General features: G+C 39.7%; 48 protein-coding genes (1 of these 48 running past the window's edge). 28 read left to right on the plus strand and 20 right to left on the minus strand.

The features are described from left to right. Positions 1-129: 129 nt before the first annotated feature. Positions 130-1,491, minus strand: coding sequence for a glutathione-disulfide reductase (gene gorA / locus HC000_RS05660; protein ID WP_011327071.1), 1,362 nt, complete (start codon positions 1,489-1,491; stop codon positions 130-132). Positions 1,492-1,696: 205 nt separating this feature from the next. Here gorA and prlC point away from each other — a divergent pair, with 205 nt between their 5' ends. From prlC to HC000_RS05700, 8 genes are all read left to right on the plus strand, one after another. Then, positions 1,697-3,748: an oligopeptidase A gene (gene prlC / locus HC000_RS05665; RefSeq protein WP_011327072.1), complete on the plus strand. Its 2,052-nt coding sequence runs from the start codon at positions 1,697-1,699 to the stop codon at positions 3,746-3,748. Between the two features lie 204 nt (positions 3,749-3,952). Further along, positions 3,953-4,711: a class I SAM-dependent methyltransferase gene (locus tag HC000_RS05670; RefSeq protein WP_089367660.1), complete on the plus strand. Its 759-nt coding sequence runs from the start codon at positions 3,953-3,955 to the stop codon at positions 4,709-4,711. Between the two features lie 222 nt (positions 4,712-4,933). Then, positions 4,934-5,584 (plus strand): TnsA endonuclease N-terminal domain-containing protein, encoded by a 651-nt coding sequence (locus HC000_RS05675; RefSeq protein ID WP_257025432.1) that lies wholly within the window; start codon positions 4,934-4,936, stop codon positions 5,582-5,584. Further along, positions 5,581-7,422 carry a Mu transposase C-terminal domain-containing protein gene (locus tag HC000_RS05680; RefSeq protein ID WP_179807162.1) on the plus strand — a complete coding sequence of 614 codons (1,842 nt, stop codon included), beginning with the start codon at positions 5,581-5,583 and terminating at the stop codon, positions 7,420-7,422. The genes HC000_RS05675 and HC000_RS05680 overlap by 4 nt, the downstream gene beginning before the upstream one ends. Then, on the plus strand, positions 7,419-8,420 hold the full coding sequence (locus HC000_RS05685; protein ID WP_179807163.1) for a TniB family NTP-binding protein: 1,002 nt from the start codon (positions 7,419-7,421) through the stop codon (positions 8,418-8,420). The genes HC000_RS05680 and HC000_RS05685 overlap by 4 nt, the downstream gene beginning before the upstream one ends. 335 nt (positions 8,421-8,755) lie before the next feature. Further along, positions 8,756-9,349 carry an integrase gene (locus tag HC000_RS05690; RefSeq protein ID WP_346010166.1) on the plus strand — a complete coding sequence of 198 codons (594 nt, stop codon included), beginning with the start codon at positions 8,756-8,758 and terminating at the stop codon, positions 9,347-9,349. Positions 9,350-9,388: 39 nt separating this feature from the next. Further along, complete coding sequence (locus HC000_RS05695) at positions 9,389-10,942, plus strand: PAS domain-containing methyl-accepting chemotaxis protein (RefSeq protein WP_179807164.1); 1,554 nt, start codon at positions 9,389-9,391, stop codon at positions 10,940-10,942. Positions 10,943-11,031: 89 nt separating this feature from the next. Next, positions 11,032-14,325 carry an EAL domain-containing protein gene (locus HC000_RS05700; protein ID WP_179807165.1) on the plus strand — a complete coding sequence of 1,098 codons (3,294 nt, stop codon included), beginning with the start codon at positions 11,032-11,034 and terminating at the stop codon, positions 14,323-14,325. A 216-nt stretch (positions 14,326-14,541) separates the two neighbouring features. Here the strand turns inward: HC000_RS05700 and HC000_RS05705 are convergent, their stop codons facing one another. Further along, positions 14,542-15,930, minus strand: coding sequence for a DEAD/DEAH box helicase family protein (locus HC000_RS05705; RefSeq protein WP_179807166.1), 1,389 nt, complete (start codon positions 15,928-15,930; stop codon positions 14,542-14,544). Further along, the gene (locus tag HC000_RS05710) at positions 15,924-16,508 is read right to left on the minus strand and encodes a hypothetical protein (protein ID WP_179807167.1); all 585 of its coding nucleotides are present in this window, start codon (positions 16,506-16,508) and stop codon (positions 15,924-15,926) included. The genes HC000_RS05705 and HC000_RS05710 overlap by 7 nt, the downstream gene beginning before the upstream one ends. Before the next feature lie 105 nt (positions 16,509-16,613). Here HC000_RS05710 and HC000_RS05715 point away from each other — a divergent pair, with 105 nt between their 5' ends. Beyond that, positions 16,614-16,919 carry a helix-turn-helix transcriptional regulator gene (locus tag HC000_RS05715; protein WP_306287584.1) on the plus strand — a complete coding sequence of 102 codons (306 nt, stop codon included), beginning with the start codon at positions 16,614-16,616 and terminating at the stop codon, positions 16,917-16,919. Positions 16,920-17,002: 83 nt separating this feature from the next. On the opposite strand, the gene HC000_RS05720 is transcribed toward HC000_RS05715, so the two are convergent. Further along, entirely contained in the window at positions 17,003-18,292 is a 1,290-nt protein-coding gene (locus tag HC000_RS05720; RefSeq protein WP_179807169.1) for a pentapeptide repeat-containing protein, read from the minus strand. A 259-nt stretch (positions 18,293-18,551) separates the two neighbouring features. Here HC000_RS05720 and HC000_RS05725 point away from each other — a divergent pair, with 259 nt between their 5' ends. The 11 genes from HC000_RS05725 to cas6f all read left to right on the plus strand — a co-directional run bounded on the left by HC000_RS05725 (position 18,552) and on the right by cas6f (position 33,586). Beyond that, positions 18,552-20,207 carry a class I SAM-dependent DNA methyltransferase gene (locus tag HC000_RS05725; protein WP_179807170.1) on the plus strand — a complete coding sequence of 552 codons (1,656 nt, stop codon included), beginning with the start codon at positions 18,552-18,554 and terminating at the stop codon, positions 20,205-20,207. Then, complete coding sequence (locus tag HC000_RS05730) at positions 20,200-21,264, plus strand: PDDEXK nuclease domain-containing protein (RefSeq protein WP_179807171.1); 1,065 nt, start codon at positions 20,200-20,202, stop codon at positions 21,262-21,264. The genes HC000_RS05725 and HC000_RS05730 overlap by 8 nt, the downstream gene beginning before the upstream one ends. Before the next feature lie 86 nt (positions 21,265-21,350). After that, on the plus strand, positions 21,351-22,838 hold the full coding sequence (locus tag HC000_RS05735) for a restriction endonuclease subunit S (protein WP_179807172.1): 1,488 nt from the start codon (positions 21,351-21,353) through the stop codon (positions 22,836-22,838). Positions 22,839-22,904: 66 nt separating this feature from the next. Further along, positions 22,905-23,063 (plus strand): hypothetical protein, encoded by a 159-nt coding sequence (locus HC000_RS05740; protein WP_179807173.1) that lies wholly within the window; start codon positions 22,905-22,907, stop codon positions 23,061-23,063. 8 nt (positions 23,064-23,071) lie between these two features. Further along, positions 23,072-24,811: an SWIM zinc finger family protein gene (locus HC000_RS05745; RefSeq protein ID WP_179807174.1), complete on the plus strand. Its 1,740-nt coding sequence runs from the start codon at positions 23,072-23,074 to the stop codon at positions 24,809-24,811. Between the two features lie 59 nt (positions 24,812-24,870). After that, on the plus strand, positions 24,871-28,176 hold the full coding sequence (locus HC000_RS05750; RefSeq protein WP_179807175.1) for an HsdR family type I site-specific deoxyribonuclease: 3,306 nt from the start codon (positions 24,871-24,873) through the stop codon (positions 28,174-28,176). Positions 28,177-28,320: 144 nt separating this feature from the next. Further along, positions 28,321-28,491: a hypothetical protein gene (locus tag HC000_RS05755; RefSeq protein WP_179807176.1), complete on the plus strand. Its 171-nt coding sequence runs from the start codon at positions 28,321-28,323 to the stop codon at positions 28,489-28,491. A gap of 92 nt (positions 28,492-28,583) precedes the next feature. Beyond that, the gene (locus tag HC000_RS05760) at positions 28,584-29,813 is read left to right on the plus strand and encodes a TniQ family protein (protein WP_179807177.1); all 1,230 of its coding nucleotides are present in this window, start codon (positions 28,584-28,586) and stop codon (positions 29,811-29,813) included. 4 nt (positions 29,814-29,817) lie between these two features. Further along, positions 29,818-31,905: a type I-F CRISPR-associated protein Csy2 gene (locus HC000_RS05765; protein WP_179807178.1), complete on the plus strand. Its 2,088-nt coding sequence runs from the start codon at positions 29,818-29,820 to the stop codon at positions 31,903-31,905. 14 nt (positions 31,906-31,919) lie between these two features. Beyond that, a complete protein-coding gene (gene csy3, locus HC000_RS05770) occupies positions 31,920-32,972 on the plus strand; it encodes a type I-F CRISPR-associated protein Csy3 (protein WP_179807179.1) in 1,053 nt (350 codons plus the stop codon). Positions 32,973-32,974: 2 nt separating this feature from the next. Then, a complete protein-coding gene (cas6f, locus tag HC000_RS05775; RefSeq protein ID WP_179807180.1) occupies positions 32,975-33,586 on the plus strand; it encodes a type I-F CRISPR-associated endoribonuclease Cas6/Csy4 in 612 nt (203 codons plus the stop codon). Positions 33,587-34,329: 743 nt separating this feature from the next. On the opposite strand, the gene HC000_RS05780 is transcribed toward cas6f, so the two are convergent. From HC000_RS05780 to gpmM, 4 genes are all read right to left on the minus strand, one after another. Continuing rightward, positions 34,330-35,070 (minus strand): divergent polysaccharide deacetylase family protein, encoded by a 741-nt coding sequence (locus HC000_RS05780; RefSeq protein ID WP_179807181.1) that lies wholly within the window; start codon positions 35,068-35,070, stop codon positions 34,330-34,332. Positions 35,071-35,142: 72 nt separating this feature from the next. Further along, the gene (locus HC000_RS05785) at positions 35,143-36,408 is read right to left on the minus strand and encodes a S41 family peptidase (protein WP_179807182.1); all 1,266 of its coding nucleotides are present in this window, start codon (positions 36,406-36,408) and stop codon (positions 35,143-35,145) included. Between the two features lie 68 nt (positions 36,409-36,476). Next, positions 36,477-37,619, minus strand: coding sequence for a peptidoglycan DD-metalloendopeptidase family protein (locus tag HC000_RS05790; protein WP_179807183.1), 1,143 nt, complete (start codon positions 37,617-37,619; stop codon positions 36,477-36,479). 3 nt (positions 37,620-37,622) lie between these two features. Next, positions 37,623-39,167 carry a 2,3-bisphosphoglycerate-independent phosphoglycerate mutase gene (gpmM, locus tag HC000_RS05795; RefSeq protein ID WP_089367686.1) on the minus strand — a complete coding sequence of 515 codons (1,545 nt, stop codon included), beginning with the start codon at positions 39,165-39,167 and terminating at the stop codon, positions 37,623-37,625. Positions 39,168-39,795: 628 nt separating this feature from the next. Here gpmM and HC000_RS05800 point away from each other — a divergent pair. From HC000_RS05800 to gpsA, 4 genes are read left to right on the plus strand one after another with little or no spacing between them, the layout of a single operon-like run. Beyond that, a complete protein-coding gene (locus tag HC000_RS05800) occupies positions 39,796-40,227 on the plus strand; it encodes a rhodanese-like domain-containing protein (RefSeq protein WP_011327078.1) in 432 nt (143 codons plus the stop codon). Between the two features lie 31 nt (positions 40,228-40,258). Beyond that, on the plus strand, positions 40,259-40,528 hold the full coding sequence (gene grxC, locus HC000_RS05805; RefSeq protein ID WP_011327079.1) for a glutaredoxin 3: 270 nt from the start codon (positions 40,259-40,261) through the stop codon (positions 40,526-40,528). Positions 40,529-40,568: 40 nt separating this feature from the next. Continuing rightward, on the plus strand, positions 40,569-41,057 hold the full coding sequence (gene secB / locus HC000_RS05810; protein WP_011327080.1) for a protein-export chaperone SecB: 489 nt from the start codon (positions 40,569-40,571) through the stop codon (positions 41,055-41,057). A gap of 3 nt (positions 41,058-41,060) precedes the next feature. Further along, on the plus strand, positions 41,061-42,068 hold the full coding sequence (gpsA, locus tag HC000_RS05815) for an NAD(P)H-dependent glycerol-3-phosphate dehydrogenase (protein WP_011327081.1): 1,008 nt from the start codon (positions 41,061-41,063) through the stop codon (positions 42,066-42,068). Between the two features lie 189 nt (positions 42,069-42,257). Here gpsA and trmL read toward each other — a convergent pair whose 3' ends face one another. After that, a complete protein-coding gene (trmL, locus tag HC000_RS05820) occupies positions 42,258-42,722 on the minus strand; it encodes a tRNA (uridine(34)/cytosine(34)/5-carboxymethylaminomethyluridine(34)-2'-O)-methyltransferase TrmL (RefSeq protein ID WP_011327082.1) in 465 nt (154 codons plus the stop codon). Between the two features lie 110 nt (positions 42,723-42,832). Here trmL and HC000_RS05825 point away from each other — a divergent pair, with 110 nt between their 5' ends. Beyond that, on the plus strand, positions 42,833-43,750 hold the full coding sequence (locus tag HC000_RS05825; RefSeq protein ID WP_179807184.1) for a cation diffusion facilitator family transporter: 918 nt from the start codon (positions 42,833-42,835) through the stop codon (positions 43,748-43,750). Positions 43,751-44,102: 352 nt separating this feature from the next. On the opposite strand, the gene HC000_RS05830 is transcribed toward HC000_RS05825, so the two are convergent. The 3 genes from HC000_RS05830 to HC000_RS05840 are packed head-to-tail and all read right to left on the minus strand — an operon-like array spanning position 44,103 to position 47,121. Beyond that, complete coding sequence (locus HC000_RS05830) at positions 44,103-45,035, minus strand: alpha/beta fold hydrolase (RefSeq protein ID WP_179807185.1); 933 nt, start codon at positions 45,033-45,035, stop codon at positions 44,103-44,105. Between the two features lie 3 nt (positions 45,036-45,038). Continuing rightward, a complete protein-coding gene (locus tag HC000_RS05835) occupies positions 45,039-46,454 on the minus strand; it encodes an ATP-binding protein (RefSeq protein WP_179807186.1) in 1,416 nt (471 codons plus the stop codon). Next, positions 46,432-47,121 (minus strand): response regulator transcription factor, encoded by a 690-nt coding sequence (locus HC000_RS05840; protein WP_179807187.1) that lies wholly within the window; start codon positions 47,119-47,121, stop codon positions 46,432-46,434. Before HC000_RS05840 ends, HC000_RS05835 begins: the two co-directional genes overlap by 23 nt. Positions 47,122-47,285: 164 nt before the next feature. Between HC000_RS05840 and HC000_RS05845 the strand changes: the two genes are divergently transcribed. Continuing rightward, positions 47,286-47,771, plus strand: coding sequence for a Spy/CpxP family protein refolding chaperone (locus HC000_RS05845; protein WP_179807188.1), 486 nt, complete (start codon positions 47,286-47,288; stop codon positions 47,769-47,771). A 493-nt stretch (positions 47,772-48,264) separates the two neighbouring features. Here the strand turns inward: HC000_RS05845 and yacG are convergent, their stop codons facing one another. From yacG to nadC, 8 genes are all read right to left on the minus strand, one after another. Next, positions 48,265-48,495: a DNA gyrase inhibitor YacG gene (gene yacG / locus HC000_RS05850; protein WP_011327088.1), complete on the minus strand. Its 231-nt coding sequence runs from the start codon at positions 48,493-48,495 to the stop codon at positions 48,265-48,267. A 162-nt stretch (positions 48,496-48,657) separates the two neighbouring features. Then, positions 48,658-50,331 (minus strand): type IV-A pilus assembly ATPase PilB, encoded by a 1,674-nt coding sequence (gene pilB / locus HC000_RS05855; protein ID WP_179807189.1) that lies wholly within the window; start codon positions 50,329-50,331, stop codon positions 48,658-48,660. Positions 50,332-50,451: 120 nt separating this feature from the next. Beyond that, entirely contained in the window at positions 50,452-51,084 is a 633-nt protein-coding gene (gene coaE, locus HC000_RS05860) for a dephospho-CoA kinase (RefSeq protein ID WP_179807190.1), read from the minus strand. Between the two features lies 1 nt (position 51,085). Further along, entirely contained in the window at positions 51,086-51,982 is an 897-nt protein-coding gene (locus HC000_RS05865; protein WP_179807191.1) for an A24 family peptidase, read from the minus strand. 36 nt (positions 51,983-52,018) lie between these two features. Continuing rightward, positions 52,019-53,248 (minus strand): type II secretion system F family protein, encoded by a 1,230-nt coding sequence (locus HC000_RS05870; protein ID WP_179807192.1) that lies wholly within the window; start codon positions 53,246-53,248, stop codon positions 52,019-52,021. An 84-nt stretch (positions 53,249-53,332) separates the two neighbouring features. Beyond that, positions 53,333-54,676, minus strand: coding sequence for an O-antigen ligase family protein (locus tag HC000_RS05875; RefSeq protein WP_179807193.1), 1,344 nt, complete (start codon positions 54,674-54,676; stop codon positions 53,333-53,335). Positions 54,677-54,739: 63 nt separating this feature from the next. Beyond that, positions 54,740-55,156: a pilin gene (locus HC000_RS05880; protein ID WP_179807194.1), complete on the minus strand. Its 417-nt coding sequence runs from the start codon at positions 55,154-55,156 to the stop codon at positions 54,740-54,742. Positions 55,157-55,706: 550 nt separating this feature from the next. Next, the gene (gene nadC, locus HC000_RS05885; RefSeq protein ID WP_179807195.1) at positions 55,707-56,552 is read right to left on the minus strand and encodes a carboxylating nicotinate-nucleotide diphosphorylase; all 846 of its coding nucleotides are present in this window, start codon (positions 56,550-56,552) and stop codon (positions 55,707-55,709) included. A gap of 430 nt (positions 56,553-56,982) precedes the next feature. On the opposite strand from nadC, the gene ampD reads away from it, so the two are divergent. Continuing rightward, positions 56,983-57,537 carry a 1,6-anhydro-N-acetylmuramyl-L-alanine amidase AmpD gene (ampD, locus tag HC000_RS05890; protein ID WP_179807196.1) on the plus strand — a complete coding sequence of 185 codons (555 nt, stop codon included), beginning with the start codon at positions 56,983-56,985 and terminating at the stop codon, positions 57,535-57,537. Between the two features lie 13 nt (positions 57,538-57,550). Beyond that, positions 57,551-57,671: the start of a beta-lactamase regulator AmpE gene (gene ampE, locus HC000_RS05895; protein WP_011327100.1), read on the plus strand. 731 nt of this gene lie beyond the right edge of the window; the window shows 121 of its 852 coding nt (coding positions 1-121); the start codon lies at positions 57,551-57,553; the stop codon falls past the right edge of the window.

Here is a 57,671-nt window from a genome sequence, read left to right on the forward strand (position 1 = left end):
GCTCTATTGTTAGCGCGTTGCGCTAAAACCTTACATCCCCGACCTAAAGGACGGAGTTTTTCGGCTCAAATGATAAAAAAGCCCTTACTAAATAAATAGTAAAGGCCTTTTGTAGTTTAAAGTCGATACTTAGCGCATTGTTACAAATTCTTCCGAGCCAGTCGGGTGTATAGCAACCACAGCATCAAAGTCAGCTTTAGTAGCGCCCATTTTCATGGCGACAGCAAAACCTTGAATCATTTCGTCTACAGCAAAACCTATACCATGTAAGCCGACCACTTTTTCATCTGGACCTGCGCACACTAGCTTCATTTTACAAGGTTGGCGATGTTGCGTAACCGCGGTATACATAGCGGCAAAAGCTGATTGGTATACTTTTACGTTTTCTGCACCGTATTGCGATATAGCTTCTTGCTCTGTTAAGCCAATAGTACCAATGGGTGGGTGACTAAATACTACTGTAGGAACTAAGCTGTAATCCATTTTTAAATCATCTGGCAGTTCTTTATTAAATAAGCGCTCAGATAAAGTACGCCCAGCTTTAACTGCTACTGGGGTAAGCTCAATGCCGTTTTCGATAATGTCGCCCACAGCGTATACGTTTTTAGCTGTGGTATTTTGGTACTCGTCTACTTTAACAAAACCTTTGCTGTTAACTTCTACGCCTGCTGCAGCAATATTAATTGCATTTGTGGTTGGCTCGCGGCCAATAGCCCAAATTACTTGGTCTACGTTATGGCTTTTACCATTATCTAAATGCAAGGTTACTGAGCCGTCGTCTTCTTTAACCAATTTATGTGGTACAGATTCGGTATGCAGCGTAGGGCCTTCTTTTGCCATTACTTCAACTAGCGTATCGATTATATATGGGTCAAAGTTACGCAGTGGTGCGTGTTTACGCACAAATAAATGCGTGTCAGTGCCCAAGCTATGTAGTACGCCTGCAAGCTCTACAGCAATGTAACCTGCGCCAATAACAGCAACGCGTTTAGGTTGCTCTTTAAGCTCAAAAAAGCCATTAGAGTCAATGCCGTGCTCAGCACCTTCAATGTTTGGAATGCTTGGACGACCGCCAACAGCAATTAAAATATGATCAGCAGTATAATGCTCACCATCTACTTCAACTGTTTTATTATCTACAAATTTAGCAAAACCTTTAATTACGGTAACGCCGTTGTTTGCAAGGCCATTATCGTAACCTTTATGGATTCGGCCAATGTAGGCTTCGCGGCTTTCTACTAATTTGCCCCAATCAAAACCTTTTACTTCAACATTAAAGCCGTAATCAGGCGCATATAAATTAATTGCTTCAGCAACTTGAGCACCATGCCACATTACTTTTTTAGGCACACACCCTACGTTTACACATGTGCCACCCATATGTTTTGCTTCAATAAGTGCTACTTTAGCGCCACGCATTGCCGCACGGTTTGCCGACGCAATACCGCCGCTACCACCGCCAATTGCAATATAATCAAAATGCTGAGCCATGTTTAATCCTCAAAGTTTATTTAACTGTATTGTGCCGATGATAGCATATGCTCAAGGCAAATCACTTAATCAGCATAGGTAAAATTACCATACACCCTGTATAAACGAAAAAGATCTTATTGCGATCAGCATAAGCTTAAATGCTCTTGTATTTAGTCACTTTGCCCCAACTTTAATGCTTATAATGCACAAATTTGAGATAAATATGACCAATGCAAACACTAACCCATTAATTGGGCTTGAAGGCTTACCGCCATTTTCAAAAATAAAGCCAGAGCACGTAGTGCCAGCACTAAAGCACGGGATTGAGCAGTGCCGCCAAGCCATTGAAGATGTGCTTGCTAAAAAATCATACACTTGGAACGATTTAGTACTGCCACTAGAAGAAGCCGATGATAAATTATCACGGATGTTTTCGCCGGTATCGCATTTAAACTCAGTAATGAATAACGACGAACTACGTGAGCAATACGAGCAATGTTTACCACTTATTTCTGAGTACTCAACTTTTGTAGGGCAGCATCAAGGTTTGTTTGCAGCTTACAACGCGTTATATAACAGTGATGAATTTAAAACCCTCACTACCGCTCAGCAAAAGTCGATTACTAATGCATTACGCGATTTTAAATTATCGGGTATTGCACTAGAGCCCGCGCAGCAAAAACGTTATGGCGAAATTAGCGCGCGTTTATCAGAGCTGGCCTCTAAATTTGGCAACAATGTTATGGATGCCACATTGGCTTGGCATAAACACATTACCGATGAAAGTGAACTGGCTGGTTTACCAGAGTCGGCGTTGGCTTTAGCTGCCGATACCGCAAAAAGTAAAGAATTAGACGGCTGGGTATTTACGCTCGATTTTCCATCGTACTTACCTATTATGACCTACGCCGATAATCGCGAATTACGCGAAGAAACATACACAGCGTTTTCTACACGTGCGTCTGATCAAGGCCCTAATGCGGGTGAATTTGATAACTCAGCAATTATGAGCGAAGAGCTAGCGCTACGTCATGAACTAGCACAGCTGCTTGGCTTTAATAGCTACGCTGAAAAGTCACTTGCCACTAAAATGGCTGAGACGCCTGCACAAGTATTCTCATTTTTAGAAGACCTAGCGGCTAAATCAAAACCACAAGCAGAGCAAGAACTTGCAGAGCTACAAGCCTACGCAGAGCAAAAACACGGTATTACCGAACTAGCAGCGTGGGATTTTGGTTATTACGGCGAAAAGCTTAAGCAAGACAAATACGCCATTTCAGACGAAGTACTCCGCCCGTATTTTCCAGCTAATAAAGTATTAAGTGGTTTGTTTGAAACAGTTAACCGTTTATTTGGCATTAGTGTAAAAGAAGTCAGTGATTTTGACAGCTACCACAAAGATGTACGCTTTTTTGAAATATACGACAGCAGTAATACGCTACGTGGCCGTTTTTATCTCGACTTATATGCTCGCGATCATAAACGCGGTGGCGCATGGATGGACGACTGTATGGGGCGTAAAGTACGCGCTAGCGGCGAATTGCAAACACCAGTGGCGTATTTAGTTTGTAACTTTAACAAAGCAATAGGCGATAAGCCGGCCTTGTTTACTCATAACGAAGTAACTACTTTATTCCATGAGTTTGGCCATGGTATTCATCATATGCTAACTCAGGTAGATGCAGCTCCTGTTGCAGGCATTAACGGCGTTGCATGGGATGCGGTAGAGCTACCAAGTCAGTTTTTAGAAAACTGGTGCTACGAAGAGCAAGCACTTAGCTTTATTTCAGGGCATTACGAAACCGGCGAGCCACTACCAAAAGAGCTACTAGATAAGTTACTAGCGGCTAAAAACTATAACTCGGGCATGCAAATGCTGCGTCAGTTAGAGTTTTCGTTATTCGACTTTAAAATACATAACGACTACGTAGCCGGTGAGCCATGTAATATTCAAGCTGTGCTTAACGACGTTCGTAGCCGTACCTCGGTGATTAAAGCGCCAGAATTTAACCGCTTTCAGCATGGCTTTAGCCATATTTTTGCCGGTGGTTATAGCGCAGGTTATTACTCGTATAAATGGGCAGAAGTACTCTCTGCCGATGCTTATTCTAAATTTGAAGAAGAGGGCATTTTTAACCCAGAAACAGGGCGAGCATTTATGCAGCACATCCTAGAAAAAGGCGGCAGCGAAGAGCCAATGGAATTATTTAAAAACTTCCGTGGCCGCGAGCCAAATGTTGACGCACTTCTTCGCCACAGCGGTATTGCTGCCTAAAGTATAAAGTTAACTCTATATACTTTGAGCTACACACAAGCACATGGCGCTCAGTTTTCATTGCAAAACTGAGCGCTTTTTTACAGCATTTGAACTTTAATTACTCTCAAATTCAAGACTATTGTTTTCCTTTCATTGCTAATTTAATGCTTTAAACTAAGGCGCTTGATATACTGAAAAAGTATTTTATCGTCGGAGTGTAGAGTGGTTATTAAGTGTGCCTTTAAAGAATGCCGTCCTTATTTAAATGAGTTAGAAACACGTTTTGGCTTAGCCCATTGGGCAGATCAAAGCAGTGGCTTTAGCCTGCATTACGATGATACAGGCCTGAGCTTATATAAAACCGATGAGCCTAAACTAGGCGCAATAAGCGTTGACTTTGTTACGGGCGCTGCAGCGCACAGACGAAAGTTTGGCGGCGGTAAAGGCCAAGCAATTGCCAAAGCAGTAGGCTTAAATAAAGGGGCTACTCCGGTAGTTCTCGACGCTACAGCAGGGCTAGGACGTGATGGTTTTGTATTAGCGTCGCTTGGTTGTAAAGTTATATTGCACGAACGCCACCCCGTAGTTGCAGCACTTTTATACGATGGTCTGCAGCGCGCATACAACGACATTGAAATTGGTCCGTGGATGCAGCAAAACATGAGCCTCATATTTGGCTCAAGCCATACCTTACTTGCTCAATGCGAAAGCATGCCAGATGTAGTTTACTTAGATCCTATGTTTCCGCATCGCGAAAAATCAGCCTTAGTTAAAAAAGAAATGCGCGTATTTCAAGACTTAGTAGGCGCCGACACCGACGCCGACGATTTACTCGAATTTGCCTACCCACTTGCCAGTAAGCGCGTGGTAGTAAAGCGCCCCGACTATGCCCCGTTTTTAAACGATAAAACTCCTAGCATGCAAATTAAAACGAAAAAAAACCGCTTCGACGTATATGTAAAAGCTGCGATGAATAAATAAATATTATTCTAATGCATTATCAAATTTCTACTTTTTTGTCGCTGAAACCATAGCTTGTCATAATACAACCATACTGTGACATAATTAAACCATACTTTGACATAAAAACCCATTTAAAAGTGAGGTTTAAAAATTAAATTGAGTATAATCAATTGCTTGTTATTTTATTTAACCATAGAGTGACATAGTTATTTTTGTTTGTATAATATGCGTACTAAATTAATGAAAATGGTTATTTTACTCATGTATATACGTAACTTAAGAAAGCCTTCTCCGAATAAAAATGTATTCAAATTTGCTAGTACTAAAGTTAGTAATGTAATTATGTGTGAAAGTACATTAGAGTTTGATGTATGTTTTCATCATGAATATAACGACTTGATAGAGAGCTTTGGAAGTCAGCCTGAAGGCTTTAAATATGAGTTTATGGGTAAAACCTTACCTTACACACCAGATACACTTATTTCATATACAGATAAAACCCAAAAATACCACGAATATAAACCCTACTCAAAAATCACTTCTCCATTATTTAGAGCAAAGTTTGCTGCCAAAAGGGCTGCATCATTAAAAATGGGAATTGATCTTATCCTCGTGACTGATAGGCAAATTAGGGTAAACCCAATATTAAACAACTTAAAATTATTACACCGATATTCAGGTGTTTACGGTATAAGTAGCATTCAAAATGAGTTGCTCAGTTTCATTCATAAGTCAGGGGCTATTAAGCTAAATGATATAAGCTCTCAGGTTGGTTTACCTATTGGTGAAACACGATCCTTCGTCTTTGGGCTAATGCATAAAGGGCTGATTGAAGCTGACCTAGGGCATGATAATTTAACTAATAATCCAACTTTATGGGCTAGACTATGACTGACTTTTTTAATGAGTTTGATGGATCACTAACTCCATTAAAGCCACAAACACCCAAACAATATGTCAAATTAGATGATGCCAACTTAATCAAGCGTGATTTGGATACCTTTCCAGATACCTTTAAAAACCAAGCGCTACAAAGGTATAAGCTAATTAGTTCTATAGATAAAAAACTTTCACGTGGGTGGACCCAACGAAATTTAGATCCTATTTTAGATGAGCTTTTTAAAGGGAGTGACGAAGTTCAGCCAAATTGGCGAACTGTTGCTCGTTGGCGTAAAAAATACATCGAAAGCAACGGTGATATTGCCTCCCTTGCTGATAAAAACCATAAAATGGGAAACAGAACCAACCGTATAGAAGGGGATGATAAGTTTTTTGATAAAGCATTAGAACGATTTTTAGATGCTAAAAGACCTACTGTAGCAACTGCATATCAGTACTATAAAGACCTTATTGTTATTGAAAATGAGAGTATTGTTGAAGGCAAGATTCCAATAATATCCTACAATGCCTTTAATAAAAGAATCAAAGCAATACCCCCATATGCAGTAGCGGTCGCAAGGCATGGTAAATTTAAAGCAGATCAATGGTTTGCTTACTGCGCTGCGCACGTACCCCCTACAAGAATATTAGAGCGTGTAGAGATTGATCATACACCACTTGATTTAATCCTACTTGATGATGAGTTACTTATCCCTATAGGAAGACCTTACCTAACATTACTTATTGATGTATTTAGTGGCTGTGTTCTTGGTTTTCATCTTAGCTATAAATCTCCTTCATATGTATCTGCGGCTAAGGCTATTACTCATGCGATTAAGCCAAAGTCTCTTGATGCTCTGAATATAGAACTACAAAATGATTGGCCTTGCTTTGGTAAATTTGAAAATTTAGTTGTAGATAATGGTGCTGAGTTTTGGTCTAAAAACCTAGAGCATGCTTGTCAGTCAGCAGGAGTAAATATCCAATATAACCCTGTACGCAAGCCTTGGTTAAAACCCTTTATAGAGCGTTTTTTTGGGGTGATTAATGAATATTTCTTACCTGAATTACCAGGGAAGACATTTTCAAATATTTTAGAAAAAGAAGAATATAAACCTGAGAAAGATGCAATTATGCGCTTCTCAACTTTTGTTGAAGAATTTCACCGGTGGATCGTGGATGTATATCATCAAGATAGTAATTCACGTGAAACTCGAATCCCAATTAAACGTTGGCAACAAGGGTTTGATGCATACCCCCCTTTAACTATGAGTGAAGAAGATGAAGTGCGCTTTGATATGTTAATGCGCATCTCAGACTCAAGAACTTTAACGAGAAATGGGTTTAAATATCAAGAATTAATGTATGACTCAACAGCTTTGGCTGATTATCGTAAACATTATCCGCAAACAAAAGAAACTGTAAAAAAACTGATTAAAGTCGACCCTGATGACATTTCAAAAATTTATGTTTATTTAGAAGAGCTGGAAAGCTACCTAGAAGTACCGTGTACAGACCCTACCGGCTATACGGATGGTTTAAGTATCTATGAGCATAAAACAATAAAAAAAATTAATAGAGAAATGATTAGGGAATCTAAAGATAGTCTGGGCTTAGCTAAAGCTCGCATGGCTATTCATGAGCGAGTAAAACAAGAGCAAGAAGCTTTCATTGAATCAAAAACTAAAGCAAAAATAACAACTGTCAAAAAACAGGCTCAAATAGCCGATGTAAGTAATACAGGAACGGGCACTATTAAGGTTTCTGAAAAAAGTGCAGCCCCTGTGCAAAAAAATATAAGTAACGATATTTTTGATGATTGGGATGATGACTTAGAGGCATTTGAATGAATGCCTTAACAGAATTACAGATCGGACAGTTGCGCAACTTTAGCGATTGCATCGTTATGCATACTCAAATTAAAACAATTTTTAATGACTTTGATGAATTAAGATTAAACCGTAAATTTCAGTCAGACCAACAGTGTATGCTATTAATTGGTGATACAGGCGTAGGAAAAAGCCATACCATTAATCACTACAAAAAAAGAGTTCTAGCTACACAGAATTATAGCCGAAACACTATGCCAGTCTTAATAAGTCGTATATCTAGGGGGAAAGGCTTAGATGCTACTTTAATTCAAATGCTGGCAGATCTGGAGCTATTTGGAAGTAGTCAAATTCAAAAGCGAGGCTACAAAACAGACCTTACTAAAAAGCTTGTAGAAAGCTTAATTAAAGCTCAAGTTGAGTTACTCATCATTAATGAGTTTCAGGAGTTAATAGAGTTTAAAAGCATACAAGAGCGGCAACAAATCGCAAATGGGTTAAAGTTTATTAGTGAAGAAGCCAAAGTGCCAATAGTACTGGTTGGTATGCCTTGGGCTGCAACAATAGCTGAAGAACCACAATGGGCTTCTCGCTTAGTTAGAAAAAGAAAACTTGAATACTTTAGCTTAAAAAATGATAGTAAGTACTTTCGTCAATATTTAATGGGGCTAGCTAAGAAAATGCCATTTGATGAGCCTCCTAAGCTTGAAAGTAAAAATACCACAATAGCGTTGTTTGCTGCATGTCGAGGTGAGAATCGAGCTCTTAAACATCTACTGTTGGAGGCTTTAAAATTAGCATTGAGTTGTAACGAGTATCTTGAAAATAAACATTTTATTACTGCTTATGAAAAGTTCGACTTTTTTAATGACAAAGAGTCACTGGAGTTAAAAAACCCTTTTGAACAAGATGCTAAAGATATTGTTATTTATGAAGTAATTAAAAGCTCATCTTACAACCCTAATGCATTAGATCCTGAACATATGCTCACAGGTCGTAAATTCGCAATACTAAAGTAAGCTGTACTAGCCTAAGGTCTATTAAGGAGATTCAAACGGATAAGTCTTAACTTCAACTATCAGATTAGGTTAGTGTGTTCAATCAAGTCTGATAGTCGCATATGTGCCAATTGCAGACACTCCTCTCAACAAACATTAATGACGGCTTTCAAGGGATAGCCGTCATGCTCATCTTCGTGTCAGTAAATTATCTTTAATAATAGCGGTTAAATTTCATACAAGCGGGTCGATAACCTCATAAGCCCAATCTTTTTGAGATAAAAATCATGGCTCGTCGCATACCTTGGAATAAAGGAAAAATCATCGGCCAAAAAGAACCACTTCGTCAGCAATAAGTGTGGTCTATACGTGCCAGACTTGAAATTGCCAATAACACTAAAGAGCTGGCATTGTTCAATCTGGCCATTGACTCAAAGCTTCGAGGTTGTGATTTAGCCGCTTTAAAAGTGTTAGATGTCATGCGAGCTGGTGAAATTTTAACGAGAGCCAGTATTGTTCAGCAGAAAACTGGCACCCCAGTAATGTTTGAAATCATCGCTCACACCCGCCAGTCATTGCTCGAATGGATTACTCTCGCAAATTTAAAATATGATGATTATTTATTTCCTTCACGAAAACACGCTGTGCCTCATCTTGGCACCCGTGCTTATGATCGCATAGTCCATAAATGGGTGTCATCCATCGGTTTAGAAAGCAGTTTGTATGGCACTCACAGCATGCGCAGAACTAAGGTTTCTATTCTGTACAAGCGAGACAAAACTTACGCGCCATTCAGCTTTTACTCGATCATAAGAAAATCGAAAGCACAGTGCGTTATCTTGGTATCGATATGCAGGATGCGCTTGAGTCTGCTTAAAACCTCGACATATAGCTTGATAATATTAACATTATTATTTATAAAGAATACTGTTAATATTATACTCAGCTAATTAATAGTTTTTTTGTATAGATAATAAATAAGGCACTAAATGCGAAAAAACTTGCCGGTTACTGACAGAGAGAAAACTTTCGGAAGTACAACTAAACTTATATCAGTGACTGATACTGAAGGGACTATTCTTGAGTGTAATGATGACTTTGTTGAAGTGAGTGGCTTTCAAAAGCACGAGCTGATTGGCCAGCCTCATAATATGGTCAGGCACCCTGATATGCCGCCAGAGGCGTACAAAAAAATGTGGCACTATTTGAAAGCGGGAAAGCCTTGGATGGGCCTGGTCAAAAACCGCTGTAAAAATGGCGACTATTATTGGGTTGATGCGTATGTGACGCCTGTAACACAGAGCGGCAGAATAATAGGCTATGAATCAGTTCGCTCCTGCCCCTCAAGACAAGACGTGGAGCGGGCGACTAAACTTTATCGTGATATTAATGCAGGAAAAAGTAGTCGCTCTACTTTACCCATATCGCTTGAGAATGCTTTCTTGGTATTATCGATAGCCCTGTGTGCGGGTTTATTCGGCTTCGGTTTCAAAGAAATTTCGGAGGGTGTACTACTAGCCTCAGTAATTATTTTTGCTATTTGGGTATCATTAAGCAGAAAGAAAACTCTTAATGCGCTGAATGATATGCTTGGTCATTCATTTTCAGATGAACTGGCGGTAAAAAGTTATACTGATGAAACTGGTGATTTAGGTAAGCTTAAAGTTGCAATTTTAAGTCAGTTTGCGCATTTAGGAACAGTGATTACCCGCATCGAAAGTGCCGCGCTTGTTGTCGCTAATGAATCTGAGAAAGGCGCAGAGTTAACGGATAAAACCAGAAAAGATATTGAAAGTCAGCAAGCAGAAACCATTCAGGTGGCTACTGCGATGAATGAAATGTCGACTACTATTGCCGAAGTATCTAAGCATGTCAGTGATACCGCTACGCAGGCAGACACTGCTAACCAACTTGCAGTAAAAGGCACTAAGGTGGCGAATGTTACCCGCGACTCGATTCAAAAGCTAAAACTAACGGTAGAGCAGATTGGCAGTTCTGTGCGCGGAGTGTCAGAACAAACCTCACATATCGCCAGTGCCGCGCAAATAATTGAACAGATTGCAGACCAAACCAACTTACTTGCCTTAAATGCCGCTATTGAGGCTGCTCGTGCAGGTGAGCAAGGGCGAGGCTTTGCCGTGGTTGCAGATGAGGTAAGAAATCTTGCCCTGCGAACTCAAGAATCCACTAAAGACATCTACGGTATTATCACCGAATTAACGCAACGTGCAGGTGATGCTGTGAACGTCGCTGATGCTGGCGCGACTGATGCAGAAGATGGTCTTTCTCATGTCATTGAGAGTGGTAAAATGTTAAGTGGCATTTGCGAGTCTGTTGGTCAAATTGCTTCTATGTCTATTCAAATGGCTGCCGCAGTTGAAGAGCAAGCTCATGTTGCTGAGGATATAAACCGGCAAATAGTAAATATTTCAACGCTTGCCGATATGAGCTCTGAAAGCTCGATGAAATTATCAGAAACCATTATTTATCTTAATAAAATAGCTGATGAACTACATGAGCTGGTTGTTCGGTTTAAACGATAAATTCATAAATACGGTCATAGTGTTTAAGAATATCTTTCTAAAGCACTATTGGTAATTTACGACTGAGTAAAACACTACTGGAGAGACTTTTGAGTGCACCTGATTATCCTACTGATGAAGCCGTTCGTTTACTCGCATTAAAACGCACAGCGTTACTGGACTCGCCTGCTGAAGAGCGCTTTGATCGTATCACCCGACTGGCGGCTTTCATTTTTAATGTCCAAACGTGCTTAATTTCGCTGGTCGATGCTGACAGGCAGTGGTTTAAATCTAAGGTAGGGCTTGATGCTTTTCAGACTGACCGTGATATTTCTTTTTGCGGGCATGCAATATTGCACCCGGATATTTTTATCGTTACTGACGCAACAAAGGATGACCGCTTCTCTGCTAACCCGCTTGTGACCGAGGAGCCGCGTATACGTTTTTATGCAGGAGCGCCGGTTTGCGAGCCAGGTGGGCAACCTATTGGCACATTATGCCTTATAGATCCACAGCCTCGTGATTTGACGATAAGCGAAAAACGAGTATTACGTGAGTTAGCTGACATGGTTGAGTATGAGATTGCAAGACTAGATCAGGAAACGCTCCAACAAAAACTGTCAGCTGGCATGACAAGAACGGCATCAATAATGGCAACGTTGCCAGATATGGTTTTTGTCATTGACCGAAACTTTCGTTTTTCAGTGTGTAACGACCATCCTGATTTGCTTAAGCCTCAACATGAAATTTTAGGGCAGAAAATCCTTGATGTATTGCCTAATGAGTTAGGTCATCAACTGATGGATAATGTTAAACAGGCTTTTGAGAACGGCAATGTCATTCATCACAACTACACCTTTAAAAAATTGAATAAATCCTTTGAGGCGCGATATAAGAAAATTGATGAAAATGAAGTTCTGATTATTATTCGCAATACTACTGAGCAAACCGCTGCACACTCTGCCATCAGACGTCTTTCGGAAGTTGCCAGGCAAACAACGAATGGCGTAGTGATAACCGATATACGTGGTTTTGTTGTCTGGATAAATGAGGCGTTTACTAGCATCACTGGTTATAGCATCGAAGATATGCTAGGTAAAAAGCCAGGTGAACTATTGCAGGGAGCCGACACTGACCCCGAAATTGTTGACGAAATGAGAGAGGCCCTGTCTTTACAGCAGAGTTTCAATGTTGACGTACTCAATTACTCAAAAGAGCAGCAATCATATTGGGTGAGAATAGCCTGTAATCCATTGCTAAACGAAGAAGGCGAGCTTAGTGGCTTTATTGCAATCCAGACCGATATCACGAAAGAGAAGCGGGATGAAGAACTCATTCGCAATAGTGAGAATTTACTCAAAGCGGTGATTGATGCCAATACTATTGGCACATGGCGTCTTAATTTACAAAATGGCGAGTTAGTAATTAATGATAAATGGGCGTCATTGTTGGGCTACGAACTTTCCGAACTGCTGCCAACTTGCAGAAACACCTGGGAGCGACTGACCCATCCCGATGATTTAGCCTATTGTGCTGTACAAATCGAAAAACATGCAGCCGGTCTTATTCCGATATACGAAGCCAATATTCGAATGAAACATAAAAACGGCGAATGGATTTGGATTAATACCAGGGGGCGAGTGTCCACAAGAACAAATGATGGTAACGCTGAGTGGATGCTGGGTACGCACTTTGATATTAATGACCAAATACAGGCCGAAAGCTCACTCAACGAAAAATCAAAACAGATGGAAGCTGTTGTCGAGAGCTTACTTGATGGTATTATTACCATTGATAGCAAGGGTAAGGTACTTACATTTAATCAAGCTGCAAATGAAATTTTTGGTTATTCTGATGAAGAAATTATAGGCAGAAATATCAGTATGCTTATGGGCTCACCGCATCGTGAACATCACGATAGTTACTTATCAAATTATATTAACCGGGGTATCAGTGACATTACCGGTCGTATTCGTGAACTTGATGCATTGCACAAAAATGGTACAACATTTCCTATTGAGCTGGGTGTTGTTGAAGTAAAGATGGCTGGTGAAACTAATTTCATTGGAATCGTGCGGGACATCACTCAGCGTAAAAAGCGTGAGCAAGAAATACATCAGTTAGCATTTTATGACCCACTCACATTACTACCAAATCGACGGTTGTTATTAGACCGATTACAGGGGGCAATGACACATTGTTCACGCGCCAACAATTTTGCGGCTTTAATGTTTCTTGATTTAGATAATTTTAAAAATCTTAACGACAGTGCTGGTCACAATAAAGGCGATTTATTGTTATGCCAGGTCGCCGCACGTTTGGTTCAATCGGTTAGGCAGGGTGATACGGTGTCACGGTTAGGGGGGGATGAGTTTGTTGTCGTAGTATCAGACTTAAGTGATGATAAAGAAACGGCTGCTAATCAGGCTGAATCACTTGCGCAAAAAATCATGGCTCACTTAACGCAAGAATATGACTTGGAGGGTTTAACGTACAATAGCTCCGCAAGCATCGGGGTAACAATGTTTAATAGCACAAGCGTCTCAAAAGAGGACTTATTAAAACAAGCCGACATGGCAATGTATAAGGCTAAAGAGGCTGGTCGCAATACCGTGCAGCTTTTTGATCCCAAGATGCAGGTTGCAGTTAGCTCAAGAGCGACCTTGATCCACGACTTATATAACGCAATACAGCAAAGACAATTTACTCTTTTCTATCAAAAGCAGATTGACCAGCATGGACAGGTTATCGGTGTTGAGGCCCTCTTACGCTGGTTTCATCCAGAAAAAGGGATGATTTCACCGGCGCAGTTTATTCCACTAACGGAAGAAACGGGTCTTATTGTGCCTATTGGGGATTGGATTTTACAACAGGCGTGTGAGACTTTAGTCAATTGGGCTAAACAACCTGTTACGAAAAATCTGAGCGTTGCGGTTAATATTAGCGTGGTTCAATTTAGCAAAGATGATTTTGTTCAGAAAGCAATCAACTCATTGAAAAATTCAGGCGCTAATCCTCAACTGCTAAAGTTAGAAATAACAGAATCACTCTTGGCTAATAATATTCCAGATGTTAAAGCTAAGATGCGAGAATTGCAGCAATGCGGTGTTACGTTTTCTATTGATGATTTTGGTACTGGTTATTCATCTTTATCATATTTGAAACAGTTGCCTATAAACCAGTTAAAAATAGATCAGAGTTTTGTTCGGGACATCATTAACAGTAGTAATGACAAGGCGATTGCTCAGGCTATTATAACTTTAGCTAGTTCAATGGATCTGCAAGTAATCGCTGAAGGCGTCGAGACAGAGGATCAGCGAGCATTGTTAAAGAGCATGGGCTGCAATACTTATCAGGGATACCTTTTTGGAAAGCCATGCAGACTTGAAGAGCTAAAATTATAAGTGTGTTACATCAATGCAATTGTGTGACGATGATTAGCGTTTTACGCCCCGCTTTTATGAATAATATAAGAAAGTAATTATTAACGTCTGCTTTCAGAGTACTGCTGATTTTTGGTAGATATGAGCCGAAAGCCCGCTTTTCGCTCATAGGGGCCTGCCAGATGAAACCTAAGCCTAACAATTAAAACTCTCTGAACTGATGTGAATTACTTCAAATTAACTTACTAAAAACGTCTCTATCACCCGCTCTCTAAACCCGCCAAAGGCCTGTAAAAAGCTTGCTTCCTGAGGCTCTGTTTGCAGCTGATTTACTCCATTTTTGCCCCATGAAAATAATAAATCATCAACCTCAGTATTAACCTGATTATCTGGCTGAGGGTAGTTTGCTTTTTTATGAGTCTCTGTTCCAAAATATTCATTTGCTATAGCGTTATTTCTTATTAGTACGCAAGTGTTAGGTAGCTCTTGGTCGATTCTATTTGCAAAGGTGCTTAGTGTTTCTTCGGCGAGGGTGAATAGCCAAGCCTCTTGGTTTGGGGAATTGTTTACTCTTAATATACGTCCAAGCACCTGCCTAAAATAAAGCTCGGTTTTAACTCTACTCAAATGGCAGCACACTTGCAGCCTAGGTATGTCAGTTCCTTCCGACACCATTCCAACGCTTACAATCCATTGTGTGTTGCTAAAGCGAAAATGACTGATTCTCTCGCCAGCATCGCTTTCTTTGTAAGTAACTATGGTTGCTGATTGATGGAAAATCTCTGTAAGAACCATCACTATTTGCTCTGCATGTTCAACAGAAGAGGCCACAATTAACCCTGCGGCATTGCTATTCTGCTGCCTAATAGTGGCAAGTTTATTTACCCCTTGAGCAACAATGTAATTGATTACAGCTTCGTGCTTAATTAGATCTTGGTAGGAAATCGATGGCTCTTTTAGCAAAGACTTTAATGAGTTATAGGTTTTAGTTTCCTGTTTCGTGGTTGTTACCGAAATTTCTTCATTATCAATTAAAACAATTTTAGGATTACGGCAAACGCCATCATTTACCGCCTGTTGCAGCGAGTAAGTGTAATTGCACTGAATTTTATTATCAGGGTCGCTATAAGTTGCCAGCGCGATAGGGAGAAGGTCAGAGCGCCAAGGTGTGCCTGTTAAAGCTAACGTGAAAGCAGCCTGCTGTTGAATATTTTTAACAATATCTTGCCCCCATACATTGGCATCCTCAATGCTTGAACCAGCGCAATGGTGTATTTCATCAAACACTACTAACACGCGGTTGTTCCTTAATAGTTTCCAGTAGTCGTCATTAAAAAAGCGCATGTTTTGATAAGTATACGAGCAACCAACTGAGCCAATAACACCGTCAAAATTACAATTTAAACGTTTAGCAAACGTCTTTCTAATGCCATTTGCAACCTCACTAGAGGGTGAAAAACAAATCACAAAGTCTATTTGCTTTGTATCAAATAAATAAGCAGCAACTTCTGCCGCCAATACGCTTTTACCAGCCCCTGGTGTAGCTAAACAAAAAAAGTGTTTATGGTTTTGAGAGTAATGTTTTTTAACTACCGATAAGCATGCTGTTTGCCAAGCCCTTAACATGGCTGTTTTTCTGTTGTTTTATTACCCAGTAAAGTCTGCAAAGCATTTATTTTGCCAAGTAATTTAATCGATCTTTCCTTAGCCTGAGTGTGATGCAGTTGCAATTGTTCATGTAGTTTAGGGTAACGCGCAGTAAGGCGTTTGTACTCTTTAGCTTCTTCAAGCACGGTGTTTAAATCAATTTCATATGTTAGTAAGTCTTTTTTAAGCTCTTCTTGGTACTCAGTAATTTCAAGATTTTCAGCTGTGGCGTTAGTAGAGTTATTGTTAGGAATATAAATTTTTTTTGCTCTACTTTCTCTAGAATTAGGCACAATTTTTAAATTTAAAAATAACTCCGTTTTTGAGTAAATAACTTCTTTAACTCCATTGTTTAATTTATTGGTTCGCTTTAATAGTCCTTTTTCAACATTACGAGTTAATTGACGGTATATAAACTTTCGGGTTTCTACCGCATCGGTAAATGCAGATTGTTCATGTAATAAAGCGTCTTTCGCTTGCGTTACAGTGAAGTTATCCATCTGTCTGATTACCAAAAGAAAATGTAAAAATACATTCATATTCGCTTTCTTACTCATTGCTAAACTTTACCACTCACCATAAACTTAGGATTCCTAAGTATACATGCTCATGTAAAAACTAGACAATCATTTAAATGTAAGAGTTACCAAGATGAAGCAACGGTGCAGGTTAAATCCTTTTTTACAGAGCGTCTTAAAGAGGCTCGAAAGCGAATGAAAATAAGCCAAAAAGAGTTAGGTATTAAAATGGGGATGGACCCAAGCTCTGCCAGTGGCAGAATGAACCATTACGAAACAGGTCGCCATATGCCCGACTTAGCTACTTTAAAAAAGCTAGCGACCGAGTTAAATGTTCCCGTAAATTACTTTTTTTGTGAATCAGAAGAAAGCGCAACACTGGCGTGTTTAATTGAAAAGCTAGATGACGAAGGTAAACGTAAGCTTATTCAACTATTAGAAACAGAATAGTATCTTCTAATTTAAGCTGGTCCAATCAAAGCCATAAAATTTAAAAGTAGCCGTATGGGGCACTTCATACTCTCTAAGTCTTTTTAAATTCTAAAGCGGTTACGCAGACCAAGCCCAATTAAGAATAGAAATACAAATGACGAGCTGGCGTAAGCATAGCTAAAAAGATAAAAGTTTTCAGGTAATTGCTTTTCAAATAGCACTTGTGCACCGTGCTCTCTAGCTTCCTTTGATATTGATAAAAAAGGAGTTATTGTGGCTATAGATAAAGTTGCAGCTGGTTTGTAAGCACTTTTTATCTCAATGTCTGACTTTGAAATTATATACGAATTAAAAAGAAGAAAAGATATAGCGATCAGCAGCAGGGGACGCATTATACTTTGCCCATAGTTACTGATAACAGAATAAATTATATCCATAACTGACTGTATAATATTGAGCCTACTCCATCGTTTAGCTCTAAGTTCATCCGCATGAAAAGCCAGAGCCATATCATGACTCTTATTTTGTTCTGCAAGCTCTTTAAGTCTACATAGGCGTCCAATATCGAGTGTGTCAGTTGCTTTTTTTATTGGAGTAAAAAATATATTTTTGCGATTTAGTGTATATACCATAGAAGTTAAGTCAGTATGGTGATTTAGCTTCGTACTTCTCAAATCTGGAATACATTTAAAGTGCCCACTAATATTAAAATCTTTTTCAAATACACTTCCTTTGAAAGACAGTGTTATTACTTTTTTTGCATCAAGTTCATCGAAGTTAAATGTGTCTGTACAGTCTATATACTCAAAACAAACCTCTTTGCACAAGAATTTAGTATTTTTAAAATGAGTACCGCCAGCAAAAGTTGAATGATCAAAAACTACTACTTCGTTGAATGTAGTACTTGGGAAGTAAGCTAACATTTCAAAATGTGAACAAGTGAATAGTGTATTTCCTTTGAAATCACAATCACCAAAAACTACTGAGTTTTGAAATTCAGCGCTGTGAAAAGACGCAATACTATTGAACGTAACACTATTGAATGAGGCATCTTGGGAAAATATAGCTCTTGAAAAGTCTACGGTTTCTTTAAAAGTAGCATTGTCGAATATTGCAGGAATATTAAATTCAGTATTTGAAAAATCAGCTACATTAGGGAAAATGTAGTTAACGAATGTGAGGTTCGAAAAATCACCTTTCGCATTTGTCTCTAATAAAACTTTATTATTGGGAGCGATTTTTAACAGGTTGGGTATTGAGAATTTCACGCCACTAAAGTCAACACCCATGTCCGGATTGTTCTTTGCCCACTCATTCCAAGCATCTTTCCCCTGAAGCCATAGAGCTACACTAACTTCCTTGCTTAATAAATTTGGCTTTTCAAATTCCATTTTTAACAATATCTCTAAAAGTAAACCCAGCCCTATGTTTTATCATAAGTAAAAAGCTATTTCATTTTTTAGTCTTTAGTAGGAGCAGAGTTAACCCAAAGAAAAGCTAAATAATCTTCTTCATAATTACCGTTTTTTAGTTAATGCTTAAACCTCTTCTTTAATAGCAATTTATTACTAATTAACATTCAAAAAACCACGACCTTTGCGGTATGATAAGCCAATAATTTATATTGATATTCTTGCAAAGAGAGAACACATGGACGCTGCATCAAAAAAGCCTGCTACAAAAAAAGCCGCAAAAAAAACACAAGTCGGGTTTGAAGAGTCCCTTTGGGATGCCGCCAATAAACTGCGCGGCAGTGTTGAATCAGCCGAATATAAGCACATTGTTTTAAGCTTAATCTTTCTTAAATTTATTAGTGACAAGTTTGAAGGGCGTAAAAAAGCCATTGCCAGCGAATACGGTGATGAATACATCGACATGGTCGACTTTTACGCAATGGATAACGTGTTTTACCTACCAGAAGACGCACGCTGGTCGTATATTCAAGCCAACGCCAAGCAAGGTGATATTGCCGTAAAAATAGATACCGCACTACACGCGGTCGAAAAAAACAATAAATCACTCGCTGGCGCATTGCCCGATAACTACTTTTCACGCTTAGGGCTTGATGCCAGTAAGCTCTCGGCGCTTATCGATACCATTAATAATATCGACACCATTGCCAATCAAAACGAAAAAACAGAAGAAGACTTAGTCGGCCGTGTGTACGAATACTTTTTAGGTAAATTTGCCGCATCTGAAGGTAAAGGCGGAGGCGAGTTCTATACGCCTAAGTCAATTGTTACCCTTATTGCTGATATGATTGAACCATTTGAAGGCAAAATTTACGACCCTTGTTGTGGCTCGGGCGGTATGTTTGTGCAATCGCTTAAGTTTATTAATAGCCATAACGGTAACCAAAAAAATGTGTCTATTTACGGGCAAGAGTACACCAACACCACCTATAAACTGGCTAAAATGAACCTAGCCGTGCGCGGTATTTCGGGCAACTTAGGCGATATAGCAGGCGATACCTTTTTTAAAGACCAACACCCCGACCTAAAAGCCGATTACATAATGGCAAACCCACCGTTTAACCAAAAACAGTGGCGCGCCGATAACGAGCTAGTCGACGATGCCCGCTGGGCAGGCTATCCAACACCGCCTACCGGTAATGCCAACTATGCGTGGATCATGCATATGATCTCAAAACTTAGCGAGCATGGCACCGCAGGCTTTGTATTGGCTAATGGTTCAATGAGTTCTAACACCAGTGGCGAGGGCGATATTCGCCAAAAAATAATCGAAAACGATTTAGTCGATTGTATGATTGCCCTACCAGGGCAGTTGTTTTACACCACGCAAATTCCGGTGTGTTTATGGTTTATAAGTAAAGATAAACGCGGAAATAACGAAAAAGGCCTATTAAAACGCCGCGACCGCCAAGGCGAAACGCTATTTATAGACGCTCGCGAAATGGGCTCTATGGTTAACCGTACTCTAAAAGAGCTCACCAACGACGACATAGCTAAAATTACACAAACCTATCACCTTTGGCGCGGCGAAGAGCTAACCACAGATACAGAGCAAAAATATGAAGATATCGCCGGTTACTGTAAATCAGCCACCCTTGGGGATATAAAAGCGAACGACTACGTACTGACCCCAGGGCGCTATGTGGGCGCTGCTGATATTGCAGACGATGGCATCCCGTTCGAAACTAAAATGAGCGAACTTAGCCAAACCCTTTACAGCCAAATGAGTCAAGCCGATGAGCTTGATAAAGCCATTCGTAAAAACTTACAGGCCTTAGGCTATGGCGAAGAACGTTTTGCTGAAAAGCGCGATAGTGAAGAACGTAATGACTAACAGTAAAGAACACTCATCTACTCAAAACCAGCACTTATTAGTTGATATTCGCCGCATTGTTGAGCAAGCCCGTGGGCAAGTTAAACAAACTGTTAATACCGCCATGCTACAAGCGTATTGGCAAATAGGGCGCTTAATTGTAGAAGATGAGCAAGGCGGTGAAACACGCGCAGCCTACGGCAAAGCAACATTAAAGCGGCTATCGCAGCAACTCACCACAGATTATGGCAAAGGGTTTGACATAACCAACCTGCGTAATATGCGCCGTTTTTATCTCGCCTTTGAAAAACAAGACGCAGTGCGTCTCGAATTAAGCTGGACGCATTATCGCACCCTATTACGGGTTGATAGTTCAAGTGCGCGCAACTGGTATCGAGATGAAGCCATTTTACAAAATTGGTCAGCGCGTGCGTTAGAACGCCAAATTGGTACGCTTTACTACGAGCGTTTGCTCTCAAGTAAAAACAAACAACCCGTAGAGCAAGAAGCCCAACAAAACACACAGGTATTGGCAGAGTCCGCAAAAGACTACCTGCGCGATCCCTACATTTTAGATTTTTTAAACCTGCAAGATAAAAGCTATCAAGAAAACGAGCTAGAGCAAGGCATTATAAATAACTTACAACAGTTTTTATTAGAGCTTGGTAAAGGCTTTGCTTTTGTAGAGCGCCAAAAACGCATCCGCTTTGACGACGAAGACTTTTATATCGACCTCGTTTTTTACAATTTTAAACTCAAGTGTTTTTTATTGCTCGACTTAAAAATTGGCAAACTCAAACACCAAGATATAGGCCAAATGGATACCTACATTCGCTTGTACGATGACTTACACACCAGCAGCGACGACAATCCTACTATTGGCCTTGTTTTATGCAGTGAAAAAAGCGAAGCCGTTGTTAAATACTCGGTACTGAGCGACCAAAAACAACTCTTTGCCGCAAAATATTTAGCCCACTTACCCAGCGAAGAAGAGCTGCGCATAGAACTCCAAAAAGAACGCGAACGTGTGCAAGCGCAGTTGCTTAACCAGCAAGCCAGAGGCCAAGATGATGAATAAACAAATAGTGGGTGTTGTTGATAGCCAGATGAAGCAAAGTGATGAGCTTGATAAAGTCATTCGTAAAAACTTGGAGGCGTTGGGCTATGGGGAGTGATTGGATTGATTGCGAGCTTGGTGATTTAATCGAGTTGAAGCGTGGCTATGACTTACCTAAAACAAAGAGAGTGAATGGTGGTGTTCCCGTTGTGTCTTCATCTGGATCTTCTGGTGAGCATAACGAAATAAAAGTTAAAGCTCCGGGTGTCGTTACTGGACGATATGGAACTATTGGTGAAGTATTTTATATCGAAGATGATTTTTGGCCATTAAATACAACATTGTACGTTAAAGATTTTAAAGGGAATGATCCTTTATATGTTTATTACTTTCTAAAGACAATCAGGTATTCCGACTACACAGATAAAGGAGCTGTACCTGGAATAAATAGAAATCATATACATAAAGCAAAAGTAAAAGTGCCTGTTGACCCTGTACATCAAAGAAACTTGGCGCTTAAACTATTTGATTTAGACAAAAAAATAGAACTCAATCAGAAAACCAACCAAACTCTAGAACAAATGGCGCAGGCGCTATTTAAAAGTTGGTTTGTTGATTTTGATCCTGTGTTTGACAACCTTCTTGCCAGCGTTGATTTTAAGTTAGAAAACCTTGAAACTAGTCTGCCTGATGAGTTAAAGCAAAAAGCACAGCGCCGCTTAGCGGCACTGAATAGCTTACATAATGCGGCAGAATGCAAAGCATCACTCAGTGCGCTCGCTCACGAGTTACAAGCACAGCTACCAACAAAAGAAGCAACAAAAAAAGCAACACAATCAGCAGTGCAAGTATCAGAAAAAGCCGCTGAAACACCCGTTAAAGCAAACTTAAACGCCAACCCTAATATATTAGCCCAACACGCCAACACCCATGCCCACTTCCCCAATGAGTTCGAGCACCATGAACAATTAGGCTGGATACCAAAGGGGTGGAATATTCGTAAACTTTCATCATTTTCAGAAATACTTAATGGTTTTGCTTTTAAAAGTGGGGACTATATTGAGAGCGGCAATTTTGTATTAAGAACTAAAAACTTCAAGGGGAACGAAGTAAAAAAAGCAACAGATGATGTTTATCTCCCTGATGAATTTATGACTAGTCATAATAAGTATTTGTCCCAACCTTTTGATTATCATTTGGTTATGGTTGGCGCAAGCGTTGGAAAGTGTGCAATTATCTATCCTCATAATTTACCTGCGCTGAGAAATCAAAACATGTGGTGTTTCCGTACGAAAAAAGATAGTGGGGTTGAGCAATCATTCATAAAATACATGCTTGATAGACTAGTATCAAAATCACTTGGTTTAGCTTCAGGTAGTGCTCGTGAGTTTTTTAGAAAAGGAGATTTCGGAAATCAAGAAGTATGTATAGGTACAAATAACATTCAAAATCTATTTCACGTTCTTTGCGGTGAGTATTTAGATAAAATGTCAAAAAATAGTGCACAAGTTGAGGTATTAACCAAGCTCCGTGACACTTTGCTACCAAAGCTCATCTCTGGCGAATTACAAATACCCGATGTAGCTATTGGTTAAAAAGTGGCCGATTAATAATCTTAGCTGAGCGGTTCAAAGTCACAATAAAAAGAATAAGGATGTTTGATGAAATTTACTGAAGCCAAATTAGAACAAGCGGTGGTTGAGCTATTAGGCGAGCAAGGCTACCCACATTTATTGTGCGGTGAGCTAAGCCGCAATAATAACGGTGTATTAATTAAAGAAGACCTACGCGCTTTGCCAATTAACACAATGAGTGAATAAGAATTAGTATGTTTGATTTAAAGGAAATAGAGCAACGCGTAGCCAGCAAAACTTACGATTTGGGTTATGGTTTGTACGCATCAAATAATGTCAGTAAGTTACTTATTGTGGGTGATCAAGCAATGGCGAGCGTGGCGGGACAGTATAAATACAAAGTCACCTTAGAAAATATAGCAGGTGCGCAATGCGTGGCAAGCTGTACGTGCCCCGCAGCCGATTATCAAGAGGTATGTAAACATGCCATTGCCGTGGCGCTCAAAGTAAACAGTTTATCTGCTACTGAATTAGCCAACGCAAACGCCGATGCTACAGCACAAGGCAACGAACGCGGGGCATTAATGGCGTGGTTTTTAGATAAACCAGCTAATGAACTTACCGATATAATCATGGGTTTTTTAGATGGGTCAGAGCATGAATACGATAAATGGGTATTTATGATGTCAAACGACAAGCAAGCCATGAGTACAGGTGAGCTAAGCAAACTTATCACTAAAGCCTTGCCTAAAAAATCAGTATGGGGCTGGAATGAAGTAAGTAGCTATTTTGCTGATGCTGACTCACTGTTTGAAATGATATTTCCTGCGATAGAAAAACTGCCCGTTGATCAGCAATGGCAGTTGAATTTTAAAGCCTTGGTGCGTTTGAACACCGTACTTGAAGAAATTGATGACTCCGGCGGCTTTCGCTTTGGTTTAGAAGAGCAACTTAACCAAAATCTGAGCGAGCTTTTTAATCAACTGCCTTGGTCTGATGAGCAAAAAGCGCAGTGGATTTTTGAACACTTTGAAGATTACAAATACGATGTATTCCCGAGTGTACCGCATGACTTTGATATAACACCCAGTGTAAATACCTTGTTTTTAGCACTGTGTACAACTGCAATAGAAAAGCGACTACACGCGGGCGTTGACTTTAGTGATTGGAGGCAAAAAAGCGCGCTTACACGCCTTACGTCGATATTAATAAAACAAGCGCAAGGGCAGGATGATTGGCAAGCGCAACTGCGTTTAATTAAACTAACAGCCCATGACTCGTCGGATTATTTAAAAATAAGTGCGCTTTGCAAAGACCGTAATGAGCTATTAGATGCCGAGTACTATTTAAAGCAAGCGTATCAACGGGCAAGTAAGCCACATGAAGTGCTTGCATGTAAACGCAATGAAATAGAACTTCGCCTTGAATTGTCAGAATTTAAAACCGCATGGGCAATCGCGTGGCAGTTATTTGTAGATAACCCGAGTTTTAATGGCTTTAAAGGTTTACACGCATTGCAACAAAAAACCGGCATCATTGATGCCCAGTTTACGCAAAAAGTAGAGCAGCTATTGCTATCTCTTTCACAGCAATACACTCAGTCAAACCAAAGGGTTAATCGTTTTTCTAATTACCCGTGCGAGTTACTGGATTTTTATATTGATCAAAATGACATTGAAAAAGCACGTTCATGGGCAGTAAAGCATGAGGTTAAGTCGAGTCAATTGATAACGTTGGCTGGTTTAATTATGGCGCAATATCCACAAGAGTCGATTGACTTGTATCACAAATCACTTAGCAACATAATTGGACAAACCAATAATGACGCTTACCGTGAAGCAACTAATTTATTAATTAAAATAGAAAAAAGCTTAAAAGACAAAAATGCCGACTGCACGCTATTATATGAAATGATTACTACATTGGCTAAGAAGTTTAAGCAAAAACGCAATATGATGAAGTTGTTGCGGGAATACTTCCCGCATTGTAGCTAAGAATAAACGTTTAAAAAATAATAACTAACATGAATAAACCAGCGGACGGTGCTAAATAGATGAAATTTACTGAAGCCAAATTAGAACAAGCGGTGGTTGAGCTATTAGGCGAGCAAGGCTACCCGCATTTATTAGGCGGTGAGCTTACTCGCAATAATAGCGAGGTATTAATTAAAGACGACTTACGTGCTTTTTTAACCAAACGTTACGCTAAAAATAATATTACCACCGGCGAAGTAGACTCAATTATTGCAAAGCTTGAAAAGCTGCCAGCCAGTGATTTATACGAGAGCAATAAAACCTTTTGTAAGTGGCTGAGTGATGGATTTTTGTTGAGTCGCGAGCGTGGAATGGTTGCAGGCAGTGCAGCGCAAAAAGATTTGTATGTTCAGCTGCTTGATTACGATAACGTTGAACAAGGCATTAAAAGTAGCCTAATAGCAGGCAGTGTTATGGCTACTTTAGATAAAGTAAGTGAAGCAAGCGTTACTTACCTGCAAGACGACAACATTTATCGCTTTGTTACCCAGTTAGAAATAGAAAGCCCCACAAGCTACGATAATATTGAACTGCGTATTCCTGATGGCATTTTATATGTGAATGGTTTACCACTAGTTGTGTTTGAATTTAAAAGCGCAATACGCGAGCAAGCCCCAATTTTTGAAGCGTATGAGCAGTTAACTATTCGCTATAGGCGCGCTATTCCGCAGTTATTTGTGTTTAATACCTTGTGCGTTATAAGCGATGGCGTAAACAATAAAATGGGTAACTTATTTGCGCCATATCAGTTTTTTTACTCTTGGGGTAAAGTTACGGGGCAAGAGCTAACCGCGCAAGAGGGTATTAACTCGTTACATACCTTATTGCAGGGCTTGTTTGATAAAGCGCGCTTGCGCAATGTAATGCGCAACTTTGTATTTTTTCCGGATTCTGATAATAAAAACGCGGGCAAAAAAGAGATAAAAATTGTGCCGCGTTACCCGCAATATTATGCGGCTAATAAGTTGTTTGAAAATATAAAGCGGCATTTAAAGCCACAAGGCGACGGTAAAGGCGGTACGTACTTTGGCGCAACTGGGTGCGGTAAAAGTTACACCATGCAATTTTTAACACGCCTATTGATGAAAAGCGTTGAGCTTAAAAGCCCCACCATTATTTTAATTACCGACCGAACCGATTTAGACGATCAGCTTTCGCAGCAATTTGGCAATGCTAAAACCTACATTGGCGATGATACGGTAAAAACAGTGACCAGCCGTACTCACCTACGTGAGTTATTAGAGGGCCGTAATAGTGGCGGGGTATTTTTAACAACTATTCATAAGTTTACCGAAGATACCCAGTTATTAACTGACCGCACTAACGTTATTTGTATTTCTGATGAGGCGCATCGTAGCCAAGTAAATCTTGATCAAAAAATTACCATTACCGAAAAGGGGGTAAAAAAGACCTTTGGTTTTGCTAAATACCTGCACGATTCACTGCCAAACGCTACCTATGTTGGTTTTACAGGCACGCCAGTGGATGCGACTTTAGATGTGTTTGGTGAAGTGGTTGACTCGTACACCATGACTGAGTCGGTTAAAGATGAAATAACCGTACGCATTGTGTACGAAGGCCGCGCCGCCAAGGTGTGTTTAAACAATAGCAAGCTGGCAGAAATTGAAGCCTATTACAAAGAATGTGCCGATGCAGGCAGTAACGAGCTGCAAATAGAAGACAGTAAAAAAGCCACCGCCAACATGAATAGCATTTTAGGCGATCCTGACCGCATACGTGTATTAGCAAGGGACTTTGTTGAACATTACGAAAAACGCGTTGAGGAAGGTTCTACGGTTGCAGGAAAGGCGATGTTTGTGTGTAGCTCGCGTGGCATTGCCTATCAGCTGTATCAAGAGTTAGAAGAACTGCGCCCACAGTGGTTTGATGTAGTAGATACTGATGAGGCCCAAAAGCTATCAGATACCGAGCGAAAGCGCGCTATTAGCGAGGGCCGTATTGCAGCCCCGTCTGAAAAAGTAAAAATGGTGATGACCCGTGGCAAAGACGACGTTGAACGCTTATATAATTTACTTGGCAGTAAAGACGAACGTAAAGAGCTTGATAAGCAATTTAAAAACAAAAACTCAAACTTTAAAATAGCCATAGTGGTCGATATGTGGCTAACCGGTTTTGATGTGCCATTTTTAGATACCATGTACATAGATAAGCCGCTGCAAAAGCACAGCTTAATACAAACTATTTCGCGGGTTAATCGCCAGTTTGAAGGCAAAGATAAAGGCCTAGTGGTTGACTATATTGGCATTAAATCTGAAATGAATAAAGCGTTAGCGCAGTATTCAAAAACAGACGAAACGAACTTTGAAGACATTACCGCCTCGGTTATTGAAGTCAAAAACCATTTATCGCTACTTGCCGAGTTATTTCATAAATTTGACAGCAGCCCCTACTTTACAGGCGAAGCCGTTGCCCAGCTAAACTGTTTAAATCACGCTGCCGAATTTGCAATGATTACCGAAAAACGCCAAAAGCGTTTTATGGATTTAGTTAAGCGTTTAAAAGCCGCTTACGATGTATGTTGCGGCAGTGAAAAAATAAACGAAAACGAGCGTAACCACATTCACTTTTATCTCGCTATCCGCTCTATTATTTACAAGTTTACCAAAGGCGAAGCGCCCGATACCGCGCAAATGAACGCCAAAGTACGTGAAATGATAAGCGAGGCCCTACAAAGCGACGGCGTTGAGGAAGTATTTAAACTCGGCAATGAAGACGGCGGCGAAATCGACATTTTTAATGACGACTACATCGCTAAAATAGAAAAAATAAAACTCCCCAATACCAAAATAAAAATACTGCAACAAATGCTAGCCAAAGCCATAGGCGAGCTTAAAAAAGTAAACCAAACCCAAGGTATTGACTTTACTAAACGCTTTGAATCGCTGGTACAGCGCTACAACGAGCGAAAAGAAGATGACGTACTGGTAAGTAGCGTACTTGATGAATTTTCAGAAAGCATGGTTGATATGATTTACAGCGTACGCAACGAAATGAACGCCGGCGACGAGCTAGGCATTGATATTGAAGAAAAAGGCTTTTACGACGCCCTAAAAATGTTAGCGGTTAAGTACGACTTTGACTACCCCGAAGATAAGCTAATTGAGCTGGCTCAAGCGGTAAAAGTAATCGTAGACGACAAAGTGAAATTTGTAGATTGGAATAACAGAGACGATATTAAATCATCGCTCAAAGTAGAGCTGATTTTAATACTCGCTAAATTTAAATACCCACCCATCAGCCGCGATGAAGTATATAAAGAAATATTTGAGCAAGCGCAAAATGTGAAAGCGAATAAAGAGGCTTGAGTAGTTGGCTTGGTATTGTCAACAAATGACAGCTTTTTGAGGGTATGGAACCTTTTTTTGATTGGTATACATTAAAGTCAAAATACAAAACCATATAAAGCTCCAAAACTGCAAAAGGTTTCTATAGAAGATAAGATAGAGCAGTTGAAAGCCACACCTACAATTGGATTAGGTGTAGAGAGTAGCTTAAAAATCCCTAAAGTAAAAAGCTCAGAAGTTGTTATCGACAAAAATACAATTAATCATCACATAAGAGATAAAAGTATTTTGTACGCAGCTGGTTGGTCGTTAGCAAAGGATAGTGAATTTGACTGAATATAACTTTTATCAAAATTGATGAATTGACTTGTTTTTTTGTTAAAATAGTTTAATTTAATGCTTAGGATTTCTAAGTTTTCAGGTGTTGGATGGCTTTTCTATTTTCTCCCAAGGCTCGGGCATTTTCTGATGAGTCGCTAGAAAGTTACTTGCTACGCGTCGTGTCAGAGAATTTTTTTGACTCGTATGAAGGACTAAGTTTAGCTATTCGCGAAGAGCTTCATGAACTAGATTTTGAGGCGCATGGTGCATTCCCGATAGATTTAAAAAGGCTCAACGTTTACCACGCCAAGCACAATAGCCACTTTAGAATGCGGGCTTTAGGTTTACTCGAAACATTATTAGATTTACCTCGATACGAGCTACAAAAACTGGCTTTGTTAAAGTCAGATATTAAATTTAACTCCTCAGCTGCCTTATACAAAAATGGCGTAGATATTCCCCAGAAATTTATTCGTTACCACCCAGAAGATGCCGTTGATTCGATTCCGGTATGTCCACAATGTCTTGTCGAAGAAGCTTACATAAAACAAAGCTGGCACATAAAGTGGGTAAATGCATGCGTGAAACATCAATGTGCTTTGCTATATAACTGCCCTGAATGCTGCGCTCCAATTAACTACATAGAAAATGAGTCAATCACTCATTGTTCATGCGGTTTTGAGCTGTCTTGCGCTAATACATCGCCTGTAAATGCATTAGATATTGAGCATTTAAATAAATTGCTGGATAAAAATGAGCGCAATGAAAGCCACCCGCTATTTAATAATACCACGCTTACAGAACGCTTTGCTGCGCTTCTTTGGTATCAGGAGCGATATTCTCAAACAGATAACTTTTGTTTAGACGATGTTGTGGGCTATTTTAATAAGTGGCCCGCAGTCTTTTACAAAGAGCTTGATGAATTAAGTAAAAATGCAGAAATGAAGCTAATAGATTTGTTTAATAAGACTGAGTTTAAGTTTATTTTCGGTGATGCTATTTTGTCGTGCCCTAATACTCAAAAGCAGAAGGAGCTTCACTTTATTTATAGGGCTCTATTAGATTATTTAGTTACTTTGGTTGAGAGTAACCCTAAAACTAAAAAACCAAACGCAGCCGATTTATTAGTAAGTGTATTGGAGGCTGCAACTTTGTTAGGCACTTCAATAGAGCAGGTTTATAGATTGTATCAGGATGGTATTTTGCAGACAGCATTTCGTCATAAAATGAACCAGCGAATCAACCCTTACAAGGGCGTATTTTTTTTAAGGCGAGTAATAGAGTACAAAACTAGTTTTGGAAATGATAAAACTAGAATGTATTTGTCGGCATGGTGAGTATATGCATTTAAAAGAACTGTTAGAGATTACAGACATCGCTGAGCGAGATAGGTTGATACGTCGTGCTTTTAACCCTTACACAACAACGATTGATATAACAGGCAGCGAAGCCACTGCTCTGATTATTTTGTTAAACCTGACTTACCGAAAAAACCAAGTTGATGACTTACTGGATAAGCAGTTAGCAAAACAGGCTTTAAAAAGTGAAGATCATATTAATAAATGTATTAAGGAAATAGCGTGGTTTCATACTCATAATTTAAAGTACCCTGATATTAGAGTAAGTAAGCAAAATTTAGCTGTAGAGCCTCCACTACTGCATTCTTATGTTTTGAGTAGTGCTAACTATCCTAAAGCCTATGGCTGGTCACATGACTCAGCTAAGGTGAATGTAGCTAAACTATTTATTAGTTACTTTAAATGGGAAGATGAAGATTGTTGTTTGGCACAAGTATTGGCTACGTACTCGGATAACTGGAAAGCCGCGTTTACCTCTCTGGGGTTATCCGTTAAGGCTTTTAAAAGCTTATGTGTAACCGTTAAAGAATCATTGCCTGAAGAGGGCATTCCCGACTCTGTTGACCGCTATTCTCGCCAAGTAAGAATGCCTTATCATGATGGTTATTTGGCTGTTACGCCTGTAATCAGCCATGTTGTTCAATCAAAAATTCAGCAGGCGGCAATTGAAAAACGAGCTCGAGTTAGCAATTTAGAGTTTACCCGTCCAGCGTCTGTCAGTATGTTAGCAGCTTCCTTAGGTGGGGTTGTTAATGTGCTCAACTACCCTCCTGATATACGAACTAAATATCATGGTTTAAGTAATTCACGGCAATTTAAATTTAATAATGGGCAAACAGTATTTAACGTTGGGGCACTATTAAAACCGGAATTTATTAAAGCTTTAGAGGGTATTATATTTAACAATAATGCGTTGGCTCTTAAACAACGCAGACAACTAAAAGTTAAAAGTATTAGAGATGTAAGAAGTACGCTTTTAGAGTGGTTTTCTCCTATATATGAATGGCGCTTAGATTTTATTGAGAATGGGCATGACTTAGAACAGCTTGAGAGTGCTTCAGACCAACTAGAGTATAAAATATTATCGCTGCCCGACGATGAACTCCCTTCGCTAACTATTCCTTTATTTAGGTTACTAAATGAAATGCTTGGCAGTGCGAGCATGACACAAAGGTATGCTTTCCACCCTAAATTAATGAGCCCTTTGAAAGCAGCTTTACAATGGCTACTTATTAATCTTACAAATCAAAAAAACGAACTGGTTGAAGAAGATGATGAACATTATCGTTATCTACATTTAAGCGGTATACGCGTGTTTGATGCACAAGCACTATCAAACCCTTACTGCTCAGGTATTCCATCTTTAACCGCTGTTTGGGGCATGCTTCATAGCTACCAAAGAAAACTTAATGAGGCGCTTGGGACAAATTTACGGTTCACATCTTTTTCTTGGTTTATTAAGGATTACGCTGCGGTTGCAGGGAAAAAGCTTCCTGAACTCAGTCTGCAAGGCGCTCAGCAAAATAAGCTTAAGCGCCCAGGAATTATTGATGGCAAATACTGTGACTTGGCATTTGATTTAATAGTACATATTGATGGCTATGATGATGATTTACAAGCAGTAGATAGTGAGCCAGATATTTTGAAAGCGCATTTTCCATCTAACTTTGCAGGTGGTGTTATGCATCAGCCTGAGCTTACTTCAAACGTAAATTGGTGCTGTTTGTATAGTAATGAAAATCAGCTGTTTGAAAAGCTTAGGCGACTCCCTTTATCAGGTTGTTGGGTAATGCCAACTGACCACAAAATAGAGGATTTAGATGAGCTACTCTTATTATTAAATAATGACTCTAAATTGAGCCCATCTATGATGGGATATTTATTACTCACTGAACCCAAAGCTAGAGTAGGAGCGCTTGAAAAACTACATTGTTATGCTGAACCAGCAATAGGAGTGGTGAAATACGAAACTGCCATTAGCATTAGGTTAAAAGGTATTAGCAATTATTTTAAAACATCTTTTTGGATGCTAGATGCGCGAGAAAAGTTTATGCTAATGAAAAAGGTTTGACCGGAAGGTACTCAATGGAACTATGTAATATATTGAAATATGATCGCTCGCTTTATCCTGGTAAAGCTGTGTTTTTTTATAAAACGGCTGACTCTAACTTTGTTCCCCTAGAAGCTGATATTAATAAAATTAGAGGCCCTAAATCTGGTTTTACTGAAGCATTCACCCCGCAGTTTTTACCAAAAAACATTTCACCTCAGGACTTAACACATAATAATATATTAACTCTTGAAGAGTGTTATGTACCTCCAAATGTGGAACATATATTTTGTCGGTTTTCTTTGAGAGTACAGGCTAACTCGTTGGTCCCTTCAGGCTGTAGTGATCCAGATGTTTTTTCTTTATTAAAAGAGTTGGCAGAAACATTTAAAGAGTGTGGTGGTTATAAAGAGTTAGCTACTCGTTATTGCAGAAATATTTTATTAGGTACATGGCTTTGGCGTAATCAAAACACCGGCAACACTCAAATTGAAATTAAAACCAGCAAAGGGAATTGTTACTTAATCGATAACACTCGTAAGCTGGCTTGGGAAAGCAAATGGACTTCTGATGATCAAAAAGTATTAGAAGAACTAAGTAATGAAATTGAGAGCGCATTAACTGATCCCAATGTGTTTTGGAGTGCTGATATAACCGCGAAAATAGAAGCCTCATTTTGCCAAGAGGTTTACCCAAGCCAAATTCTTAACGATAAAGTTAAGCAAGGAGAGGCTTCTAAACAGTTTGTAAAAGCTAAATGTGCAGATGGCCGTTACGCTGTAAGTTTTAATTCAGTAAAAATAGGTGCGGCGCTTCAGTCAATAGATGATTGGTGGGATGAGGATGCAAGTAAAAGGTTACGTGTGCATGAGTTTGGTGCAGATAAAGAAATAGGCATTGCCCGACGTCCTCCCAATTCTGAGCAGAACTTTTATTCTATTTTTAAAAATACTGAATGGTATTTGTCAGCCCTTAAAAATTGCATTACTAATAAAAATGAAAATATAGACCCAGCTATTTATTATTTATTTTCTGTATTGATTAAGGGTGGAATGTTCCAGAAAAAAGCGGAAGCTAAAAAGGCGTAGTTATGGCAAGGTATTACTTCACAATCCACTTTTTACCAAAACAAGCTAATTTAGCACTGCTTACTGGCCGTTGTATTTCTATTATGCATGGGTTTATTTTAAAGCATAATATTGAAGGGGTGGGAGTTACGTTTCCTGCGTGGTCTGATTCATCAATTGGCAATGTAATTGCTTTTGTTCATAAGGACATGGAGATTTTAAACATCCTTAAAGAGCAAGCATATTTTGTTGACATGCAAGATTGTTGCTTTTTTAAAATAAGCCAAATTTTAGCCGTACCTGACAGCTGCAAAGAAGTATGTTTTATACGTAATCAGGCGGTAGCAAAAATATTCATAGGTGAAAGTAGAAGAAGATTAAAGCGCCTGCAAAAAAGAGCGTTAGCAAGAGGTGAAGATTTTAACCCTAAAAAGCCCGAAGTTCCCAGAGAGATCGATGTTTTTCATAGGGTGGCTATGACTAGTAAGAGTTCACAAGAAGATTATATTCTGCATATTCAAAAGCAAGATGCCGATTGCCAAGCAGAGCCAGACTTTAGTAATTATGGGTTTGCCTCAAATGAAAAGTTTAAAGGCACGGTTCCTGATTTATCACCCTTAATAGATAGTAATTAACCTTTATTTATAGCGTTATTATAAGTCATTGATATTAATACTCTCTGAGCAAACATATAAAAATATGGGTAAAATTGAATTTGCTTTTTAATTATATGAATTATATAAATAAGGTTAGCTATTTTTATAGTGACCTGCCGTATAGGCAGCTGAGAATTTATCAAAATTTGATAAACGACTAATAAAATCGTGACCTGCCGTATAGGCAGCTGAGAATAGTTAAAACACCTTCGCGCTCTAGCATGTCTTGTGACCTGCCGTATAGTATAGGCAGCTGAGAATTGAAGCAAGGCAAAAAGCGCAACCATGTCTGGGTGACCTGCCGTATAGGCAGCTGAAGATAAAAACAATCGATTCGATGTTTAAGTTAATGCAACTCTGCCGAAAAGGCAGTGAGTAGTAATTGAAAAAACCGGTCTTATATTTGAAGGCTGGTTTTTTTGTTTTTAGCGTAATAACTTTTATTCCACTATGTCATTGTATGGTTGTATTTTATGTCAGTGAATGATTGCAGGTTATTTGTAAGTTATTGTTATATCTATCTAGCGCTTGTCACGCTTTGCATGCAGCGACATTTTTGTCGCTGAAATCATACTGCGACATAACGTGGGTATATCCAGGGATTAGCTACATTAGGTACTAGGTCGAAATTAGCCACGGTCAGTGTTTAAGTTGTGCGTAGGCAGGGCTTTATGCCGCGCTTATTAAAGAGCTGGCTTTTACTAACCGCTGCAATTTACTCTTTAGTACTTCTCTGCCAGTTGTATATATTTACGCTCTACCAGCTTAGATACGGGTACTAATTCAAAACCTTGTTTGCTGAGCTGTGGTAAAACGTGGCGTAAAAATGCGATTGTTTCAGGGTAGGGGTGGGCAATTGCAATGGCAAACTTATGCTCAGTAGCGTGTTGTTTTAGCTCATCTAGGCGCAGTTGTAACTGTTCTGGTGTGGTTATGTTATCTAAAAAAATATGACGGCCAATATTTTCAACGCCTAAAAAGTTAGCGGCATTTTGTGCCTGGCTTAATTCAGTGGTGCGGCTATCTAAAAAGTATAAATGTCGCTTTTTAAGCACTTCCATTATCCACCTCATAGCTTGACCTTGCTGGGTGAGCGCCGATCCCATGTGATTATTAACCCCTTTAACTTGCGGTAAACTGGCCAAAGCAGTGCCAAGTATTTGCTGTATCTGCTCTTTATTCATATTTAACGTAAGTGCGCCAGGGCCAAGCTCCTTGCCGTTAAGTGCTTGCATGGGAATATGCAGTAATAACTCTTTATTTGTTTTACTGGCTAAAGTGGCAAAAGCTTGTGCATAAGGCGTGTGAGGCAAAATTGAATACGACACTTGGCCAGGCAAAGTTAACAGTTCTAAATCTCTCTGGTGATAGCCTATGTCGTCTATTACTATCGCTATTTGCTTGGCTTTAGCATTGAGTGACGCAAAACCAAGCATCAATATCAGCCCTATAATTACTTTCATCTTTATCGCTTTTTAAATTTATAGTTTTTATTATTTTTAGAGCTTATTAATTCAACATCAGTAAGGCTAAAATTATTGCAGGTTAAGTAATTGTTTAGCTTTAGCTAATTGTAAATCAGTTACCTTGCTGGCTAGTTGTGTTTGTTTGCTTTTAGCTTGCTGGTTTTTGATTATAACGGCTTTATCACTTTGTGAAAGGGTTGTTTGATTAATCGCCACGTCGGGCGTAATACCAACACCCTCGATTGATTTCCCCAAAGGAGTGAAGTACTTAGCTGTAGTGAGCTTTAATGCAGTGCTGCCATCACCAAGTGGAATAAGCGATTGCACTGAGCCTTTACCAAAAGATTGGCTGCCAACAACCTTGGCGCGGTTATTATCTTTTAATGCGGCAGCTAAAATTTCGGCTGCTGATGCCGAGTTTTCGTTAATTAGCACGACAATAGGGGCGCCTTTTAAAATGTCTCCGTGTTTGGCATAAAAAGCTTTATTTGCCTCGTTATAGCGCCCTTTGGTTGTAACAATAGTACCGTTTTGTAAAAACAGATCCGATACCGCAACAGCGCTTCTAAGTGTACCGCCGGGGTTATCACGTAAATCAATAACTAGGCCTTTAAGTGGGTGCCCAAAGTGATTTTGCATGGCTGCTATTTGCAAAGCCACTTCATGTAAAGTGTGGTTAGAAAAACTATTGATAGCTAAATAACCGCTGCCTAAATCTAAGCGCTGACTAGTAACGCTTTCAAGTTTTATTTTACGGCGACTCACATTAAAATTAAGTGGTTGCGGTTGGTTATCACGCTTTATGGTTAAGCTAATATTGCTAAGTTTGCTTGCTGTTATTAGCTGAGCAACATGCTCTACGGAGCTGTGTTGTGTTGTTTGATTATTAACGCTAATGATAATGTCACCGGCCATAACTCCAGCACTTTTAGCAGGTGAGTTACTCACTACATTTACAATGGTTACACTGTTATTTATTTGTTTAACCTCAATACCTAAACCGGTATAGCGGCCATTAGTGTTATCAAATAAAGTATTTAATTCGTGTTCATCAAGGTATTTAGAGTAGGGATCGAGCTGGGCATATAAATGCGCAAATTGTTGGTTGTTATAGCTAGTATGTGTGGTGTTTTGGAGTGCAAGATCTTCAACGTAGTAGGTATGAATATTAAATAGGATTTCGGTTATTTGTTGGTTTTTTAATTCTTTAATCGAACTAGAAAACACATTAGCTGAAAAGCTAATAAAAATTAATAGGGCAAGTAAATACAGGCTTAAGTTAAGCGTAAAGCCTGTATTTTTAAACCATTTTGCTACGGTGCTTTTTTTGTCCATCGGCTGCTCCAATGCGGCGCAGCGGTTAATTTATACCAATGGTATGTTTTAAATAAGATTGGTATTTGCTAAATGCGTTTGCACCATTTTTCAGGGTTTACTGCACGCCCTTTGTGGCGTATTTCAAAGTATAGACCAGAACTTGCTTGCCCGCCGCTTTGGCCAACTAGCGCTACAGTTTCGCCTTCTCTTACCATGTCGCCAACATCTTTCAATAAGGTTTGTGCATGGCCGTAAAGGCTCATAAAGCCCTCACCATGGTCAACTACAATTACCCAGCCGTAGCCTTTTAACCAATCGGCAAATACCACTTGGCCGTTATGAACACTGTTAATATTGCTGCCTTCTTTTGCGCCAATTAATACGCCTTTCCAGTCAATACCACCGTGTTTTCGTTGTCCAAAAGTGTGCTCTAACTTACCTCGGCTTGGCCAGTTAAGTTTACCTTTGCTATTATTGAGGCCGAGTAATTCAACTTTTTTATTTTTTTCTTTCTCTAGCTCTTCAATAGTTGTGATCAGCGTTTGTTGGTTTTCTTTTAAATAGTTAATTGAGCTTTTAGTGTTATTTAGCTGTGCCTGTAAATTTTTTAAATTGGCTTGGCGTTCACTTTGGGCGTTAACTAATGCAGTTTGGCGTCTTTTTTGTTCATCATGCAGGTTTACTAGTTTTTGCTTTGTTTTAGCCAGTTCAGCCTGGTTTTTCGCTATTTGTAACTGCAGCGCTTTTAGCTCTTCGAGTTGTTCAATACGGGCTTTATTTAAATAATTATAATAGCTTAGGGTGCGCTCAAATTTAGCCGTGTCTTCTTGGTTGAGCAGCATTTTTGCATAATCATCGTCGCCACCGGCCATATAAGCACTTTTAAGTTGCGCAGCTAATGCGTGTTGAAACTGTGCATGTTGTTGTTCGAGTTGATCGGCTTTTTGCTGTTGCAGTTGTTGCTGTTGTTCGGTTTTTTTAATCGACTGCTCAGCCATATTTAGGGCTTTGGCGTTTTTAGCTATTTCGAGTTCGTGCTGTTGTAGGTTTTTTTGTAGCGTGGCAACTTTTTTGCGTTGCGCGTTGTATTCAGATTGGCTTTGCTTAAGTGCCGTTTGTACTTCGCTGAGATCTTTTTTGGTACGATCTTCATTAGCGACTGCAGTTGCAGTCGCTAAAAAAGTCAGTATTAAAATTAGCTGAGTAACGCTATTAATACATTTTTGCATAGATTATTTCAACGTCATGATAGGTTTGCCTGTCATTTCAGTTGGCTGCTCCATGCCCATTAAGTGCAGCATAGTAGGCGCTACATCACTAAGCGCCTTACCCTCAGATGGTGTTGCGTCGCGGCCCACATAAATAAATGGCACCGGCTCGCTAGTATGTGCAGTATGGGCTTGGCCTGTTTTAAGGTTGGCCATTTGCTCAGCATTACCATGGTCGGCAGTAATAAGCGCTTCACCGCCATATTCGTTAAGTGCTGCTACTACGCGGCCAATACAGTGATCAACTGCTTCGCAGGCTTTAACTGCCGCTGCAAATACACCAGAGTGACCCACCATATCGCCGTTAGGGTAGTTACAAATAATAGCGTCGTATTTGCCGCTTTTAATTGCCGCAACGAGTTTGTCGGTAAGCATTTCTGAGTTCATTTCGGGCTGCAAATCGTAGGTTGCAACTTGTGGTGAAGGGATAAGCTCGCGGGTTTCACCGTTAAACTCGTCTTCGCGGCCACCACTAAAGAAAAACGTTACGTGAGCATATTTTTCGGTTTCTGAAATACGTAGTTGAGTTTTACCGTGTTTTTCAAACCATTCGCCAAGTACGTTTACCAGTGGCGTGGGGCCAAATGCAACCGGGGCGTCTATATCTGCAGCGTATTCGGTCATCATTACAAATGCGCTAAGGGCAGGTGATTTTTGTTTGGCAAAACCGTCAAAGTTAGGCTCAACAAATGCACGTGTAATTTCACGGGCGCGATCGGCTCTAAAGTTAGCAAATATAACCGTGTCGCCATCGTTAATTTGTACAGGCTCTGCGCCTGCAGGAGTAATGGTGCTTGCGGCTACAAACTCATCGTTTTCGTCGCGCTCATAAGCAGCTTCAAGTGCGCTCACGCCAGTCGGGTAGCTAAAGTCGCCTTGTGCTAACGTAAGTAAGTTATAGGCTTTTTCTACGCGGTTCCAGCGGTTGTCTCTGTCCATTGCGTAATAACGGCCAATTAGCGATGCTAAGCGGCCACATTGTAGCTTTGCAAATACTGCTTCAATGCGTTCAATAGAAGCTTTAGCACTGCGTGGAGGTGTGTCGCGGCCATCTAAAAAGCCATGAAAGTACACCTCTTTTGCACCGCGTTTTGCAGCAAGTTCAATACTTGCCACAATATGATCTTCGTGGCTGTGTACGCCGCCTGGGCTTAATAGCCCCATAATGTGCACGGCTTTATCGGCACTTACGGCTTTATCTATGTTATCGACTAGTGCAGGAGTGGAGTCAAACTCGCCATCGTTTATCGCTTTTGTTATGCGAGTGAAGTCTTGATAAACAACGCGTCCTGCGCCTAAATTAACGTGGCCAACTTCAGAGTTGCCCATTTGACCATCAGGAAGGCCTACATCAAAACCCGAAGCTGAAATTAATGTGCGCGGGCGGGTGGCCCATAATTCATCTAATACAGGGGTGTTTGCAGCCAGAATCGCATTACTTTGCTCATCTTCGCGGTATCCCCAGCCATCTAAAATCATTAATACCAGTGGTTTTTTATGCTCTGACATAGTCACTCCTCAAGGTTAACGTTGCGATAAAACACGCTAACATTACCGCTAACATGCTGATGCTAAGCATACCGTGTTTTATAGCTAGGATCAGCAATCAAAATAAGATATTAAAACTTTTTAATATCTGGCTAAAAATTAACAACAAGCTGTTACTTTGTTCTTACTAAAAACACCTCGTAAAAGCGTATTATGCTTTGCCTTAACTCGCATTTTTAGCTGATTTGGGTATACTTGCGCAGCTAATACCAATTTTATTAAAAACATGCACATTCTAGCTGATTAAATAGCTCACTAACTGCGTTAAAAATAATTTATATAGAACAACTATATATCATCATTTTTTACTTGTTATTGAATCATTTATTGACGCTACAATAGCCCATTAATTTAATGCAATTGGTATAATACCAACTTTATTAAAGCGCTGTGTATGTGAGTAAGGTAAATTAGGTATATATTGTGTTTAAAATTTTTACAGAAGTGAGTACTCCTGTTTAAATTTTATGTTGTTTGTGGGTAGCTTACCTCTTGTTATACTTGCTTATAGGGTTAATGCAATTGGTATTGAACGAAAAAAATAGCTAAAACATCACGTTTTAGGATGTAATTTTATAGTGGATGTCGAATGGATCAATATATTGAATTTATCACCAATCACCCAATTTTAAGTGCAGCTTGGGTGGGTATTGTGTTTCTTATTGTTAGTGGTTGGATCAAAAGTAAACTCTCAGCAGTGCGCCAAATAAACCCTCAGCAGTTAACGCTGCTTATCAACCGTGAAGACGGTCAAGTTATTGATATGCGTGCGCAAAAAGAGTTTAACACCGGACATATTGCCGGTGCTCAGCATTTAAGCCCTGAAAATGCGAAAAAATCTGACTTTTCAAACCTTGAAAAGTATAAGAGTAAACCCATTATATTGGTATGTACTACAGGCATGACCGCTTCAGGAACTGCAACCGCTATGCATAAAGCGGGTTTTGAGCAGGTAAGTGTGTTATCTGGTGGTATGGGCGCGTGGCAATCTGCGAGCTTACCAACTACAACCGGTCGCTAATAAATATTAGCAGTCCGATAGAGGATATATTATGAGTAATGTTGTTTTATACACCAAAGCGTATTGCCCTTTTTGTCAACGTGCTCGTGCACTTTTAGACAGTAAAGGTGTGCAATACACAAACTTTGATATTGGTGTACAGCCTGAGCTGCGCGATGAAATGATCGCCAAAGCAGGCGGCGCAAGCACGGTACCGCAAATCTTTATTAATGATGAGCATATAGGTGGCTGCGACGACATGATGGCAATAGAAGCACAAGGTCAACTTGATAAAAAGCTAAATGCCACACTAAACGCTTAAATTTTAACTAATTATAATAACGAACAGGTTAAGGATTACAATGAACGAAGAAACGCAAAACGCAGCAGCACAACAAGAAACTGGCGCACAATTTACTATTCAACGTATTTACACAAAAGACGTGTCGTTTGAAACGCCAAATTCTCCAGCTATTTTTCAAAAAGAATGGACACCAGAAGTTAAGTTAGACCTAGACACTCGCTCTAATAAGTTAGACGAAGGTGTATTTGAAGTGGTTTTAGCACTAACAGTGACTGCATCTATTGGCGAAGAAACGGCCTTTTTATGTGAAATTCAACAAGCAGGTATTTTTACTATTGCTGACGTTGAAGAAACACAACTTGCTCATATGCTTGGTGCATTTTGCCCTAACGTATTGTTTCCATATGCGCGTGAAGCAGTTTCTAACCTTGTTAACCGTGGTACTTTTCCACAGCTTAACCTTGCGCCAGTTAACTTTGACGCATTATTTGCACAATACATGCAACAACGCACAGCGCAAGCTGAGCAGGCATCAGTAGACGCTTAAATTATGAGTACAGCAACTTCAGCTGTTACTGTATTAGGGGCGGGGTCTTATGGCACCGCCCTTGCTATTTGTTTAGCCCGAAATGGTCACCAAGTGACACTTTGGGGGCGCAATAGCGACGACGTTGCCACGCTTGCAGCTGAGCGAAAAAATCAACGTTACTTACCTGATATTCCTTTTCCCGACACTTTAACTCTTGAAGCCGACTTACAACGTGCTGCTGCAAGTAATGAAATAGTGTTAGTGGTTGTGCCTAGTCATGCATTTGGCGACACCTTAAAGCAAATTAAACCAGCTTTACAGCAAGGCGCAAAAGTTGCGTGGGCAACTAAAGGGTTAGAGCCAAATACCGGACGCTTATTACAAGAAGTTGCAGTACAAGAGCTTGGTGATGCAATTCCATTAGCGGTGCTTTCGGGGCCAACATTTGCTAAAGAAATGGCAATGGGATCACCTACTGCTATTTCGGTTTCATCCACCTCTACAGAGTTTGCACAACAGTTAGCTGATTTACTGCATTGCGGTCGCTCATTTAGAGTGTACAACAATGATGATTTTATTGGCATACAGCTAGGTGGTGCGGTTAAAAACGTGATTGCTATTGGTGCAGGCATTTCCGACGGCGTAGGTTTTGGCGCTAATGCACGCACGGCACTAATTACTCGCGGCCTTGCTGAACTAACACGCTTAGGCTGTGCTTTGGGCGCAAAACCCGAAACCTTTATGGGGATGGCAGGCCTTGGCGATTTAATTTTAACCTGCACAGATAACCAATCGCGTAATCGTCGTTTTGGTTTGGCGTTAGGTAAAGGCGAAAGCGTAGAGGCTGCAATAGAGTCTATAGGCCAAGTGGTCGAAGGCTTTAGAAACACTAAAGAAGTGTATTTATTAGCGCAGCGCAGCGGTGTAGAAATGCCAATCACCGAGCAAATCTATAAAGTACTGTACGAAAATAAAGACATGAAAGAAGCGGCTATGGCTTTATTAGGCCGAGAGCAGCGCTCAGAATAAAAGGGCAGCTTTCATTAAAGCTAGGTTTTAGGTAGACATTAGCCAAGCTCAGTGTTTTGGTTAAACCGCAGGCGGGCTTTATGTCGCGCAGGTTAATCTTTAAACCTGCGCGAGGTAAGCTCCCCCCTACAAGTTAGGCGCTTGGTTTATTCACTTACCTAAAACCTTGCGCCTAAAACTATTTACTTCTTACTTCGCGCCCGGAAACCCAAGCTGGCGCCATGATTCATACACAAACACCGAAACCGCGTTAGATAAGTTCATACTGCGGCTATTGGCTTGCATCGGAATGCGTACCCGTTGCTCGTTTGGAAGCGATTGAATTAGCTCATCCGGAAGGCCGCGCGTTTCAGGGCCAAATACTAAACAGTCGCCGGCCTCGTATTGTGCCTGATGATGAAATTGGCTACCTTTAGTGGTGCAAGCGTATATTTTTTTAGGCTTGCATGCTTCTAGGTAAGCTTCAAACGAAGCATGGCGCTGTACATGGCTAAATTCATGATAATCAAGGCCGGCACGTTTTATTCGTTTGTCATCCCATGCAAAGCCAAGTGGCTCAATTAAATGTAGCGAATAGCCCGTATTTGCACATAAGCGAATAATATTACCCGTATTCGGTGGGATTTCAGGTTGGTATAAAACAATATCCAGCATAACGAGCCTTATAAAATAGTCAGTAATTTAACGATTTGCAGTATACACAGAAAGCGTGTAAAAAACTGATATACTCACTTTATTCAATACACTTATTAACGGATAAATACGTGCATAATCGCAGTTACGAATTTTGGGTAAAAACCTCTAGTTTAGTCACTATGGTCATGGTGAGCTTAATGATTGCAGCTAAAACCTGGGCATGGCTTGCCTCGGGTTCAGCGTCAATGCTGGGCTCATTAACCGATTCACTCATGGATATTACCGCCACAGCTATGAGTTTTTTAGTATTAGGTTATGCGCTGCGCCCCGCCGATGACGACCACCGTTTTGGTCACGGTAAAGCCGAAGCGCTCGCTGGGCTAGGGCAGGCCGCATTTATTGCAGGTTCTGGCTGTTTATTAGCGTTTCATAGTATAGAGCGCTTGTTTAATCCTTTAGAGCTCACTCATTCATTGTTAGGTGTATGGGTAAGTATTTTTGCCATTGCCTGTACATTAGTGATTGTATTTGTACAAAATAAAGTAGTTAAACATACCGAATCTATTGCAATAAAGGCCGACTCAGTACATTACAAAGGTGACTTGATTTTAAATGCTGCGGTACTACTGGCTATTTTACTCTCGTATTATGGTGTGTTGTACGCGGACCCTATTTTTGCAGTTGGCGTTGCCGGTTACCTACTTTATAACAGTTGGGATATAGCCCGAGATAGCGCAGATCACTTAATGGACAAAGAGCTGCCAGACGAAGAAAAACAACGTATTTTAGATGTATCGAAAAGCCATATCGATGTGCGCGGTGTACACGGTGTGCGTACTCGACAAGGTGGGAAAGTTAAGTTTATTCAATTACATTTAGAGCTAGATGATCACCTAAGCTTAATTCGCGCGCACAACGTAGCCGATGAAGTAGAGGCAATGATCACTAAAGAATTTGAGTCAGAAGTTGATATTCTAATTCACCTAGACCCTTTGTCTTCCGTGGAACTGAGTGACACTGAGGGAGCCGCAGTAACTGAAGCGTAAGCAAAGCTGGTATCTCAGGTTAAAACCAAGCAAACACCGGATTTAACCTGATACCTTTGCCGTAGACGTGAGTTTACCTCGCGCAGGGTTTTAAAAATTTAACAAGCGCGGCATAAAGCCCCGCCTACGGTTTAACCCAAACACCGAGCTTGGCTAATTCCTACCAAAACCTGACGTCTAATACCTCAAATCTAAACCTTTGCCGTAGGCGTGAGTTTAGTTTACCTCGCGCAGGGTTTTAAAAGCTTGACAAGCGCGGCATAAAGCGCCTCCTATGGTTAACCTAAACACCGAGCTTGGTTTTTTCTACCTAAAACCTGACGCCTAATACCTAAAACCTGCTCTTCCACACCTATTCACAAAACTGGTACAAACTTGTTAGCAATGGCTGGCGTATTTCATCACGTTCAAATAACAGTTCGTGTTTAGCGCCGGCAAAGCTCTTTATTATTGCCTGGTTATGTCGGTTTGCTAATTTATATTGCGCGGCGTTATCTACTACTTCGTCGCGCTCTGCGCTGGCAATAAACAGCGGAATATTAATGTTTAACTTATCAACCGATGCAATAAAGGTAAATGCGGCTTGTAGCCAACCATAGGTTACGCCACCAAGTTGCAGTAGTGGGTCTTGATAAGTTTGCCTAAAGTTTTTATAACGCACTTGGCTGCTAGTTAATGAGTTTAAAGCAAACTCTTCTGGGCTGTAATCGTTTTGCCCTAGGGCATAACTTTGTGAAAAACCGAAAAAAACAGCTGCGTTAGCAATTAGTTTTGCCAGCGGTTTTGGGGTGTTTTTAGTGTGAATATCAAACATAGGTGCCGATAAAAACAACCCACTAAAGTTATTTTCAAAATGAGCTAAATAGTCAAAGGCAATTGCGCCGCCCATTGAATGGCCAAGCAGTATTTTTTTGCCTTGCCAGTGGTTATCAACAATTTGTTGATTAAATAAATGCAGGTCGTGGCGATAATCAGTAAAGCATTTTACATAGCCTTTATGCTTATTAGCTAACTGTCGGTAAGAGCGACCTTGCCCTTGATGATCAACAATAAACACGGCAAAATTATTAGTGTACAGTTCCCACAATAGCTCTTTGTATTTATCAAGCCCTTCAATGCGCCCTGAGCTAATAACAATCGCGGTATGCGCATGCTCAGGTTTTGCATAGGCGTAAAATAACTGCCCGGCAGGGGTATTTAAATAGGCTTTAACTAGGGTGTTGTTATAAAAATCATTAATACTGGGTTGATTATCAACAAGCTCGTTTTCACTACTGTAAAACATTCTCTACTCTTTTATTATTGGCAAAGTAATTATGGCGCACAGGCCACCTTGTGGTTTATTTGATAAAACCAAGCTGCCGCCATGAGCAATAATGGCATTTTTGGCAATTGCTAAACCTAAACCCGTGCCACCACTCACTCGGTCTCGCGCATCTGACTGCCTAAAAAACGGCTCACATAGCTTACTAAGCTGGTTATTTGGTACACCTGGGCCATCATCACATATTTCAATATAAATGGCATCACCGTGTTTTAGGGTAAGGCTAATAGTGTGCTGCGCATATTTAATCGCGTTGCGCAGTAAGTTTTCCAGTGCGCTGGCAATTAGCGCTTCATCGCAATTTAGTGTTACCGCCGCCGAGCCGCTTACTTGCAGTTGCTTGTTGTGCTGTTTTGCTTCAAAGGTGGCATCGTTAAGTACATGATCAACAATATCTTGCAGTGACTGTTTGTGTAGCGATAACGCTTGGCTATTTGCCTCTAAGCGCGACACTTGCAATACATCGGCAATCATTTTATCAAGCTGGTTGGCTTCTTTTTCTATGCGAAGTAAATACGATTGGCTGGCTTCGTTAGCTTGCATTTGCGCAAGGCCTGTCGCCATTTTTAAGCGAGTAAGCGGCGAACGTAGCTCGTGTGATATATCAGCCAGTAGGCGCTTTTGTGCGCTAATTAATTGCGCTAATTGGTCGGCCATACGGTTAAAGTCGCGCCCTAATATTCCCAGCTCATCTTTACGATTTACCGAAATTGCGGCGCGCGCTGTTAAATCCCCCGCAGAGAGTTTTATAGCGGCTTTTTTTAAGCTATTAATAGGGGCAATTAAGTTACGGCTAAATAAAAAACTTAAAATAAGTGAGGCAATTATAGCAATTGATATTTTTATCCAACCCGGCATTAACTTTAACCGCAGATATAGCGGCGTATGGTTGTAAATATCTATTTCATATAAATAAAAATCACCTTCAGGTACTCTAATTTTTATTGGCCCAATTGCTTGGTATTTTTCGGTATAAATAACTTGCGGCGGCATGCTCTTAGTAAAGTTAAGTAAGCTTAAATCAACATCGGCGGGTATGCTTTTATTTGTTAGCGAATCCTCTAGCTGCTCTGCATTTAAATATAAAAGCTTACCATTAGTACGCCGAGGGTGCTTTAGCGTATCGTTAAGCGAACGCTTGTGCTTTATGGTAGAACGCTCAATGTTTTTAGCGGTATAAGCTAAGTTTTTTTCCATCGGGCCATGCAAAGGGTTATAACTAACAGAGTTAATAGTTGTAACACTACTTAAAAATATAAGTGCCGCACCTGTGCCAATAATAGTTAACCAAAACCAAGTAAAGATTTTAAAAAACAAATAGTGCCGAGGATGCTTAAGCCAGCTAAAACTTGCCAATTTATTCGCCTTGAATGAAGACATAGCCCGTCCCTCTAATGGTTTTAATTAGCTCGTTAGGTAGGTGTTCAGCTATTTTTTTACGAATGTTGCTAACGTGCATATCAATAGAGCGATCAAACGAGGCTAAGCGCCTGCCAAGTACATCTTCACTTATTTGCTCTTTACTAACTACTTCACCAGCGCGCTTGGCTAGGAGTGCGAGTATTTCGTATTCGGTGCCAGTAAGGGTTAAGGTTGTTTGTTTAATTAAGGCTTCACGAGCAGCCAAATTAATAGTAATACCGTTAACCACTAATTTATTATTGCTAGTGGCATTCATGGTGGTTATATGTTCAATACGGCGCGTAATTGCTTTAACTCGAGCAAGTAACTCACGGTGATTAAAAGGTTTAGGTATGTAATCGTCTGCGCCAAGTTCAAGGCCAAAAATACGATCAAAATCTTCGCCTTTGGCGGTAAGCATAATTACCGGTGTAAGCTTGGTTTGCCTAAGTTGTTTAAGTACTTCAAAACCATCAAGGGTAGGCAGCATTACATCAAGTAGTATTAGTGCGTAGTCGTTCGCTTGCGCTAGTTTTAAGCCCTGCTCGCCGTCGTGTACGCTTTGCACGTTAAATCCTTGCGCGGTTAAATACTCGCTTAATAGCTCACACAAACCTGTGTCGTCATCAATCATTAATAGTTTCATTTTCAAACCCTTGGGTTGTGCCGTATGAGCTGATTTTACCTGCTAAATAGTACAAAAGTGAATCTTTACATAACCTTTACACTGCTTTGCGTTACTTTGCATTGCAGCGGGTATAGTTACCTCAACAGATTAAAACAACCAATCCAATAGTAAAGGTAATGATTATGACTAAAGTAAATACACTTTCAAAACTAGTACTTATTTGTGGCTTAGCAACCGCTACTTTCGGTGCAACCAGTGTTATGGCCAAAGGCGATATGCATAAGCAAGGTCGCCACTCACAAGCGCACTTTTTACTATCGGAGCGCGGCGCTGATAAACTCGATTTAACACAAGAGCAGCAAACTAAATTAGAAGCTATATTTGCAGCACAAAAAACGCAAATGCAAGCACTTAAAGGCACCGACAAAGAAGCGCGTAAAGCACAGCGCACCGCTCACAAAGCTAAAATGGAAAGCTTATTATCGGCAGCAACATTTGACGAAAATGCAGCAAAAGAGCTACTAGCTCAACGCTACGAAAAAGGTGAAGAAATGGGTTTAATTAAATTAAAAACTCAGCACCAAGTGTGGCAAGTTCTAAATGCAGAGCAGCAAGAAAAGTTTGCAAAAATGCAAAAGCGCATGGGTAAGAAAAAACATTCAAAATAGTCGGTGTTTAAATTACCCGTAGGCGGGGCTTTATGCCGCGCTGGTTAAATTTAAAAACTGCGCGAGGTAAACTCCCGCCTGCAAACTCCAGACAAAAGTAAAAGCCAAGATCGGTGTTTAAATTACCCGTAGGCAGGGCTTTATGCCGCGCTGGTTAAAACTTAAAAACTATTGCGCGAGGTAAACTCCCGCCTACAAACTCCAGACAAAAGACAAAGCCAAGCTCGGTGTTTAAATTACTCGTAGGCGGGGCTTTATGCCGCGCTGGTTAAAACTTAAAAACTATTGCGCGAGGTAAACTCCCGCCTACAAACTCCAGACAAAAGACAAAGCCAAGCTCGGTGTTTAAATTACCCGTAGGCGGGGCTTTATGCCGCGGTGGTTAAATTTAAAAAACTGCGCGAGGTAAGCTCCCGCCTACAAATTCCAGACAAAAGTAAAAGCCAAGCAAGGTGCTTGGCTTATATACTTTGCTGCTCTCTAAACCTATTTATTACTTAAAAAAGTCATCTTCATTTTTTGCCATCATGGCTTCTATGTCTTCAATCATGTCTTGGCTAAAATCTTCAGCTGAAGTGATAGGGGCTGAAATTCTGTTATTTTCAAACGACCATTCGCCTAAATCAATAAGCTGACAACGTTTTGAACAAAATGGGCGGTGTGGGCTTTGCTCTGACCATTCAACCTTACTTTTACAGGTTGGGCAGTTAACAATAGTTGGCATAGTAATCTCTCAATCTTGTTTTAAATGGTGCTGTCTAATAGCCAAACTCTAAGTCAGTTTAAATGCTTTTAGTATTGTATTGGCTTTTATAGAGTCGTATCATTTTTCTGATACCTGATACCTGATACCTGATACCTGATACCTGATACCTGATACCTGATATTAAAAACTCGTTACCCGATTAATCTCAGCTAGCGAGGTCATGCCGTCGGCGGCTTTACGAATGCCCGATAAACGCAGGTTATTAAATCCGGCTTTAAGCGACACTTCAGCTATTTCTAGTGAGTTACCACCGCGCATAATAATTTGTGCTATTTCTGGGGTAATTTTCATTACTTCGTAAATACCTACACGACCTTTATAACCATCGGTACAGTTTTCGCAACCTTTAGGAGCATACAAGGTCATTTCACTAATTTGCTGCTGGCTAAAACCTTGACGTAGCAGTTCTTCGCTAGGTAGGTTTTCAGGTGTTTTACACTTAGGGCATAAGCGACGCGCTAGCCGCTGAGCTATAATTAAGCTTATTGAACTTGCTACGTTATACGCCGGTACGCCCATGTTTAATAAGCGAGTAATGGTTTCGGGTGCTGAGTTTGTATGCAAGGTCGAAAGCACTAAGTGACCTGTTTGCGCCGCTTTAATAGATATTTCGGCGGTTTCTAGGTCACGTATTTCACCTACCATTACTACATCGGGATCTTGGCGTAAAAATGCCCGTAGTGCGTTAGCAAAAGTCATATCGGCTTTAATATTAATTTGTACTTGGTTAACCCCTTCAAGGTTAATTTCTACTGGATCTTCTGCGGTACTAATATTACGCTCAGGCTGGTTTAATATATTTAAGCCGGTGTAAAGCGATACCGTTTTACCCGAGCCAGTAGGCCCTGTTACTAATATCATTCCTTGTGGTTGCTCAAGCGCATCCAAATACAGCTTTTTTTGCTCGGGTTCGTAACCTAATACATCAATGCCAAGCATGGCGCTAGATGAATCAAGAATACGCATTACAATTTTTTCGCCCCATAAGGTGGGCATGGTGCTTACCCGAAAGTCGATACTTTTACGCTCGGTTATTTTTAGCTTTATGCGGCCATCTTGTGGTTTACGTTTTTCGGCAATATCAAGGCGCGACATTACTTTAATACGCGCCGAAAGCTTAGTAGCTAAACTGTTTGGTGGGCTGGCTACTTCGTGCAAAATGCCGTCAATTCTAAAACGAATTCGGTATTTGTGCTCGTAGGGTTCAAAGTGTAAATCAGATGCACCTTTTTTAATCGCATCCATTAATATTTTATTGATGTAAACAATGATTGGCGCATCGTCTTTATCATCGTCTTTAGTGGTGTCTTTTTGTATATCGGCGTCTAGTTCGGCAAACTCTTTAAACTCGTCATCACTTAAATTTAAGCTGCCAGTGGCATCAAGTAATTGTTCTATTTTTTTATCGAGTTGAATGTAGTCAACCACTACCACTTCGCAAGACAAGCCGGTACTAAATTCAAAGTTTTCAAATGCGCCGTAATCGGTAGGATCAGAGGCGGCAATATACACTTTTCTGCCTTTTTGTACTAAAGGCAAAATATGATGCTTACGGATCAGTTTTTCTTTTACTAACTCAGGAGAAATAAGTGCAGTATTAAAGTCTTTTAAATCAAAAAAAGGCACCCTAAATAAATCAATGCATTGCGCCGCTAAATCTTTACTGTCAATTTTTCCGCATTTAGCAATAAGCTCAGCAGTAGAGGCAAACTCTTGCTGTTTAGTTTTTACTATATCGGCATCAACACGGCCAAGGGTAATAAATTTTCTTAATAACGGTGAGTTAATATTCATTGCGCACCTGGTTAAATCCTTCAATAGTTAGCAATTTATCAGAAAAAAGCAGGGATTACATTGCCCATCACAATCTAGGCTAATTTTAGCAATTAAAATAGCTATTTTTGTAATTTATGGCTATTTTAACGCCAATTTTAAATAGCCTTTATGCAAAGCTATTAAGTCGTGTTTAACCAAAGCTAAGCTGCGATCGTTATTTAAAATATCATCTGCTTGTTGTTGCTTTTGTTCACGCGACATTTGCGCGGCAATAATACTATTTACTTGCTCTAAGCTTATGTTATCACGTTTAACCGTGCGCTCTATTTGCACGTTTTTTGGCACGTCTATAAGTAAAGTGCGGTTACAGTATTTATCTAGGCCGTTTTCAAAAAGTAGCGGGGCAACAAGTACCACATAAGGGCTGGTGGCATTATTTAAATCGGTAATAATTTGCTGGCGAATAAGTGGATGTAATAGGGTATTTAACCAGTTTTTATGCTCATTATTGCTAAAAACTAGCTCGCGTAAAGCACTGCGGTTTAAATTGCCGTTGGCTAAGAGTATATCAGCACCAAAGTGTGCAACAATTGCCTTTAGCCCTGCGCTGCCTGGTTCAACTACTTGGCGCGCAATAATATCGGCATCAACAACGCAAATATCCAACGCTTCAAGCATATTGCTTACAGCCGTTTTACCACAGCCTATACCGCCAGTTAAACCCAGCACCCAATTATTTATGTTTGTTACTTTAACCGCTTGTTCGCTCATATTAGTAGCCAATTAAATTAAAGTAGCTAGCTTGTAATTGCTCGCCCCATAACATGGTGATCCAGCCTGCAATAGCTAGGTAGGGGCCAAACGGAATGGGGGTGGCTTTGTCTTTACCTTGAATAGTTAATAGCGCAATACCAATAATGGCGCCCACTACGCTCGAGAGCAAAATAATAGTCAATAACGATTGCCAGCCAAGCAAAGCACCAAAAACGGCAAGTAATTTAAAGTCGCCATAGCCCATGCCTTCTTTACCGGTAAGTAATTTAAATAACCAAAATACGCTCCACAAACTTAAATAGCCGCAAGCAGCACCAACAATGGCATCAGTTGGGGTAACGGTATAGCCAAGTACTGCTGCAATAAGTGCCAGCCATACAAGCGGTAGGGTAATTTGGTCGGGCAGTAACATATGGTCAATATCAATAAAGGTAAGTGCCACTAAAGCCCAACTAACTGCTATATAAAGTAAAGCCTGCTCGGTAGCGCCCAGCTTATACGCAACCACTAGGCTCAATAGTGCAGTTATTGCCTCTACAATAGGGTAGCGAGCCGATATAGGGTTACTACAACTGGCGCATTTACCTTTTAAAAATAACCAGCTAACAACGGGTATATTTTGCCACGCTTTAATTGCAGTTTTACATTTAGGGCAGGTAGAGTTGGGTTTTACTAAATTAAAAGTTGAGTTTAAAGACTCGCTTTCATCTGCTTTATTACTTTTAAGTTCGCTTTCTAAAAGCAAGCGACATTCGCCTTGCCATTCGTGTTGCATCATTAGTGGCAAGCGGTAAATAACCACATTTAAAAAGCTGCCAACACACAAACTCACCAAGCCAATAGTGGTTAAATAAAACCATAATTGGCTTTGCATTACTTCTATAATACTTTGCATATAACGACCGAATAATTAAATAACAGGTTTAAAAAACTAAATAACAGAGCCAAGTTGGAATATAGGCAAATACATGGCAACAATTAAACCACCAACCAATACGCCAAGTACCGCCATAATTAATGGTTCTAGCAAGCTTGAGAGCCCATCTACCGCATCATCAACTTCTTGCTCATAAATAGTAGCGACTTTACCTAGCATGCCATCGAGCGAGCCGGACTCTTCACCAATAGCCACCATTTGTATTACCATATCGGGGAATATTTTGGAGTTACGCATTGCCCAGTTCATTTGGTTACCCGAGCTAACCTCGGCTTTAATATCTAAAATAGCATAACGATAAACCGCATTACCTGAGGCACCTGCAGCAGAATCCAGCGCATCAACTAGCGGCACACCAGCAGCAAAAGTGGTCGAAAGCGTGCGGGCATAACGGGCAACAGCGGCTTTATTTAAAATCATACCAATAACGGGGAGCTTTAATACTGCTCGGTCGGTAGCATCGCGGAGTTTTAAGCTTTTTAGCTTGGCTTCTTTAAACGCCCAGCCAAAGGCAACTAACGCAATAAGAATAACCCACCAATACGCTTGCATAAAATTTGATATATCAATTACAAATAAGGTGAAAGCAGGGAGTTCAGCGCCAAAACCTGCAAAAATATCCTGAAACTGCGGTACTACAAATATTAGCAATATTGAGGTAACAATACCTGCTATAACCAATACAGAAATAGGGTAAAACATCGCTTTTTTAATTTTTGATTTAAGCGCTTCAGACTTCTCTTTATAAATAGCCACGCGGTCGAATATTTTATCTAAAGCACCAGATTGTTCACCCGATGCCACTAAATCACAATATAAATCATCAAAATAACGCGGGTGGCGTCGCAGGGCTTGCGATAACGGTTGGCCAGCCTTTACTTCATCAGCAATGGTTTCCATCAGTTTACTTACACTTTTATTGGATGAGCCCGAACCGATCATTTCAATTGACTGAATTAGCGGTACACCCGCCATCAGCATGGTTGCTATTTGTCGAGTCACCAAAGCAATATCTTTTGGGGTTATTTTTTGTTTACTTGCGATACCAAATAAGGGCTTTGCTTTACGTTTTACTTTAGAGGGAGTAATGCCTTGTTTGCGCAGTTGTGCTTTTACTAAAGCAACACTTGAACCTGTAAGTTCACCTTCTAAGCGCTTCCCGCGAGTGCTGACACCGATCCACTGAAAAGTATCGAGTCCTTTTTCTTCTTGTTTTTTTGCCATTAAAGCACCCAATCTAATTAAATGTATTTATTACTAAAGCATAACTTAAACTAATGATTCTTGGTATGAAAGTTGTTCAATTATTTAAAAACGTTGGCCAATAGACCAAAAGCGTGGCCCAAAAATATAACCTTTATCGGGGTCAATGTTGTTATATATATCTATCGCTTTTTGTAAGTAAAAATACCATGCAACAATAAATAAAATAGTAATTGAAAGCTTTATCCATTTATTTATTGAAAAAGTAAGCTGCTTATTTTTATTAACTCTTCCTAACAATAATCCCCACATTATAAATAACAATGTTTGGGAGACTGGCATAACGTGAACACCAGAAAATAAAGAATAAGTAATACCTATTGCAAATGAGTAAAATAAACTCTCAGTAATTATATCTTTTTTATGTATTTTCAAATGAATAATTGCTTGTTTAAATGTTATAAAAATGACTGATACTATAGATAGTAGAGCAATTAAACCCCACTCATTTAAAATTTCAATCAATGAATTGTGAGGGTGGCTAAATGGCGCGGAGTTACCCAGAGATATTTGAAATACACCGGGGCCATTGCCAATAAAAAAATGTTTTAGGGAGAGGTTTTGTAAAGTTGTTAGCCATATATCAATTCTGCCTGAAGAGCTGGTTCGTAAAACATCGAGGTTGCTATTGTTTAAAGAGTCTAAAATATAAAAAACAAACCAACTCAATAGTAAACATATTAACCCTGTTAACACTTGCTTTTTTAAAGTTGTTTTTAAAACAAGAGCAAAAATAGAGAAAGCTAAAAATGAGAGTAAAGCCCCACGAGCTTGCCCAATAAATATGAGTAATAAGTTTAAAAACAAAATTATAAATACAATACGCTGAATGTTTTTAAATTTTAGGAGTAGCACCAAAAATGGAAGAACAAACACCTGTACTTGATTAAAAAAGCGAATGTTAATAAAACCGGAGTAGATTACGTATGGGTTTAATGGCTGTTGTTCTGATAGCGTAAACATAATATTTAGCAAACATATTAAAATCAAGCTCGTATGAGTTATCAATAATGCATAAATGATAAATAAAATAGACCTTTTGTCATTTATGGTACTTACGTAATACATAGTTAAAATAAGTAAGCTTATATGAAACGTGTACAGCAGACTAAAACTTTGCTCCATACTCATCAATGCAGATAAGCAACCACTGAAAATAAAAATTAAGTACAACACACTGCTTTTTTTATTTAGTGAAAGCTTAAAAGTAGGTTTTTTATTACCTAAAAAAGCAGTAAGCACTAGAAGGCTTATGATAAGTAAAAAAGCTATTTGGATGATTCGTTGATGATTATGAAAATCATACGAAGTTATAGGTATTAAAGGGATTAGCGTACATAGAAAAAACAAGCTAATAAGCGATGGCTTTATTATATTTACTATATTCATAAGTGTTAATTCTTACGCATTAAAAAAGCGCCTAATTAGGCGCTTTAAAAAATTAATAAATTATTATGACTGTGGGCAGCTTTTAGGAGCTAGAGTTGCATCTGTTAGTTCTTCAGTTTTGCAAGTCCATTTACCAGCATCAGTTCTTGTCCAAGTTAAAGTTGCGTCTTTAATTTGAGTTGGAGCGTTAGCTATTGTACATTTAATATAGTCTTCACCAATATCAATTGCACAGTTTTGGGTAGTTGCACTTAGGCCTGTTTGTTCGTTAGTTGGAGTACCTGTACCACTGTTTTTGGCAATCTCAAAACCTGTTTTACCTGCAGAAATTTCGGCTAAACCAGCAGTTAGTTTCGATGTAGATTGGTACTTTGAATAAGCAGGCAATGCTACTGCCGCTAAAATACCTATAATTGCTACTACGATCATTAATTCAATTAGGGTGAAACCCTTTTGGTTCTGTTGTGTCATTGTTTTCATGTTTCCTCTCCTAAAGGATAATGTTGTGGTAAATAAACGTTATTTAAGTAGCACTATTGCTTGGCTTAATTTGTTTATTTAACCTGTTTACTTAATTTGTTTATTTAACCTGTTTACTTAATTTGTTTACCTAAAGAAACAACTTTACTGTACAGCGTATTTTAGTTTGTATAAACAAGAACACGCTGTGCATTTAGTTATTAAAGTTACCAATATTTAGCACTTTAATGTGTTATTTAGTTACTTTTATATTTATAAATTAGCTTATATTTTTAGGTATAGCCGTATAAATACTTAACTTTTTATACATGTCATTGCACTCATTAATATTAAAGCAGCTGATTAGTGCTTTTATATTAATGTTACATTCATTTATAGTTCAACAGCGTGAGTTTACCACTGTTTTTTACTTTTTAGTACACGGATTATATTTTAAAAAAGCATTTTATTTAACAAAATGTTAAAAAACAATCCTTTCGGGTTATTTAATGCTTTATAGGATCTATTGTCAATGAATTAGCGCAGTTTAAATTTAAAGTCTGCGTTATTATTAATCAAATCGCATTGATAAATCGATTGATTGTAAGTTTTTTGTTAACGCCCCGCTCGATATAAAGTCTACCCCAGCTTGTGAGTAAGTTTTAAGCGTTTGTAGGGTCATATTGCCCGAAACTTCAAGTTTTGCGCGTTTGTTAGTAACTACTACAGCTTGCTTTATTTGCTCTACGTTAAAGTTGTCGAGCATTATAATATCGGCACCGGCATCTAGCGCTTGTTTTAGATCAATAAGTGATTCAACTTCTACTTCTATTGGTTTGTTTGGTTGGTTTTGTTTAGCTTGCGCCACGGCTTTGTTTATACCGCCACACGCTGCTATGTGATTTTCTTTTATTAAAAACGCGTCGTATAAACCAATACGGTGGTTTGCACCGCCGCCACATTTAACGGCGTACTTTTGTAAAATGCGTAAACCAGGTATGGTTTTACGGGTATCGAGTAGTTGGGTTTTTGTGCCCGCAAGTTCTTTTACATAATGAGCTGTGGTAGTAGCCGTGCCCGAAAGTGTTTGTACAAAGTTAAGTGCTGTACGCTCGGCAGTTAAAATAGCGCGAGCCGAGCCTGTTGCTGTAAATAAAGTACTGTTAGCTGTAACTGCATCGCCATCGTTTACTAGTACATTTACTACAACGCTTGGATCTACTTGCTTAAATACTTCAATAATTAGGTCTTTACCACAAAATATGCAGTCTTCACGGGTAATTACTTTAGCGTTTGCTTGCTCGTTTTCAGGAATAAGTTGCGCGGTAATGTCGCCATTTTCAGCACTTTGGTAATTTAAATCTTCACCAAGTGCAAGAGTAACTAGTTGACTAACTAAAGTGTGTGGAATAGGCATAAAAAAGCTCGTAACAGTAAATAAATTAAGCAAATTTTACTATGTTTGAATTGCAATAACCAGCTTTGTGGTAAAGGCAGGTGTCAGGTTTTAGGGAAGAGCAGGTTTCAGGTATCAGGCATCAGGTTTTAGGTAGAAATTAGCCAAGCTCGGTATTTAGGTTATGAGTAGGTAGGGCTTTATGCCGCGCAGGTTAAAATTAAAAAACTGCGCGAGGTAAACTCGCGCCTACAAGTTCAAGACCAAACCAAGCTCGGTGTTTAGGTTATGTGTAGGCGGGGCTTTATGCCGCGCGGGTTAAAATTAAAAAGCTGTGCGAGGTAAATTCCCGGCTACAAATTCGGTGGCTGGTAAGCTTTTATTGCTGCGTCTATCATTTTTAAATTAAATCCTTTAGCATCGATGTTATGTCGATCTTTTGATTTAAATTATGAACATAGATTTAAATGGGGTGGTCAATAGTGCTGTGCAGCGTGGTTGTACGCATTTTGATGAGCGCCCGAGTGATACAGACGTTTCTTTATTGGTAATTCATAATATATCCTTACCAGCGGGGCAGTTTGGCACGCCTTATGTTGATGATTTATTTATGGGCACACTTAATTGTGAAGCGCATAGTAGCTTTAGCGATTTACACGGTGTGCGGGTGTCGGCGCATTGCTTTATTAAACGCAGCGGTGAGCTAGTGCAGTACGTGCCATTTACTAAACGAGCATGGCATGCTGGGGCGTCTGAATTTAATGGGCAAACTAACTGCAATAACTTTAGCATTGGCATTGAGCTTGAGGGAACCGACACCACAGCTTATACTTTAGCGCAATACACTAGTTTAAAAACACTAAGTAAAGCCATAATGCAACGCTATCCAAATATAACAATAGAGCGAATTGTAGGGCATTGCGATATAGCACCAGGGCGAAAAACAGACCCTGGTAGTAGCTTTAACTGGCATTTATTTTTAACTATGCTTAAACAATCAGGCTAAGTGAGTAACAACAATGATTTTGGTTTCGATAATAATTGCATTAATACTTGAGCGCTTAGGTGCTCGTTCAGCCCATTGGCAAATTAGCTACTACGCAGACGGTTATGTAAATCGCTCGGCAAACCTGCTCACTA

It is taken from the genome of Pseudoalteromonas sp. MIP2626 (assembly GCF_013414205.1).
GTDB lineage: Bacteria > Pseudomonadota > Gammaproteobacteria > Enterobacterales > Alteromonadaceae > Pseudoalteromonas > Pseudoalteromonas nigrifaciens.

Excerpts from the sequence above, each read along its gene's own strand:
- gorA (WP_011327071.1), bottom strand. The coding sequence starts at position 1,491 with ATGGCTCAGCATTTTGATTATATTGCAATTGGCGGTGGTAGCGGCGGT.
- prlC (WP_011327072.1), top strand. The coding sequence starts at position 1,697 with ATGACCAATGCAAACACTAACCCATTAATTGGGCTTGAAGGCTTACCG.
- HC000_RS05675 (WP_257025432.1), top strand. The coding sequence starts at position 4,934 with ATGAAAATGGTTATTTTACTCATGTATATACGTAACTTAAGAAAGCCT.
- HC000_RS05680 (WP_179807162.1), top strand. The coding sequence starts at position 5,581 with ATGACTGACTTTTTTAATGAGTTTGATGGATCACTAACTCCATTAAAG.
- HC000_RS05685 (WP_179807163.1), top strand. The coding sequence starts at position 7,419 with ATGAATGCCTTAACAGAATTACAGATCGGACAGTTGCGCAACTTTAGC.
- HC000_RS05695 (WP_179807164.1), top strand. The coding sequence starts at position 9,389 with ATGCGAAAAAACTTGCCGGTTACTGACAGAGAGAAAACTTTCGGAAGT.
- HC000_RS05705 (WP_179807166.1), bottom strand. The coding sequence starts at position 15,930 with ATGTTAAGGGCTTGGCAAACAGCATGCTTATCGGTAGTTAAAAAACAT.
- HC000_RS05710 (WP_179807167.1), bottom strand. The coding sequence starts at position 16,508 with ATGAGTAAGAAAGCGAATATGAATGTATTTTTACATTTTCTTTTGGTA.
- HC000_RS05720 (WP_179807169.1), bottom strand. The coding sequence starts at position 18,292 with ATGGAATTTGAAAAGCCAAATTTATTAAGCAAGGAAGTTAGTGTAGCT.
- HC000_RS05725 (WP_179807170.1), top strand. The coding sequence starts at position 18,552 with ATGGACGCTGCATCAAAAAAGCCTGCTACAAAAAAAGCCGCAAAAAAA.
- HC000_RS05730 (WP_179807171.1), top strand. The coding sequence starts at position 20,200 with ATGACTAACAGTAAAGAACACTCATCTACTCAAAACCAGCACTTATTA.
- HC000_RS05735 (WP_179807172.1), top strand. The coding sequence starts at position 21,351 with ATGGGGAGTGATTGGATTGATTGCGAGCTTGGTGATTTAATCGAGTTG.
- HC000_RS05740 (WP_179807173.1), top strand. The coding sequence starts at position 22,905 with ATGAAATTTACTGAAGCCAAATTAGAACAAGCGGTGGTTGAGCTATTA.
- HC000_RS05745 (WP_179807174.1), top strand. The coding sequence starts at position 23,072 with ATGTTTGATTTAAAGGAAATAGAGCAACGCGTAGCCAGCAAAACTTAC.
- HC000_RS05750 (WP_179807175.1), top strand. The coding sequence starts at position 24,871 with ATGAAATTTACTGAAGCCAAATTAGAACAAGCGGTGGTTGAGCTATTA.
- HC000_RS05760 (WP_179807177.1), top strand. The coding sequence starts at position 28,584 with ATGGCTTTTCTATTTTCTCCCAAGGCTCGGGCATTTTCTGATGAGTCG.
- HC000_RS05765 (WP_179807178.1), top strand. The coding sequence starts at position 29,818 with ATGCATTTAAAAGAACTGTTAGAGATTACAGACATCGCTGAGCGAGAT.
- csy3 (WP_179807179.1), top strand. The coding sequence starts at position 31,920 with ATGGAACTATGTAATATATTGAAATATGATCGCTCGCTTTATCCTGGT.
- cas6f (WP_179807180.1), top strand. The coding sequence starts at position 32,975 with ATGGCAAGGTATTACTTCACAATCCACTTTTTACCAAAACAAGCTAAT.
- HC000_RS05780 (WP_179807181.1), bottom strand. The coding sequence starts at position 35,070 with ATGAAAGTAATTATAGGGCTGATATTGATGCTTGGTTTTGCGTCACTC.
- HC000_RS05785 (WP_179807182.1), bottom strand. The coding sequence starts at position 36,408 with ATGGACAAAAAAAGCACCGTAGCAAAATGGTTTAAAAATACAGGCTTT.
- HC000_RS05790 (WP_179807183.1), bottom strand. The coding sequence starts at position 37,619 with ATGCAAAAATGTATTAATAGCGTTACTCAGCTAATTTTAATACTGACT.
- gpmM (WP_089367686.1), bottom strand. The coding sequence starts at position 39,167 with ATGTCAGAGCATAAAAAACCACTGGTATTAATGATTTTAGATGGCTGG.
- HC000_RS05800 (WP_011327078.1), top strand. The coding sequence starts at position 39,796 with ATGGATCAATATATTGAATTTATCACCAATCACCCAATTTTAAGTGCA.
- grxC (WP_011327079.1), top strand. The coding sequence starts at position 40,259 with ATGAGTAATGTTGTTTTATACACCAAAGCGTATTGCCCTTTTTGTCAA.
- secB (WP_011327080.1), top strand. The coding sequence starts at position 40,569 with ATGAACGAAGAAACGCAAAACGCAGCAGCACAACAAGAAACTGGCGCA.
- gpsA (WP_011327081.1), top strand. The coding sequence starts at position 41,061 with ATGAGTACAGCAACTTCAGCTGTTACTGTATTAGGGGCGGGGTCTTAT.
- trmL (WP_011327082.1), bottom strand. The coding sequence starts at position 42,722 with ATGCTGGATATTGTTTTATACCAACCTGAAATCCCACCGAATACGGGT.
- HC000_RS05830 (WP_179807185.1), bottom strand. The coding sequence starts at position 45,035 with ATGTTTTACAGTAGTGAAAACGAGCTTGTTGATAATCAACCCAGTATT.
- HC000_RS05835 (WP_179807186.1), bottom strand. The coding sequence starts at position 46,454 with ATGTCTTCATTCAAGGCGAATAAATTGGCAAGTTTTAGCTGGCTTAAG.
- HC000_RS05840 (WP_179807187.1), bottom strand. The coding sequence starts at position 47,121 with ATGAAACTATTAATGATTGATGACGACACAGGTTTGTGTGAGCTATTA.
- HC000_RS05845 (WP_179807188.1), top strand. The coding sequence starts at position 47,286 with ATGACTAAAGTAAATACACTTTCAAAACTAGTACTTATTTGTGGCTTA.
- yacG (WP_011327088.1), bottom strand. The coding sequence starts at position 48,495 with ATGCCAACTATTGTTAACTGCCCAACCTGTAAAAGTAAGGTTGAATGG.
- pilB (WP_179807189.1), bottom strand. The coding sequence starts at position 50,331 with ATGAATATTAACTCACCGTTATTAAGAAAATTTATTACCCTTGGCCGT.
- coaE (WP_179807190.1), bottom strand. The coding sequence starts at position 51,084 with ATGAGCGAACAAGCGGTTAAAGTAACAAACATAAATAATTGGGTGCTG.
- HC000_RS05865 (WP_179807191.1), bottom strand. The coding sequence starts at position 51,982 with ATGCAAAGTATTATAGAAGTAATGCAAAGCCAATTATGGTTTTATTTA.
- HC000_RS05870 (WP_179807192.1), bottom strand. The coding sequence starts at position 53,248 with ATGGCAAAAAAACAAGAAGAAAAAGGACTCGATACTTTTCAGTGGATC.
- HC000_RS05875 (WP_179807193.1), bottom strand. The coding sequence starts at position 54,676 with ATGAATATAGTAAATATAATAAAGCCATCGCTTATTAGCTTGTTTTTT.
- HC000_RS05880 (WP_179807194.1), bottom strand. The coding sequence starts at position 55,156 with ATGAAAACAATGACACAACAGAACCAAAAGGGTTTCACCCTAATTGAA.
- nadC (WP_179807195.1), bottom strand. The coding sequence starts at position 56,552 with ATGCCTATTCCACACACTTTAGTTAGTCAACTAGTTACTCTTGCACTT.
- ampD (WP_179807196.1), top strand. The coding sequence starts at position 56,983 with ATGAACATAGATTTAAATGGGGTGGTCAATAGTGCTGTGCAGCGTGGT.